52 protein-coding genes, 1 tRNA gene, 1 pseudogene and 2 riboswitches (2 of these 56 cut by a window edge) are annotated in these 57,671 nt (G+C 43.6%); of the genes and pseudogenes, 29 read left to right on the forward strand and 25 right to left on the reverse strand.

The features are described from left to right. A protein-coding gene (gene narL, locus ACTD55_RS05530) for a two-component system response regulator NarL (protein ID WP_438863318.1) crosses the window boundary here: on the forward strand, window positions 1-119 show its 3' portion. It extends 529 nt beyond the left edge of the window; 119 of the gene's 648 nt are visible here — the last part of the coding sequence; its start codon lies beyond the left edge, outside the window; it ends in the stop codon at window positions 117-119. A 78-nt stretch (window positions 120-197) separates the two neighbouring features. Here narL and moeB read toward each other — a convergent pair whose 3' ends face one another. Then, entirely contained in the window at window positions 198-950 is a 753-nt protein-coding gene (gene moeB / locus ACTD55_RS05535) for a molybdopterin-synthase adenylyltransferase MoeB (RefSeq protein ID WP_438863319.1), read from the reverse strand. A gap of 182 nt (window positions 951-1,132) precedes the next feature. Between moeB and ACTD55_RS05540 the strand changes: the two genes are divergently transcribed. From ACTD55_RS05540 to moaE, 7 genes are all read left to right on the forward strand, one after another. Further along, complete coding sequence (locus ACTD55_RS05540; protein WP_438863320.1) at window positions 1,133-2,317, forward strand: alginate export family protein; 1,185 nt, start codon at window positions 1,133-1,135, stop codon at window positions 2,315-2,317. Between the two features lie 153 nt (window positions 2,318-2,470). After that, a riboswitch (molybdenum cofactor riboswitch) is annotated at window positions 2,471-2,619 on the forward strand. Further along, window positions 2,613-3,584, forward strand: coding sequence for a GTP 3',8-cyclase MoaA (gene moaA / locus ACTD55_RS05545; RefSeq protein ID WP_438863321.1), 972 nt, complete (start codon window positions 2,613-2,615; stop codon window positions 3,582-3,584). It overlaps the preceding riboswitch by 7 nt. A gap of 1 nt (window position 3,585) precedes the next feature. Beyond that, window positions 3,586-4,152, forward strand: coding sequence for an NTP transferase domain-containing protein (locus ACTD55_RS05550; RefSeq protein WP_438863322.1), 567 nt, complete (start codon window positions 3,586-3,588; stop codon window positions 4,150-4,152). Next, window positions 4,149-4,691: a molybdenum cofactor biosynthesis protein B gene (gene moaB / locus ACTD55_RS05555; RefSeq protein WP_438863323.1), complete on the forward strand. Its 543-nt coding sequence runs from the start codon at window positions 4,149-4,151 to the stop codon at window positions 4,689-4,691. Before ACTD55_RS05550 ends, moaB begins: the two co-directional genes overlap by 4 nt. A 2-nt stretch (window positions 4,692-4,693) precedes the next feature. After that, on the forward strand, window positions 4,694-5,176 hold the full coding sequence (gene moaC, locus ACTD55_RS05560) for a cyclic pyranopterin monophosphate synthase MoaC (protein ID WP_438863324.1): 483 nt from the start codon (window positions 4,694-4,696) through the stop codon (window positions 5,174-5,176). Then, a complete protein-coding gene (locus ACTD55_RS05565; protein WP_438863325.1) occupies window positions 5,169-5,414 on the forward strand; it encodes a MoaD/ThiS family protein in 246 nt (81 codons plus the stop codon). Before moaC ends, ACTD55_RS05565 begins: the two co-directional genes overlap by 8 nt. 1 nt (window position 5,415) lies before the next feature. Next, the gene (gene moaE, locus ACTD55_RS05570) at window positions 5,416-5,862 is read left to right on the forward strand and encodes a molybdopterin synthase catalytic subunit MoaE (RefSeq protein ID WP_438863326.1); all 447 of its coding nucleotides are present in this window, start codon (window positions 5,416-5,418) and stop codon (window positions 5,860-5,862) included. Window positions 5,863-6,199: 337 nt separating this feature from the next. Here the strand turns inward: moaE and ACTD55_RS05575 are convergent, their stop codons facing one another. Continuing rightward, window positions 6,200-6,643, reverse strand: coding sequence for a copper resistance protein CopD (locus tag ACTD55_RS05575; protein WP_438863327.1), 444 nt, complete (start codon window positions 6,641-6,643; stop codon window positions 6,200-6,202). Window positions 6,644-6,679: 36 nt separating this feature from the next. Beyond that, window positions 6,680-7,921: a molybdopterin molybdotransferase MoeA gene (gene moeA, locus ACTD55_RS05580; protein ID WP_438863328.1), complete on the reverse strand. Its 1,242-nt coding sequence runs from the start codon at window positions 7,919-7,921 to the stop codon at window positions 6,680-6,682. Between the two features lie 335 nt (window positions 7,922-8,256). Between moeA and trhP the strand changes: the two genes are divergently transcribed. The 5 genes and pseudogenes from trhP (at window position 8,257) to ACTD55_RS05605 (ending at window position 14,476) form a co-directional block, all read left to right on the forward strand. After that, window positions 8,257-9,531, forward strand: a complete 1,275-nt coding sequence (gene trhP / locus ACTD55_RS05585) for a prephenate-dependent tRNA uridine(34) hydroxylase TrhP (protein WP_438863329.1) — start codon at window positions 8,257-8,259, stop codon at window positions 9,529-9,531. 5 nt (window positions 9,532-9,536) lie between these two features. Then, window positions 9,537-9,716: pseudogene (locus ACTD55_RS05590) on the forward strand (4Fe-4S binding protein); the annotation flags it as partial. A 180-nt stretch (window positions 9,717-9,896) separates the two neighbouring features. After that, window positions 9,897-12,566, forward strand: a complete 2,670-nt coding sequence (locus ACTD55_RS05595; protein WP_438863330.1) for a nitrate/nitrite transporter — start codon at window positions 9,897-9,899, stop codon at window positions 12,564-12,566. A 137-nt stretch (window positions 12,567-12,703) separates the two neighbouring features. Continuing rightward, on the forward strand, window positions 12,704-13,843 hold the full coding sequence (locus tag ACTD55_RS05600) for a cytochrome P450 (protein WP_438863331.1): 1,140 nt from the start codon (window positions 12,704-12,706) through the stop codon (window positions 13,841-13,843). A gap of 186 nt (window positions 13,844-14,029) precedes the next feature. After that, window positions 14,030-14,476 carry an NTP transferase domain-containing protein gene (locus ACTD55_RS05605; RefSeq protein WP_438863420.1) on the forward strand — a complete coding sequence of 149 codons (447 nt, stop codon included), beginning with the start codon at window positions 14,030-14,032 and terminating at the stop codon, window positions 14,474-14,476. A 53-nt stretch (window positions 14,477-14,529) separates the two neighbouring features. Here the strand turns inward: ACTD55_RS05605 and ACTD55_RS05610 are convergent, their stop codons facing one another. The 6 genes from ACTD55_RS05610 to hipB all read right to left on the reverse strand — a co-directional run bounded on the left by ACTD55_RS05610 (window position 14,530) and on the right by hipB (window position 21,597). Beyond that, window positions 14,530-15,030 carry a GcrA family cell cycle regulator gene (locus tag ACTD55_RS05610; RefSeq protein ID WP_438863332.1) on the reverse strand — a complete coding sequence of 167 codons (501 nt, stop codon included), beginning with the start codon at window positions 15,028-15,030 and terminating at the stop codon, window positions 14,530-14,532. A 16-nt stretch (window positions 15,031-15,046) separates the two neighbouring features. Beyond that, window positions 15,047-17,875, reverse strand: coding sequence for a hypothetical protein (locus ACTD55_RS05615; protein ID WP_438863333.1), 2,829 nt, complete (start codon window positions 17,873-17,875; stop codon window positions 15,047-15,049). 1 nt (window position 17,876) lies between these two features. After that, complete coding sequence (locus tag ACTD55_RS05620; RefSeq protein ID WP_438863334.1) at window positions 17,877-19,346, reverse strand: hypothetical protein; 1,470 nt, start codon at window positions 19,344-19,346, stop codon at window positions 17,877-17,879. 2 nt (window positions 19,347-19,348) lie between these two features. Beyond that, complete coding sequence (locus ACTD55_RS05625; RefSeq protein WP_438863335.1) at window positions 19,349-19,864, reverse strand: hypothetical protein; 516 nt, start codon at window positions 19,862-19,864, stop codon at window positions 19,349-19,351. A gap of 176 nt (window positions 19,865-20,040) precedes the next feature. Continuing rightward, window positions 20,041-21,345, reverse strand: a complete 1,305-nt coding sequence (locus ACTD55_RS05630; RefSeq protein ID WP_438863336.1) for a type II toxin-antitoxin system HipA family toxin — start codon at window positions 21,343-21,345, stop codon at window positions 20,041-20,043. Then, window positions 21,346-21,597, reverse strand: a complete 252-nt coding sequence (hipB, locus tag ACTD55_RS05635) for a type II toxin-antitoxin system antitoxin HipB (protein WP_438863337.1) — start codon at window positions 21,595-21,597, stop codon at window positions 21,346-21,348. Between the two features lie 455 nt (window positions 21,598-22,052). On the opposite strand from hipB, the gene ACTD55_RS05640 reads away from it, so the two are divergent. After that, a tRNA-Ser gene (locus ACTD55_RS05640) sits at window positions 22,053-22,117 on the forward strand. A gap of 41 nt (window positions 22,118-22,158) precedes the next feature. Here ACTD55_RS05640 and ACTD55_RS05645 read toward each other — a convergent pair. The 4 genes from ACTD55_RS05645 to ACTD55_RS05660 all read right to left on the reverse strand — a co-directional run bounded on the left by ACTD55_RS05645 (window position 22,159) and on the right by ACTD55_RS05660 (window position 25,715). Beyond that, the gene (locus ACTD55_RS05645) at window positions 22,159-22,605 is read right to left on the reverse strand and encodes a hypothetical protein (protein WP_438863338.1); all 447 of its coding nucleotides are present in this window, start codon (window positions 22,603-22,605) and stop codon (window positions 22,159-22,161) included. Between the two features lie 71 nt (window positions 22,606-22,676). Further along, window positions 22,677-23,267, reverse strand: a complete 591-nt coding sequence (locus ACTD55_RS05650; RefSeq protein WP_438863339.1) for an ACP phosphodiesterase — start codon at window positions 23,265-23,267, stop codon at window positions 22,677-22,679. A gap of 145 nt (window positions 23,268-23,412) precedes the next feature. Beyond that, complete coding sequence (agaR, locus tag ACTD55_RS05655) at window positions 23,413-24,204, reverse strand: transcriptional repressor AgaR (RefSeq protein ID WP_438863340.1); 792 nt, start codon at window positions 24,202-24,204, stop codon at window positions 23,413-23,415. A gap of 239 nt (window positions 24,205-24,443) precedes the next feature. Then, window positions 24,444-25,715: a D-tagatose-bisphosphate aldolase, class II, non-catalytic subunit gene (locus ACTD55_RS05660; RefSeq protein WP_438863341.1), complete on the reverse strand. Its 1,272-nt coding sequence runs from the start codon at window positions 25,713-25,715 to the stop codon at window positions 24,444-24,446. Window positions 25,716-26,106: 391 nt separating this feature from the next. Here ACTD55_RS05660 and ACTD55_RS05665 point away from each other — a divergent pair, with 391 nt between their 5' ends. Genes ACTD55_RS05665 through ACTD55_RS05685 form a run of 5 tightly spaced genes read left to right on the forward strand, consistent with a single transcriptional unit; the run spans window position 26,107 to window position 32,790 of the window. Next, a complete protein-coding gene (locus ACTD55_RS05665) occupies window positions 26,107-29,061 on the forward strand; it encodes a TonB-dependent receptor (RefSeq protein WP_438863342.1) in 2,955 nt (984 codons plus the stop codon). A gap of 48 nt (window positions 29,062-29,109) precedes the next feature. After that, on the forward strand, window positions 29,110-29,727 hold the full coding sequence (locus tag ACTD55_RS05670; protein ID WP_438863343.1) for an aspartyl/asparaginyl beta-hydroxylase domain-containing protein: 618 nt from the start codon (window positions 29,110-29,112) through the stop codon (window positions 29,725-29,727). 10 nt (window positions 29,728-29,737) lie between these two features. Then, window positions 29,738-31,321: a tetratricopeptide repeat-containing sulfotransferase family protein gene (locus ACTD55_RS05675; protein WP_438863344.1), complete on the forward strand. Its 1,584-nt coding sequence runs from the start codon at window positions 29,738-29,740 to the stop codon at window positions 31,319-31,321. Window positions 31,322-31,336: 15 nt separating this feature from the next. Beyond that, on the forward strand, window positions 31,337-32,020 hold the full coding sequence (locus ACTD55_RS05680; protein WP_438863345.1) for a hypothetical protein: 684 nt from the start codon (window positions 31,337-31,339) through the stop codon (window positions 32,018-32,020). An 8-nt stretch (window positions 32,021-32,028) separates the two neighbouring features. Continuing rightward, entirely contained in the window at window positions 32,029-32,790 is a 762-nt protein-coding gene (locus ACTD55_RS05685; RefSeq protein ID WP_438863346.1) for a SapC family protein, read from the forward strand. Here ACTD55_RS05685 and ACTD55_RS05690 read toward each other — a convergent pair. From ACTD55_RS05690 to ACTD55_RS05705, 4 genes are all read right to left on the reverse strand, one after another. Continuing rightward, complete coding sequence (locus ACTD55_RS05690; RefSeq protein ID WP_438863347.1) at window positions 32,771-33,187, reverse strand: hypothetical protein; 417 nt, start codon at window positions 33,185-33,187, stop codon at window positions 32,771-32,773. The genes ACTD55_RS05685 and ACTD55_RS05690 overlap by 20 nt on opposite strands. Beyond that, window positions 33,180-34,541, reverse strand: a complete 1,362-nt coding sequence (locus ACTD55_RS05695; RefSeq protein ID WP_438863348.1) for a sugar MFS transporter — start codon at window positions 34,539-34,541, stop codon at window positions 33,180-33,182. The genes ACTD55_RS05690 and ACTD55_RS05695 overlap by 8 nt, the downstream gene beginning before the upstream one ends. A gap of 100 nt (window positions 34,542-34,641) precedes the next feature. After that, the gene (locus ACTD55_RS05700; RefSeq protein WP_438863349.1) at window positions 34,642-36,258 is read right to left on the reverse strand and encodes a beta-N-acetylhexosaminidase; all 1,617 of its coding nucleotides are present in this window, start codon (window positions 36,256-36,258) and stop codon (window positions 34,642-34,644) included. Between the two features lie 73 nt (window positions 36,259-36,331). Then, on the reverse strand, window positions 36,332-37,678 hold the full coding sequence (locus tag ACTD55_RS05705; RefSeq protein WP_438863350.1) for a glycoside hydrolase family 16 protein: 1,347 nt from the start codon (window positions 37,676-37,678) through the stop codon (window positions 36,332-36,334). Between the two features lie 369 nt (window positions 37,679-38,047). Here ACTD55_RS05705 and ACTD55_RS05710 point away from each other — a divergent pair, with 369 nt between their 5' ends. The 4 genes from ACTD55_RS05710 to ACTD55_RS05725 are packed head-to-tail and all read left to right on the forward strand — an operon-like array spanning window position 38,048 to window position 42,263. Then, entirely contained in the window at window positions 38,048-39,166 is a 1,119-nt protein-coding gene (locus ACTD55_RS05710; RefSeq protein WP_438863351.1) for an SIS domain-containing protein, read from the forward strand. A 22-nt stretch (window positions 39,167-39,188) separates the two neighbouring features. After that, window positions 39,189-40,097, forward strand: coding sequence for an ROK family protein (locus ACTD55_RS05715; RefSeq protein WP_438863352.1), 909 nt, complete (start codon window positions 39,189-39,191; stop codon window positions 40,095-40,097). Next, window positions 40,094-41,251, forward strand: a complete 1,158-nt coding sequence (gene nagA / locus ACTD55_RS05720) for an N-acetylglucosamine-6-phosphate deacetylase (protein ID WP_438863353.1) — start codon at window positions 40,094-40,096, stop codon at window positions 41,249-41,251. The genes ACTD55_RS05715 and nagA overlap by 4 nt, the downstream gene beginning before the upstream one ends. A 58-nt stretch (window positions 41,252-41,309) precedes the next feature. Next, window positions 41,310-42,263 (forward strand): class 1 fructose-bisphosphatase, encoded by a 954-nt coding sequence (locus tag ACTD55_RS05725; protein WP_438863354.1) that lies wholly within the window; start codon window positions 41,310-41,312, stop codon window positions 42,261-42,263. A 234-nt stretch (window positions 42,264-42,497) separates the two neighbouring features. On the opposite strand, the gene ppc is transcribed toward ACTD55_RS05725, so the two are convergent. Then, complete coding sequence (gene ppc, locus ACTD55_RS05730; protein ID WP_438863355.1) at window positions 42,498-45,116, reverse strand: phosphoenolpyruvate carboxylase; 2,619 nt, start codon at window positions 45,114-45,116, stop codon at window positions 42,498-42,500. A gap of 187 nt (window positions 45,117-45,303) precedes the next feature. Between ppc and ACTD55_RS05735 the strand changes: the two genes are divergently transcribed. Together ACTD55_RS05735 and ACTD55_RS05740 are read left to right on the forward strand one after the other, a co-directional pair. Beyond that, window positions 45,304-45,921 (forward strand): FKBP-type peptidyl-prolyl cis-trans isomerase, encoded by a 618-nt coding sequence (locus tag ACTD55_RS05735; protein ID WP_438863356.1) that lies wholly within the window; start codon window positions 45,304-45,306, stop codon window positions 45,919-45,921. Between the two features lie 164 nt (window positions 45,922-46,085). Beyond that, window positions 46,086-47,651, forward strand: a complete 1,566-nt coding sequence (locus ACTD55_RS05740; RefSeq protein ID WP_438863357.1) for a SulP family inorganic anion transporter — start codon at window positions 46,086-46,088, stop codon at window positions 47,649-47,651. 62 nt (window positions 47,652-47,713) lie between these two features. Here the strand turns inward: ACTD55_RS05740 and ACTD55_RS05745 are convergent, their stop codons facing one another. The 3 genes from ACTD55_RS05745 to ACTD55_RS05755 are packed head-to-tail and all read right to left on the reverse strand — an operon-like array spanning window position 47,714 to window position 48,812. Continuing rightward, complete coding sequence (locus ACTD55_RS05745; protein WP_438863358.1) at window positions 47,714-48,073, reverse strand: DUF2750 domain-containing protein; 360 nt, start codon at window positions 48,071-48,073, stop codon at window positions 47,714-47,716. Between the two features lie 14 nt (window positions 48,074-48,087). After that, on the reverse strand, window positions 48,088-48,324 hold the full coding sequence (locus ACTD55_RS05750) for a TIGR02647 family protein (RefSeq protein WP_438863421.1): 237 nt from the start codon (window positions 48,322-48,324) through the stop codon (window positions 48,088-48,090). Further along, the gene (locus ACTD55_RS05755) at window positions 48,324-48,812 is read right to left on the reverse strand and encodes a hypothetical protein (RefSeq protein WP_438863359.1); all 489 of its coding nucleotides are present in this window, start codon (window positions 48,810-48,812) and stop codon (window positions 48,324-48,326) included. Before ACTD55_RS05755 ends, ACTD55_RS05750 begins: the two co-directional genes overlap by 1 nt. A gap of 154 nt (window positions 48,813-48,966) precedes the next feature. Here ACTD55_RS05755 and ubiD point away from each other — a divergent pair, with 154 nt between their 5' ends. Beyond that, window positions 48,967-50,448: a 4-hydroxy-3-polyprenylbenzoate decarboxylase gene (gene ubiD, locus ACTD55_RS05760; protein ID WP_438863360.1), complete on the forward strand. Its 1,482-nt coding sequence runs from the start codon at window positions 48,967-48,969 to the stop codon at window positions 50,446-50,448. Window positions 50,449-50,454: 6 nt separating this feature from the next. After that, window positions 50,455-51,153, forward strand: coding sequence for an NAD(P)H-flavin reductase (gene fre / locus ACTD55_RS05765; RefSeq protein WP_438863361.1), 699 nt, complete (start codon window positions 50,455-50,457; stop codon window positions 51,151-51,153). A gap of 79 nt (window positions 51,154-51,232) precedes the next feature. Here the strand turns inward: fre and ACTD55_RS05770 are convergent, their stop codons facing one another. From ACTD55_RS05770 to ccoG, 4 genes are all read right to left on the reverse strand, one after another. Then, window positions 51,233-51,856: a thiol:disulfide interchange protein DsbA/DsbL gene (locus ACTD55_RS05770; protein ID WP_438863422.1), complete on the reverse strand. Its 624-nt coding sequence runs from the start codon at window positions 51,854-51,856 to the stop codon at window positions 51,233-51,235. Window positions 51,857-51,967: 111 nt separating this feature from the next. Further along, window positions 51,968-53,890 (reverse strand): TonB-dependent receptor plug domain-containing protein, encoded by a 1,923-nt coding sequence (locus tag ACTD55_RS05775; protein WP_438863362.1) that lies wholly within the window; start codon window positions 53,888-53,890, stop codon window positions 51,968-51,970. A gap of 73 nt (window positions 53,891-53,963) precedes the next feature. Beyond that, a riboswitch (cobalamin riboswitch) is annotated at window positions 53,964-54,184 on the reverse strand. A gap of 26 nt (window positions 54,185-54,210) precedes the next feature. Then, window positions 54,211-55,197 carry a serine/threonine protein kinase gene (locus tag ACTD55_RS05780; RefSeq protein WP_438863363.1) on the reverse strand — a complete coding sequence of 329 codons (987 nt, stop codon included), beginning with the start codon at window positions 55,195-55,197 and terminating at the stop codon, window positions 54,211-54,213. Between the two features lie 64 nt (window positions 55,198-55,261). Beyond that, a complete protein-coding gene (gene ccoG / locus ACTD55_RS05785) occupies window positions 55,262-56,695 on the reverse strand; it encodes a cytochrome c oxidase accessory protein CcoG (RefSeq protein ID WP_438863423.1) in 1,434 nt (477 codons plus the stop codon). Between the two features lie 226 nt (window positions 56,696-56,921). Here ccoG and ACTD55_RS05790 point away from each other — a divergent pair, with 226 nt between their 5' ends. Both ACTD55_RS05790 and ACTD55_RS05795 read left to right on the forward strand, forming a co-directional pair. Beyond that, window positions 56,922-57,278, forward strand: coding sequence for a hypothetical protein (locus ACTD55_RS05790; RefSeq protein ID WP_438863364.1), 357 nt, complete (start codon window positions 56,922-56,924; stop codon window positions 57,276-57,278). 127 nt (window positions 57,279-57,405) lie between these two features. Beyond that, window positions 57,406-57,671: the 5' portion of an XrtA/PEP-CTERM system-associated ATPase gene (locus ACTD55_RS05795; RefSeq protein ID WP_438863365.1), read on the forward strand. The gene runs 742 nt beyond the window's last position; the window shows 266 of its 1,008 coding nt (coding positions 1-266); its start codon is at window positions 57,406-57,408; its stop codon lies beyond the right edge, outside the window.

Consider the following 57,671-nt stretch of genomic DNA (forward strand, 5'->3'; position numbering starts at 1 on the left):
GCGAGTTGGATATTTCCGATGGGACTGTCAAAGTACATGTTAAACATTTGCTTAAGAAATTAGGATTAAGATCCAGAGTCGAAGCCGCAGTATGGATGGTTGAACAACAGAGTAACTAGATGCTACACATCTTTAACTATACCAACATCTGAGCATAAACAATGTCTGAAACTGATGTTGAAAAATCACTTTCTTAATCAAAGTTGGCAAACGGAACAGTCGGCGCGTTTTGGAATATTGAAACGCTGCCAGTCCCCGGTCATAGCATCGTACAGTTGTAGTTGGCCTATCAGCGGCTGAGCAAAGCCGGTCAGTAATTTGATCGTTTCCAATGCCTGCATACTGCCAATAGTCCCCACCACAGGTGACATAATGCCGCTTTCCACACAAGACAACTGTTGCTCTCCAAACAAACTACTTAAACATTGATAGCAAGGGCCTTTGCTAGCGGGATAAAAGGTTGTAATTTGTCCTTCCATTCTTATAGCCGCTCCCGACACCAGTGGTTTGCTATACTCCACAGCAAGCTGATTGAGCAAATTACGCGTTGGCAGATTGTCGGTGCAATCCACCAGTACATCGATATCTTCAATCAGACTCTCAAATAGCGTTCGATCCAGTCGTTGTTTAATGGCCCCTACTTCACATTCTGCGTTAATTCGCGTCAACGCATCTTTTGCCGACTGGACTTTAGCGTTGCCCAATGAGACATCACCATGTAACACCTGACGTTGCAGGTTGGTCAATTCCACATTGTCATCATCTACCAACAACAGACTTCCCAACCCAGCGGCCACCAAATATTGGGCACAGGCGCAACCCAGCCCACCTACACCAATTTGCAGTACCTTGCCGTTAAGCAGTTTTTCCTGTGCATCGATATCGAATCCTGGGATCAGGATTTGACGACAGTAACGCATGGCTTGTTGCTGGGAAAGTTTTCTGGGCATATCAATTCATTGTTTTTGGTAGTAAACAGGTTGTATCACCGCGACAGCCGTCATGCAATTCCCTAAAAGGAGTAGGCCGTCCACCCATGAAGTGACAGCATCATGTCATTAGTAGTAACCCCCTGTCTTTATTCAAAAATAAGTTTTACTTTGTTGCTATTAGTAAGAACGAGGAACCTGTTTTGAAAAAACTATTAACGCTGTGTATGGGGTCACTTCTAAGCGTTGCTCCCGCCATGGCTAACAATAGCTTGTTGGACGACATTAAACAGGCAGCCAGTGACAGCAAAATCGACCTAAATCTACGTTATCGCTATGAATGGGTCGATCAGGATGGTATTGACGAAGGTGCTGGCGCGTCAACTTTGCGTACCCGTTTAACTTATCAGGCTGGAAGCTTCCGCGGTTTCAAAGTAAAGCTGGAGGCGGATGATGTCAGTAATATAGGCAACGATTTATACAACAGTACGGTTAATGGTAAAAGCCAATATCCGGTTGTCGCAGACCCAGTCGGTACCGAACTAAACCAGGCCTTTATCAGCTATGCAACAAACAACCTCATATTTTCTGTGGGCAGGCAACGTATTAATCACAACGATCAACGTTTTGTCGGCGGGGTGGGGTGGCGTCAGAACGAACAAACTTTTGACGGATACCGGGTCGAATACCATTCCGGAAAAATCAATGCTGACTATGCCTATGTATATAACGTCAATCGTATCTTTGGCCCCAACAGCCAAGACGGTGACTTGCCAGGCAGCTTGCATTTGCTTAACACGAGCGTCCAGTTTGATGAAAAGCATAGGCTAACCGGTTATATATATGATCTGGATTTTGATACTGCGGCAGCGGCGTCTAGCCTCACCCTTGGTGTAACCTACGATGGTAATGTGAGAGGTGTAACACTGCGTGCGTCCTATGCCCAACAATACGATTCCGGTGATAATCCGGTAAATTACAGCACCAGTTATTACAGTCTGGATACCAGTACCAAACTGGGCTTGATAACTTTTGGCGCAGGTTATGAATCGCTTGGAAGTGATAATGGTAAAGGCTTTGCAACCCCCTTGGCTACACTGCATAAATTTCAGGGCTTTACCGATAAATTTCTTGCCACCCCTGCCAATGGTGTAAACGATCTGTACTTCAAAGTATCGGGAAAAATGAATAAATTCGGTTTAACTGTTATTTGGCACAACCTGGAAGCCGAAACAGGCAGTGCAGACTATGGAACCGAAATAGATTTGGTTGCTTCCTACCCATTGGCCGACAAGATAGACTTACTGGTGAAATATGCAAATTACAGTGCGGATGAACATGCTGGCGATACCTCCAAGCTGTGGACTATGCTCACATTCTCTTTTTGACTGCTCACTCACAGTCATAGCCGATTCATTAGGATCGGCTTTTTTATTCGGGAATGGGTGATATGACCAAGATAAAGCATTCTGCGCTATATCCCCAAAGGGGTATCCCTTAAGCTCAATTACATAAACTACCTACTTGAACCACAATAGCTCATAGCTAACAAACTCCGAGCCTGTTCGCCTAAGCCGTAGCGTATGGTAAACAGGCCGTGGCTATTGCCACCGGGCCGAACTGAGAAATCTAACGGCCTCCCGGACACGTAATACGTGTACTTTTGGAAAGGTGTTTAATCTGATGTTACAAGATACTTTTGGTCGACATTTTCATTACCTGCGTTTGTCAGTCACTGATATGTGCAATTTTCGCTGCAATTATTGTCTGCCGGATGGTATCGACTGCGATCAGTCTAAAGATTATTTAACGTTAAATGAAATCAAAACTCTGGTAGCTGCATTTGCCCACATGGGGACCAGTAAAATCCGTATTACCGGGGGCGAGCCAGCTTTGCGGAAAGATCTTACCGAGATCATCCATATCTGCCAACAGACACCAGGTATTGAACAAATTGCTCTGACCACAAACGGCTTTAACCTAGACCGGAAAATTAAGGATTTTGTCGCAGCCGGATTAACCGCTGTTAACGTTAGTGCAGATAGTCTTGATCCGCGAATGTTTGCTGACATTACAGGCAAAAATATGCTGGAACGCGTAATGTGTGGTGTCGATGCCGCCATCGCAACAGGATTAACCAAAGTCAAATTAAATACCGTGTTACTGCGCCAGTACAATACGCAGGAGTTTGATCTTTTCCTTAGCTATTTAAAAAACCATCCTGTCACCTGGCGCTTTATCGAATTGATGCAAACCGGAGACAATGCAAATTTCTTTAGTCGAAATCATGTGGCGGGAGAAACACTTCGTCAACAATTAGTTGCTGATGGTTGGGAAAGGATTGTCCGCGACAAACAAGCCGGACCAGCACTGGAATATCGCCATGAAGATTATCAAGGTCAAGTGGGCTTGATCATGCCTTACAGCAAAGATTTTTGTCAGAGTTGTAATCGTTTGCGTGTGTCCTCACATGGAAATGTGCATCTTTGTTTGTTTGCGGAACAAGGGTTTTCGATTCGGCCATATTTACAACAAGGCGATATTCAAGCTACTTGTGATGCCGTACAGACACTAATGAAAGCCAAACTGGCCAGTCATTCTCTACAGCAAGGTTTTACCGGCGCAACCCGCCAGTTGGCGATGTTGGGAGGGTAATATGCTTTGTTTCAACGGCCTGGTATTAGCAGGCGGTAAATCGTCCCGTATGGGGCAGGACAAAGCAATGCTCAGAGTGAATAACGAAACGTTATTGATGCGTTGTCGGCGTATTTTAATCGAAACTGGTGCCAAACAGGTAATGATTAGCCGCAATGATGGTAATCCACAACACATTGTTGACACTTTTATGGGCAAAGGTCCACTAGGCGGTATTCATGCAGCAATAGAGCAAACCAGTACATTACCTCTGTTAGTGCTTCCGGTCGATTTACCTTTGGTTAGTTCTCAAATGCTAAATAAACTGGTTGAAGAAGGTTTCAATCAACAGACATCATGTCGCTATGAAAAACACAATTTACCCGTATTTATTTTTCGACCAGCAGAACTACTGACATCGCTATACCATACCCTGATCACAGATCAGGATTTATCTGTAGGGCGTTTTTTCGCGGGTTTCCCAATACAAAACCTACCGTTAAAAAACCCGAATGCCTTAACCAATACTAATACGCTTGCCGAATGGCAGGCTAGTCAGACTGAATCCATTATAGAGAATATGCTATGAGTCATGCAGCCAAACAATTCGTGCCATTAAATATTGCCGTTATAACAGTATCGGATACTCGCACCGAAGCCAATGATACTTCAGGTGACTATCTATGCAATTGTGCCAATGAGGCCGGCCACAATATTATGGATAAAGATATAGTGATTGACGATATCTATCAGATCCGCGCATTGGCATCCAGGCATATAGCCGATCCACAGGTTCAGGCTATTCTGATCACCGGTGGCACTGGCTTTACCGAGCGCGATTCCACTCCCGAAGCCATATTGCCATTATTTGACAAGCAGGTAGAAGGATTTGGCGAGTTGTTCCGTTATATTTCCTATCAGGAAATCGGTACCTCAACCATCCAGTCCCGGGCGGTGGCGGGTTTGGCAAATGGCACCATTATCTTTTGTCTTCCGGGCAGTCCCGGTGCTTGTGGCACAGCCTGGAAAGGGATTATCTGCGCCCAGTTAGATGGCCAACAAGGCCCTTGCAATTTTGTTCCCCATCTTAAACGCACTCAATTAGAACAATGCAAAAGCCGGGCATGAGTATGAACAGTTTTACTCATTTGGATCAGCAAGGTCACGCGAATATGGTGGATATTACTACTAAGGCGGTGACACAACGCAAAGCCATTGCGCGGGGGTTCATACGGATGCAAACCTCAACACTTTCCAATATCAGGGAGCAACAGCTAATCAAAGGGGATGTTATTGCTACGGCACATATCGCTGCTATTCAGGGCGCCAAACGTTGTGCGGATTTAATTCCACTTTGTCATCCATTGATGCTCAGTAGAGTATCGGTGGAATTTGAACTGGATGACACAAATTCCCGTATCTGGATTTATGCCACCTGCAAAGTGCATGGGAATACAGGAGTGGAAATGGAAGCGCTGACCGCCGTCAGTGTAGCAGCACTAACGTTGTTTGATATGTGTAAAGCCGTTGATAAAACTCTGCAGATTGGCGGTATTCAGGTACAGGCCAAGTATGGAGGAAAAAATGGTGATTGGGAGCGAGAAGATGCTTGAAATACGATTTTTTGCCATGTTCAGGGAGCGCCTGAAATGTGACGGCCTACGCCTTGAATACGAGGGACAGCATGATGTAGGGCAGTTGAAAATATTATTAGCGTCTCGAGGGGGCGACTGGGAAGTTCTTGGTGGACACAACGTGCTGGCCGCAGTCAATCAAACCCTGTGCGGTGAAAAACAGCGTATTCATGATGGTGATGAAATTGCGTTCTTTCCTCCTGTAACCGGAGGCTAACATGATAAGCATCCAGATTGCCGACTTCGATGTAGGTGGTGAATACCAGGCATTAAAAAAAGCAGCTGACGGCGATGGTGCGATTGTCATCTTTACCGGAGTCGTAAGAGATCTATGTAGCCTTGGCAGCGTCAACGGCGTCAATCTGGAACACTATCCGGGTATGGCCGAGAAATCTCTGATGGAAATCTGTAGCCAAGCCCGCCAGCGCTGGTCATTAGGCCAACTGCGGATCATCCACCGGGTTGGCGAACTAATGGCCAATGAACAAATTGTTTTTGTTGGTGTAACTAGCAAACATCGCCGCGATGCCTTTGATGCTTGCGAATTTCTGATGGATTATTTAAAAACCCGTGCTCCAATATGGAAGAAAGAGCTTACCAGTCAAGGAGGTGTGTGGGTGGAAGCAAAAGCTTTAGATGATGACTATGCTGCTCGTTGGAAATAATTTTTTATAAAAATTAGAAACAGATAGATAAACATATTTGCGGATACAGTCCTCTTCACACGGATTTGAGTTATCAGCATGTGGCCTTCGAAAACCCTGAATAGAATCTAAGGTAAGCGGAACCTTCTGCAGGACTTTCGCATAACTTTATCTGTTTTCCGCTCATAGGATGGTACATCAATGCCAAAATATTCAGGAAATTTATGAATATAGCAGGGTGGAGATGAGAACTGACTTCTAGAGGTATCTTGGCTGCAATCTTTTTTGTCTTCATATGTGTTACTTTAGGCGAATTGTTGTCCGGCCAAATCATTAACGTTCTGTGATTTCCACAATTTTAATATAACCAACCGGTACGAAAAGACACACCGACAAGTACAAACAGTATAGAAAACAAGGTAACCGGGATAATATGCCAAGCCATGGTAACCAGGCTTTTTTCTGAAAGCTTGGGTAATACTCGAAGCTTTGCATCCAATGCAAATCCTATCGTTGCTGCAAGCAGACTGAGTTTGGCCAGAATTCCATTTGCTAGCGGATTGCTGATATCAAACCACAAGCGAACATCAGGTAGCATGTAATAGGCAAGTAGCAAGCCGGTAACTATCTGGACAATCAGTGCGGGCATTCCGATCTTCTCATAGGCAGATTCAAAATTAAGCAACATCATGGGTGAGCATGTCCTGAGCACTTTCGGCAATATTACTGTGGCAAGCACAATATGCCCGCCAGTCCAGATGGTTGCCGCCAGAATATGTAATACCAACAATACGTCGTACATTGTTACTCACCGGCCCGTTTAGTCCAAAACGATGTTTTAGACTGCACTTAGCAAACTATCAAATAATTCAATAATGACGTTTTCCCCTTCAGCCACATGGCCACGTTCGTTTTCCAGTACCACATAGCAGTTGGCCTGGTAAAAAGAAGATAACACCCCGGAACTTTGGTTGGATAACGGACTGACGCTTAGATTGCCTTGATTATCCTTCACGTAAATACCACGTTGAAAATCAGTACGACCGGGGCGCTTTCTAAATGATTCAGATGCTTTGGCTTTAAGCCGCGTTCTCTGGGTAGGTATTTTACCGCTGAGCAATTGCAAGCTGGGTAACGCAATTTGGTGAAAGGTCACCATTGACGATACTGGATTGCCAGGCAAACCAAAAAAATAGCTGTTGGGTAAACGGCCAAAGGCCAACGGTTTTCCGGGTTTAATCGCCAACTTCCAAAAAGCAATATCACCCAATTCTTCCAGTATTTCGCGAGTAAAGTCGGCTTCACCTACCGAAACTCCTCCTGAAGTAATCACCACATCAGCCTGCTGGTCGGCCTGCAAAAATGCGTTACGAATACTGTCAGGACTATCTTCAATAACACCTAAATCGATTACCTGCATTCCCGCTTGTTGTAACAAAGCCTGCAAGGCGGGGCGATTAGAATCATAAATGCAACCCTCGGGCAGAATTTCACCGGGCTGGTACAACTCGTCGCCTGTTGAAAAAATCGCTACTTTAACAAATCTAAATACCGGTACATGTATCACACCGATTGAGGCCAGCAAACCGATGTCTACCGGACTGACTTTATGTCCCTTACTCAATACACTTTGTCCCTGACAAATATCTTCACCACGACGCCGAATCGCTTCTCCCGGTTTGACCCGTGTTTGTATTTGAATCAGGCCATTATCGGCTAGCGTATTTTCCTGCATGACCACAGCATCGGTACCATGCGGAATACGTGCGCCGGTCATAATTCGTACACACTGTCCTTCTGCAACACTTCCTTGAAAGGGTTTACCAGCAAAACTTTTACCGATTTGTGCCAGTTTGTGGTGTTTGCCTATATCTTCTATCCGCAACGCATAACCGTCCATGGCCGAGTTGTCATAACCAGGCACATCAATAGGGGAACAGATGTCTTCAGCTAATACCCGTCCAACCGACTGAGCTAACGGCAATATTTCAGCATCTGTCAACGGCTGGATAGTTTGCCAAATTTTTTCCATTGCCAGCTCAATCGGTATCAGGCCAGGCGCATCACAACAACTAACCATCGTTATCACCTCACTTTTAAGAAGTTTGTTGTTCAAATTATCATTTCTTGAACTCTTACCGTTTCCAAATAGATAAGTATTCCGTTGATTAACTCTGAAAACTGCGGAGTATGAATATCAACTCGAAACAGCTTAATAAGCCAATAAATAAAAAGATATTTCATCTAAGGGGTAACACCCTATCTCCGAAGTGGTATCAAAACGACTATTAGATCTGTTGCGAATTTAACCCTGTTAATTCGCATTATGGTTAAATGAACCAGAATTAAGGTAGATCAATTTCTTAATAATGATGTTCGCTAAAATAACTACTTTGTTCTTTTAGGTGTTACCCTATGTTTAAACCTGAATTACTTTCACCAGCGGGTAGTTTAAAAGCGATGTGCATGGCATTTGCGTATGGTGCCGATGCTGTATATGCAGGACAACCACGCTACAGCCTAAGAGTGCGTAACAATGAATTTAATCTGACAACACTCAAGATAGGTATTAATGAAGCACATAAACTAGGTAAAAAGTTTTATGTCGTCATTAATATTACACCTCACAATAGCAAACTAACTCATTTTATTGACGATATAAACTCAGTCGTTTCACTCCAACCAGATGCCTTCATTGTCTCCGATCCCGGCCTGATTTTACTTATGAAGCATCATTTCCCACAAGTCGCGTTACACTTATCTGTGCAAGCCAATACCACTAATTGGGCATCAGTAAAATTTTGGCAAGTACAGGGAATTGAACGCGTTATTTTATCCCGAGAATTATCGATTGAAGAAATAGCTGAAATACGCCGTCATGTTCCTTCTATGCCAATAGAAGTGTTTGTACATGGTGCACTATGCATGGCATATTCAGGGCGCTGTTTGTTATCCGGCTATATTAACAGACGAGATCCCAATCAAGGCGCCTGTACAAATGCTTGTCGCTGGTCATATCAGGTATACGACTCGGTAACAGACGATGTAGGGCAGTACCACCCCAGAGAAACGCCCGTATTGCTTTCAGAGCAAGCCAAACCTGATGACTTAATGACATTGGATGAAGACATGCATGGTAGCTATATACTTAATTCCAAAGATTTGCGAGCAGTTGAACACATTGCTTCATTAACCAAAATAGGTGTTCACTCACTGAAGATCGAGGGACGCACCAAATCTCCCTATTATGTTGCACGCACTGCGCAAGTTTATCGACGAGCAATAGATGATGCTGTAGTTGGGAAAGCATTTGACTCAAATCTGTTAACCGAGTTGAACGGAATGGCTAGTCGTGGTTTTACAGATGGATTTTTACGGCGCCATGTACCTCAGAGTACGCAAAATTATTCTGAAAATCATCGTTTTGGCCAGCAATTGCTGGTTGGCGAATTCATTGGAGAACAAGATGCTAGAAATTATGCAGTGTTAGATGTAAAGAACTGTTTCTCAACGGGCGACATGTTGATCTTAATGACCCCTAATGGGAATCATAATTTCAAACTCAATACACTCAAAGATATACATCACCGAGATATTGATCGGGCTCCGGGTTCAGGTTATCAGGTGAAAGTAAAACTACCTTTAAAAACAAATTTACGTTTTGCGATGTTATTAAAAAAGGTGGAATAAAAATAGTGGTGGCGTTTATTGGAAGTGCTTGTATAAATTGTGATATGTGCGTGCCTGAGTGCCCTAATGACGCCATCGATATGGGCGTCAACCACTACAAGGTATTTAATGATCTTTGTACAGAGTGTGCCGGATTTTATAATGACCCCGCATGCATCAAAGTCTGTCCTATTGATTGCATTGATATAATTGCCAATCCATAAGCCCCCAAAGAAGCTAATGAAACGCATATTCTTGTTCTCTCTTGCTCAACCGGGCTACCTAACAGGGGGTATTATCTGACTAAAAACTTGCCTCTTCCTATATATTTTACTTAGTAAATTGTCGGCTTATATTAAGACGTAAATATTACGCGGGAGCCGCATATGACAAGCATCAACGACACGCGACAAATATCCATTCCTGAACAAAAAAAAGCATTATGGCTATCAACTTTAGCGTTCACACTATGTTTTGCAGTTTGGACCATTTTTTCGATTCTGGGTATCAAATTAAAACAAGAGCTGGGGTTATCTGATACCGAGTTGGGTCTATTAATGGCAACACCTATTCTGACTGGCTCTGTTAGTCGGCTCTTCCTTGGTGTATTAACGGACAGATTTGGTGGGCGCTGGGTTTTTGGTTTGTTGATGCTAACCACATCTATTGCGGTTTACTCATTAAGTATTGCTTCCAGTTATACGCTGTTGCTATTAGCCGCCTTGGGAATTGGTTTAGCTGGCGGCGGCTTTATCGTTGGTGTGACCTATGTTTCAAACTGGTATGAACAGGGAAAACAAGGTACCGCACTCGGTATTTTTGGTGCCGGTAATGTAGGTTCCTCGCTAACAAGTTTTGTTGCCCCCTTCCTTTTGTTAGCCGTTGGTTGGCAGGCAACAGCACAAATATACGCGCTAGTTCTGGCATGTATGGGTGTTGGCTTTATTCTTTTTGCAAAAGCGGATCCTGTACATAGTAAAAGACAAACTTATTCGATTCCTTTATTTGAGCAATTAGCACCACTTTCAGACATCCGCGTTTGGCGATTCTCACTATATTATTTCTTCGTCTTTGGTGCTTTTGTCGCGCTCGCTCTGTGGTTGCCGCATTATTTGATGGAGGTTTATCATCTTGATCTGGCAACTGCAGGTATTGTGGCAGGATTGTATACGGTTCCCGCCTCTCTATTCAGGGTGCTAGGGGGATGGCTGTCAGATAAATACGGTGCCAGAAAGGTTATGTACTGGACCTTGATTGCATCAGTACTGTGTACTTTTTTACTGAGTTATCCTCCCACACAGTATCAGGTTCAAGGGATTGATCGTACCTATACTTTTTCTTTTGAAACGCATTTGCTCGTTTTTGTCCTACTGACATTTATTTTAGGCTTTTTTATGTCTCTGGGTAAGGCGGCCGTGTTTAAACATATTCCTGCGTATTATCCAAACCATGTCGGCGTCGTAGGTGGTGCCGTTGGCATGGTAGGTGGTTTGGGAGGCTTCTTCCTACCTTTAACCTTTGGCATGCTCAATGATGTCGTCGGTATTTGGCAAAGCAGCTTTATGCTGTTGTTTGTTGTTTGTGTATTAGCTCTGACATGGATGCATTTTGCCATTCGTCGCGCAGAACACACTGAATGGTTTCAAGGACAGCGTATTACCGATCTCCCAGAAATGGTATCCGAAGACACCTTTGTACTGGAAGATTGGCGTCCTGAAGACCAGCAATTCTGGCAAACAACAGGTAAACGTATTGCCAAAAGGAATCTATGGATTTCCATTCCTAACCTGTTTCTGGCCTTTGCTGTCTGGTCTATTTGGAGCATTATGGTTGTACAAATGCCTCATTTAGGCTTTACCTATAGCTCTAATCAACTATTCTGGCTGGCAGCATTACCTGCACTATCGGGTGCAACTCTTCGTATTTTTTATGGCTTTATGATCCCTATATTCGGTGGACGCCGCTGGACGGCATTATCTACCGCCTCTCTATTACTTCCCTGCCTATGGATGGGTGTGGCTTTACAGAATACCGAAACATCTTATTTAGTCATGCTTATTTTAGCCTTGCTATGCGGTTTAGGCGGAGGCAACTTTTCTTCAAGTATGGCAAATATCAGTTTCTTTTATCCTAAAGTCGAAAAAGGGGCTGCGCTTGGTTTAAATGCAGGTCTGGGTAATCTAGGGGTTTCCGGAATGCAGTTGTTTGCTCCCCTGATGATTTCTTCCAGTGTGTTTGGAAGTCTGGGGGGAACCCCTTTAGAAATGTTAAGTGACAATGGAGAAATTCATCTCGTCTGGTTACAAAACGCGGCATTTATTTGGGTTCCGTTTATTGCGATAGCTGCAATTGCCGCCTGGTTTGGCATGAACGATATTGCCGATGCAAAATCTTCATTAAAAGAACAAGCTGTTGTCTTCAAACGTTCACATACCTGGATTATGTGTTGGCTGTATTTGGGAACATTTGGCAGTTTTATCGGTTTTGCTGCCGGATTTCCGTTATTGTGCGGATTATTATTCCCGGATATAGATCCGGTCAAATACGCCTTTATAGGTCCGTTAGCTGGTGCACTGACAAGGCCCCTAGGTGGAATTTTGGCAGACAAATTTGGCGGTGCTCGCGTCACACTTTGGAGCTTTATTATTATGGGCGCTGGTGTTGCAGGCGTATTATATTTTTTACCTGACGAAACGAGCAATTTTGTTGGATTCTTTGCAATGTTTATCTTGTTATTTAGCGCAACGGGCATTGGTAATGGTTCTACATTCAGAATGGTTCCGGTCATGTTCTTAGCTTTGCGCAGCCGGGCACTGGGACAAGGGCAGGAGAAACAGGCTGAAATTGAAGGTAATCGAGAAAGCGCGGCAGTTATTGGCTTTATTTCAGCCATTGCGGCTTACGGTGGTTTTTTCATTCCCAAAGCTTATGGTTCGTCAATTGCTTTTACCGGCTCGGTACATATGGCACTGTATGGTTTCATTGTTTTTTATATCAGTTGTGTTGCGGTTACATGGTGGTATTACGCCAGACCAAAAGCTGTTGTACCTTGTTAGCAGCGCGATACTCATCTTTTAACAAAGGCTGAACCTTCAGCCTTTGTTATCAACGCACTTTTACCACAAGGTACCAATTCTGTTTTCCTCACCGTTGAATACTGTGCAAACAGTAAAATGATTAAAAGGAATCAAAAATGACAGATCATATTCCTGATGATATATCTCCAGCAGGACGAGATTTACGTGAATATACTGACGAACTGCGCCAAAAACATGCCATCGTCAAGAATATTTCAGACGAGTGGGTTTTATTAAAGCATACGGATATTGTAACTGTTGCGATGGATCACGAACGCTTTTCAAATGCAGTATCCAATTATCTGCAAATCCCAAATGGGTTGGATGGTGAAAAGCATACTCACTACCGAAAAATAATTGATCGATATTTATCCCGGGAAGCGTTAGTGCCATATATTCCCGTTTTTAATCAAGTAGCGATTCAATTAATGAAAGAGTTACCTAAAGGTAAAGTGCTGGATGCGGTAAATGATATTGGTGCCGTTTTTGCTGTGCGAGCACAATGCCAATGGTTGGGATGGCCAAATGAATTAGAACCACTTTTGCTGGAATGGATGGCCGATAACCATGCTGCTACACGCTCTGGAAACAAGGAAGAAATGCGAAATATCGCACGCCGGTTTGACGAAATTATTCTTTCTATCATTCGTCCCCGACAGGTTCTCACTTCTAAGTTAAATGATGTAACCGCCCGTCTTTGTCGTGAAACTGTATATGGACGTTTGTTAACCGAAGCAGAACTGATTTCCATTTTGCGAAATTGGACAGGTGGCGATTTGGGTTCTATCGCACTATGTGTCGGAGTCATTGTGCAACATATTACCAAACATCCCAAACTCATAGAGCAGTTACGAGTAGCTGAAGATGGTGAGGTGGAAGCATTTATTGATGAAGTCCTACGTAATGATGATCCCTTTGTATCTAACCGGCGTATTACCACATGTCCGGTGAAAGTTGCCGGACATGACATTCCAAGCGGCGCCAAGATCAAATTAAACTGGACTTCTGCAAACCGTGACGAGTCAATGTTCGGCGAGAATAGGTTTAATCCCGAAGAAAATAAACCAAATAACCTGATTTATGGGATCGGAAAACATGCTTGCCCGGGCCGTTTGCTAGCAACTTGGGAGTTACGAATTATGTTACAGGTCATGTTGTCCTCGGTGCAAACTATTAAACCGGCCTCTAATCAACATGCGGAGCGAGAAGTCGCCCCTTTGGGCGGGTTTAATCGGGTGCCTATTATATTGTCTTAATTAATTTGAAAAGACTGACTTAACTGAAGCCCCATATAAAGAGGCTTGCTTAAATATATATAGGTACCTCCTATGGTAAATAGCGATAGCACTGTAATTAATGATTAACTGTGTCTCAACTATTATAGGAGCCTCGTTATGAGTATTGCTGGCGTTATTATGACTTATCAATGTTCCACTGAATGGATGGAATCATCGCAATGGGATACCGGGGTTAGTCATGCCACAAGCTGTCTTGCACAGTGTGGAATTACAGATATCGTCGTAAGCCGCAACATATTTAAGACTGGATATTTACCAGACATATACCCTGATAAAGGTATTTTATCTGGACTACATAGTGCAATGTTTCACAAGCCAAATCACAATTTACTCTGTGTAACACCAGATATGCCAGGTCTAACGTACGAATTACTAAGGTGGATACTCGCTTCTGGCCGAGTAGCGAAAAGCTGCTGTCATTACAGACACCACTACTTACCATTGTATATACATAACGATTGCGTGTTACGAGAAACCCTTGAATTAAAACTCATTGATGAAAAAACAATACTGCCTAATAACTTGACTATTCTGGGTTGTCAGGAACTTGTCGCCCCATATCCATCGCAATTGGTCAGAATTTCTACTTAATAGATTCGCAATGTTTGAGGACTGAATTGTTACCCAAACTGTATTTATTTTGATCAAAAACCTTTTTGCTGGTTGTCATTGTGGGTTTTAGATAATTCCAGTGAGTAGATTTTTCTCTTTACTGCGGCTAAAGATACTCCTAGCTGGGCAGCTATCTTTCGTTGAGTTACTCCCTGGCCAAACAGGGTCAGTAACGTCGCGACTCTGTCGTCAGTCCATTGATAATGAGGGGTACCATCGTTACCGCGCGATAGTCCAAGCTTTCGCATGCGGCGCATCACTGCCTGAACTGACATTCCCAGCATTCTAGCCATTTCGTCATTGCTTAGAGTCTTGTAATGTTTGGTCAAAATGAAATCTTGCTCGTCGGTCCAATCGTAGTATTGCGGTCGATTTTTACCCGTGGGCTTCTTCATCAACTCCAACTTTCTGGCACGACGTAATATTGCATCTCTGGAAAAACCCAGTTTTTCTGCAATATCAATTACGCGCATATTGAACCATGCTTCTTTCAGGTATGCGTCTTTTTCCTTTGTCCATTTATAAATACCCATCTTTTCTATCTCCTTGCTAATTAGGTTTTGGGGGCGATAATTGAGTAGCGTTTGCCGATTGAGAAAGCGCTTTTCTCAATCCCTCTGCATCGATCATGATCTTTGCAAGATGCAACAAGCAGTGGATTGAGCGAGAACTCTCTCTTTGGGAACCTTTACCTTTTTCCGGAGTAAAGTATTTCAATTGACCTATGACCCCTTTTTCCGAGTCAGTCGTTTTAATCATTACATTGACTTCTGTAAATTTTGCCCACGTGCTCGTATTGGCAAGTGAAGAACTGTTGCCGACCAAGGTTAATTGCCAATAGCCATCTTTAACTACTTTTAACATGACCTGCATAAAACGCAGATAATCACTGGCGGCTCTAAATGGGATATAAGTTTTGCCTTTGGTGATGCTTGATAAGGTGTACTCAATACACCACAATACTTCACTCCGTTGACTTTTAAATACATGCCGGAACGTTTCTCTGAAGGTATTCAAGTGCTGCAAATCCCACTTGCGAAGGCGAGGACAGACTTTTCCTTCTGAATCGACTAGTCGTGGATTTTTACTCTGGGTCAGATAAGATGAAGCGATGGTACGAGCCGCCGTTATCCAGGCTTCAATAGTGTGGTCATCAATCAGCGAATCTAACTGTAAATCAATCAGTCTTTTTCCGGAATCGAGCTTTTGCAATACATTGAAGCATTGAATCATGTCGGGAGATACCGTACTTTGTGCTATTACTTCATCCTGAGGTTTCCGTCTGTCTGTTACCGATGCATTACTGGTAAATTTGCGCATCTTGCGTGCCAATAACGGATAGATATCAGTGACAGACAGCGTCCCATCCTTGTTGTGTGAATCTGAAATAGCTTTTATTGACAATTCTTTGATAGCTCGGGCCGGCAAGCCTGAAAGATTCAACCAAAATTGTGGCGTATAACGCTGAGGAACCTGGCTGAGTCTCTCATGCAGTAAAAGATCCAGGCTGTGGGCATAAGAAAACAGTGTCACTCTCGGCGTCTGATGACCCATAAAATGCGCAATTGCCCATAGTTTGTCACGTCTCACCTTACCGATGATTGCAAGTTTAATATTACGCGCCTGCTCGGTATTGTAGGGCGTATATTGTTCGATCAATTTATCAGACCCAAACACAATCAATATCAGGTTTGTCGCGCAAGTATGACGAAACTGATAGACCGGCACATGGGTCCTCATGTACTGGGAAACTAAACTGCCTATGTGTTCCTCTAAATCAGCAGTTGTGAATGCTTGATTGGTAAACTCAGTTACAGAAAATAAATAGTGATCACTGGTCTCGCCCAACTGTTGCCGTCTATATGCAACAAAGCTTTGAAAAGCCTTTGCTTCGTCAGGCTTAAAAAGCGCAACAGATGGCACTTTTCTTTTTGATTGAAGATTTTTGAGTCGAAATCCCATGTGAGGACGCACAAAGACCCATCCATCTTGCGACACTTCTATGTCCTTTATATACAGGCGAGTTACTTCGGTAGGTCGCAGACCAAGTCTGGATAACACTAGATACATAGCATTCATTGTATCCCTGAAGTGCTTGCATCGGTGATCATTGCTTCGTCGTAGCTCACAGCCAACCTGACGGATCACATGATCGGGAATAATGGTTGTCTGTACATATTTGTTACAGTCAGAAACGGTGTAGAAAGGATCATCCGGGGCATTTATATCAAAATGGCTGACAGTATATTGAATAAGATCACGGAGTCGGTAGGGGGCGTCAGACGATACATAATTGTCCTCTATGATCGCTTGGCAAAGTACATCCATTTCAGCACCATCCAAGAGGCTAAGATCAATGTTTGTTGTAAATTTAAGCCAGCTTCTCCCAATTGTATTCAAATACTTGCGTGGGGTTTCCGCGTGTATCCACTTTTTTTCACGAAGACTGTGGATGAACCATGAAAGTAACAAGATCGCCGAAAAAGGCAGGGATGTCAGTTGACTAAGCCGATGTTCTAAATACTCAATGAGTTTCTTTACCTCAGTAGGTTGGTGAGCATCCCGGTTTACCTTCAACATTCCTCTCAAACGCAAACATAAATCATCAATATTAATCTCTTCTGAATCGCCAGAATTAAGGACGCGTTTTGTAATAATCTCTGAGCATTTATTACCTTGAGGGATATGTTCCAACGTTCTGATAGTAAACTCTGCTTTAGTCAGTTGATTATGAAGGGCATGTAATGACACCAAAGGAACTGCATGAGCGGGGTTATTACCAGTTGCAAATTCTGCCAAGAATATTGGTATCGAGACGCCATCGGTTCTTCTTTGCATCTCTACTGCTGCTGAACAAAATAGTTTTACGGTTTTGAAGGGGTGACAATTACACGTTAATAGCAATGCGTTGAGTAATGACAGTAATTTTTCTTCATTACTCTCTATGTCCGTGCATTTTTTACCGGTCAGTAACCGATGAAGGGAAGACAACGCAAGGGACTCCAAATAACAGCGGTGAAGCGTTGTACGTTTTTCACCATCATTAGAGTTGCTGCCCATTCCCTCTAATTTCTGATTTATGTCAATGTGAAAGCGCTCACCATTCTCATAAAGCTCTTGCGTGCTAGAAATGGCTCGCTCAAAGATTGCGGTGAGGATCACTGGATTACAGATGAGACTACTTACGGCGGTAAAAAACATAAACAGTGTCAAGTTTAATTCTGCAGGAGAGAGCTTGCCATTAGCTAAATCTCCGGTTTCGATTCTCTTAATCAAAACGTCCTTTGCCGTCTCAAGCTCAATACTGCGACTAAACGCCTGCACATTCACACATACAGGTGTTATTGCTTTTGTTTGCTCACCGATAAATGCATTCACCTTAGTACCCTGCCAAAGGGCTTATCTGTGCTGATATCCCAAGTTCGTCAAGCAGTATGTCAACTGATGATGCAATTTCATCAGAATCATCATTTTCCAGAGCGGCAAAGCGCCCAAATGAATGATCCGCCTTAGCTTCATGCCCCATGAACCAGTCGACCAAATCAGTTGCAAGACCGACTTTTTCAAAATGCGTACGTAACAGATGTCTGTAGTAGTTATTTTCACCTGGTAATTCAGGAAGTCGTCCCTTTGGTGGTAGCAATGGAGACACTGCTTTAAACGCCTCTTCCTCGATGTAACACAACAAAGGCGTTTTCCCACAAAGTATCTGGTTAGTTCCCTTGGCAATCTCTGGGTATAGAAACTCAGTTCTCTTATTGAGAAGCTGAATGTGCTGCAGGAAATTAAGCAGTTGTTGCTGTGCAACTTTCGGCAACTTCGTGATTCGTCGGTGATTATGGCCTGACTTTTTATCATCGATAAAGACGAAACCATTTTTCATATCAAATGCGGTTAAACAGCCAAACGCATCGTGCTCCGGCCGGTGTCCGGTTGCAAGTTGAAGTACGCCAACTGTATAGGCGAGGTAGTAATTGGCGGCGTCAATGATATCCAGTCTTACCATGCTCTCTTTAGCTAGCATGTTAAGTGTGCTGAAATATGCGGCTACTTTTTCTTTAGAGGGTACTCGATGGCTTCCCCAACGTTTGCTTTCTGTCGCTTCAGGAAACGTAAATCGCTGCTTTGGATAAAGCGAATGCAAATAGCCACAGTACTTTGTTAGCAGCGCTAAGATTTGTGAGTTTTCGTGAGAGGTGTAGTGAATTCCTGCATGAAATTCCAGCTCCTTTCCGGCTACAGCTGCGTAGCACACCTCAGAAATCCCGTGGTGGGCACAATACGCACGTAGGTGTCTAGTTACCCTAGCCGGCGATAGTCTTGTATTTTCTCCGCGGTTGATTTGTGTAAGACATTCTCTTACAGAAGAAACGATATTACTGCTTGCTTCATCGTTTAGTTGAGCCTTCTTGATTTCAGTAAACGCTTCTGTCAATTCGGCCGGGATAGGAATATATCCCTTACTCGAAGTATTACTATTCTCATCACTGTCGAGCAAATGTTCGCTTGCATAGGCTCTATCAACCACGATAAATCCGAAGCCTGATTTCTGACTGTTTCGGGGGGGTAAAGCCAGGCAGGTGTTTGCATCAAGAAGGTTAGCAATCGTTCTACCCAATATCAGGCTGAGCATGACCAATGTTGCAGCAGTAACTGGCAAATGTTCTGCATGTTTCAACAAACAGTAAACTTCATGATCCGTCAGAATCTCGTAATCACAGACATTTTGCTTTTCGGATCGAGCGACCGAGCGCAAGATGCGCCCGAGCTTCATCACGTCAGACTTACTGTTTTTAGACTGAACGTCATTTGAAATTGCACAATCGGTCTTAGTCTTAACAGCCGTCATTTTCACTTTCCCGCACGGATCTTTGCATACGCTTCAACTTTTGTCCGAACCGGGGCTCGAGGTTCGTCAGCATAAAACCGGCAAAGGGTCTCCAGTGAACGACTTTTTTTAAGTACGCGAAGCTTGGAATAAACAGGCTCTGGCACAACGTCAATAAAGTGTGCCAACTTTGTCAATACAGAATCTCGGTGAAGAGATGAGTCAAATAGGTCAGCCGCATAACGCCAGGCTAATTCCTCAATATCGCACTCTGGTGTGCCCCAATGCACAATTTTAAGCACCGTCTCATCACCTTTGCGATGATGCAATAGAGGTTTCCACTGGTTGAAAATCAGGTAGCTGCGGCTGATTGGCTCAAGCAATGCCCACGGAGGGGACACCTGCGATAGGCTTAATGCTTTACTCCACGTGGCTTCTAATTGAAAAGTCAGTGCTGAAGTAAAAGCAAACGCTCTTTTCGCATCTGGGTGTATACTGCAGCGTTGTAAAGACACCTGTTTTATTTTGACTGTAGCCATCCCCTGTTCCCACTAAAAGTGCTGTTCTGGCATTATTAATGGAGGTTGCAGGAGTAAATGTCAAATTTAAAACCTCTAATAAAAGCTATAAAAATCAACGAATTAAACAAAAAAATGTTATTTTTAAGGACTTTTTTAAGAAAAAATTTTTTTCAAAAATAATTGAAAACTTACTTTCAGCGCTTTAATCGCTCAAGTTTTATTAAACTATTTTCAAAAATTGATGTTTGAATTGTTAATGGGACTTCGGGGAGCATACGCTCTTTAAGGTTTTCAATCGCTGTAGGAAGGTTCTTTACAAATTCTTGCATGATGCTCTGCATTTTTGATTCGTCAAAACCGACTGTCTTTGCGGTGGCGACAAAATGCCTAGGGAATATCTGTTCAATTTTGCGTTTTTTACCTTTAGTCGCCGTAAGCCCCATGGCCAGACTCAAATCTCTGAGGTGTAATCCTTGCCCCCCAATGACAGGATACGCAGAGAGAATGTCATAAAAGGGAGTAAGCCGGTACGCACCGCCCGCTTCCAAATAAATGGAAAAGTTTTTCGCATGACCATCTGTAGCGCCTATCAACCACTGAAAGACCTGAAATCGCATAAATGCATCACGGTCTGCAAGTGCGTTACTGGAACCCATCAGTAATGTCATAATTTTTTCAATGCCCGGCCCACCTTCAGCTTCATATTTAATTGCTGGCGGCAGCCCGAATGCTTGACACATGTCTTCCTGAGGTAGTCGCAGGATTTTGCTCTTATGTGTCGTCCACCGGCGATCAAAACGCTCAACGGCAAGGGCTTTGACATCATCAACTACAATAATATTTACCTTTGGAACGGAAAATCCCAATTCTCTGGCTAATTCAATACACAGCCATTCATTTTCTACACTGTCACTGAGGTCAAGTGTAAAGTCTGGTCCTTTTATCTGGCCAATAGGTAACTTGATAATATGCGTTGTCGGGGTCAGTCCTTTTGGTACGCACCATTGCCCATTAATTTTGAGCAATGCGGTCTTCTCTTGCGCCCCCGCAACAGAAATTCGGAATGCTTCTTCCTCATTCATGCCCAAAGGCATTTCAGATTGGTAAGCAAGCAAAAGCGCCTTTAATCGCTTATTGGTTAATATTTCATAATCCAATGACGGGGTCGATTGGGGATAGGGTTCTGTTAATATTGTGAGGGCGCCTACACTATCTCGGCCTATTTCCGCCAATAGGTCGAAAGGGCGACTGGAGGCTGCATTGAATCGCTTTACTATGCGTTCACGAATTCGCTGTGAGTCAGGTAGTAGGTTATCGAAGTAATTATAAACTTTCTCAGACGTAATGCGCCCTTTTTGTAACGGCAACGACAGCGACAAAGGTCGGGCTTTGTTGTCAGTTAACCATGATGATACGTAGTGTAATTGATGTGCACCATCTGCGCGCATGATAAGTTCACCAATATGCGTATCATTTAGATAAAGTTGCAGTGTAGCCACTTACCAATCCTCATCCTGCGGCGCTTGCTGTTGATGAGTGACTTTTTGATTAGAGCAGACTTGAATTGTCACGTTTAAGGCTTGCAGGATTTTGAATAATGTCTGCAATTGGCATCGCCCAGGGGCGTTTTCAAAATTTGAAATTGTGCTTTGTTTTACACCAACTCGTTTGGCAACTTCAGCTTGTGACCAATTATTTTGGGTCCTGATCAGCTTAAGATGATCTGAAAGTTGCTTTGGACTGAATATCATATTTTGATTGCCTCATTGAGTATCCCCACGAAGGGATAAAGTCAACATTATACCCACTAGAGGATAATGTCAATTTTATCCCTTTTAGGGTATACTGAATTGGTGTTATTTCACCAAAAATATGCCCCGCGCTTGAATCCTTTTGGGCCACACTAAAAAAGGCTGGCATAAATTTTGGCGGAATATAACCATACAAAAATCAACAAAATTAAAGACTTCTCTACCGTGCTCAATGCCAATTAAGTCGCAATATAAACTTGATATTGGCATGAACATGGCTTAAAAACAGATAAGGAACCGCTAATTATTTGGTTAAAATAGCCAAAATGGATAAAGCTATTTGTGACGTAACTGTGACCAAAGTGGTTAAATGTCGCCAAATGACCTTTGCTCATTATTTTATTAAATGCTTATAAACCAATTGGTTACGTTTAACCCCGGTTGGTCACAATTAAGCATATTGTTAAAAAGTGCTCTCCGGAGGCAGAGGTCAGAGGTTCGAATCCTCTCGGGTGCGCCATTTCACACACCACATTTTGCAAGCACTAAAATCAATAAGTTTTAGCCCGTCTTTTCTGCTAGCCAGCTACGCGCTTCCGCTTCGGTTTCAAATATTTTAAAAGGTATATCTGCAGCTTCGTAACAAAGCGGATACAGACCCAGCATAATATTTCGCCCTTCAATTTCTGGGGCGATTATAAACGCTGTGGCAGAGGGCTCGAGATGCGTGCCTTTCATAGATTGCAGAAATATAGTGAATTTACTCAATAAGGCCTGTGTCGCTAGACAAGATTCCTGAAACTCAACTAATTCACACCAATTGGGATAGGTTTTATAAACCTCTGCTAATTTATCTTCACGAATTGAAAACAGTGCAACAATTAACTCTTCGTTGAAAGGTCCTTTGGCTGAGTAATGAACAATTCCGTCCTCACTAACAAAAAATTCAATACTGCCATGCAGACTGAATTTACCACTGTCAAAAGAGTCTGTACTGTGGATTGTCATTGCTTAAACCCGATTAGAAACCATTGCATATAGAAAATTAACCTATTGATGATTTGTTTACCAATCTTATCTTACAACCCCTGCTCCACCCCGTGCTGGTTAACATTCAAAACAAGTTCGGGGAAAAACAATCGAAAACACTGCTCAAGCTCAGTGTAGTTGTTCTCTATGTCTGCAATACTACCAGTAAACGCATTGGTAAAACGAATACGTTTGGCAATACTGTCCAGCGCTCCGGCCACGCCCTCCAGCTTTTGATAATGAGCCAACCATTGGTGCTCAATCATACTACCGACCACATTTTGCATTTTAGGGGGCATAATCGGCAAACGCTGTTCCAGTCTTCGATAAGCCTGATGGCAAAACTGGTCAAATTTAGTTTGACTGTATTGTTCCCAGTGCAAAATAAGAAAGTGATCAAACAATACGTCCAATGCAATACCGGCAAAACGGCGATATTCAGGACTAAACTTCTGTCTGGCCTGTTTTATCAGCGGATGCGTATCGGTAAATTTATCGACCAACCGATGATTGGTTAGACCCGCTAACACCGGTTCGGAATATACGGATATATCCACACCGCGGCAAAAGTCACCAAGTAAATTACCCGTGTGGGAATCGGGATTAGGCTGGGCCAGAAACAAATGAGCAAGGTAATTCATCGTTTCTAGGCTATATCAGAATGCATTGTGGATAAAGCTGTTCCAGATGCCCCGACAAATAAAAAAGGCAGCTTAATTTAAGCTGCCTTCCGCTGCCGCACAAGATTTAAGATACCGGAGTCAGATTAAGTATAGACGCCGTGAACTAAACAACTATGGTTTCAATACCCAATTTTTTTAAGCCTTCTAGATATTCTGGCTGTATGGCATTGTCGGTAACCACTTTGGTGACATTCTTTGGTTCGAGAATTTTATGTAGGCAAATATTACCGAATTTGGAAGAGTCAGTAACCACTATCACTTCGCTGGAAATAGAACACATTACACGGTTTAACTCGGCTTCCGCTTCAAAGTGTGTGGTGATCCCCCGCTCCATATGAAACCCATCCACCCCAAGAAACAACTTGTCTACATGCAGCCTTTGTAGGGCGTGTTCTGCACTTTTGCCGTAAAAAGAATTACTTTTGCGGCGCAACGTGCCCCCCAGTGAAATCACTTCAATCTGTTTATAGGGGGTAAGCTCTGTAATGATGTTGTGGCAATTGGTGACGACAGTGAGATCTTCTTTTTCTGCCAGATTGGCTGCAACTTGCAATGTAGTTGAACCAGCATCGAGGATAATTGAGTCACCATTATGTATCAGATCTGACGCAATTTTACCTATGTTAATTTTGGCAGAGGTATTGATGTCTTTTTTTCGTTCAAAAGGTGATTCAATAGCAAACACGTTGCTCATCGACAACATGGCACCACCATAGGCTCTAGTGGCTATACCCTGCTTTTCCAGGAATTGCAGATCCTTGCGTATGGTCACTCCTGATACAGAAAACATCTGTATCAATTCATTAACTTGCACACTGCCTTTTTCCCTGAGCATGGTGGCAATTTTATCTCGTCGATGGCTGGTATCGCGCACGTTATTCCCTTGAAATTTCATTTAATCTTTAATGTGTAAGGAATTGTAGTTCTTTAAGCTAAAGCGATGCAATTGAAACTTCGCCAAATAAAACCTTAATCATTACATTTTCTCTATATACAAAACCAATAAATGTCTGGCTGGATGCTGTACCGAATCTGGACTGGTCTGTAACAAGAATACGTATTGTTACAGACAACGGTACAGTTTTACTGGTTGTTAAAGCCACATTACTAAATCAGTTTTGCTTTCATTTAATTTCATTGACACGCCAGCGAATACTTTTGCAGCACCAGCCTGACTTTTGCAATAACTAGCGCTTCAGGTGTTGGCTGCAATTCCCCCTGATTGACTGCATCAAATTGTTCAGGGAAAAATTGACTGACTAATGTCAGCGGAATAGCTTGTTTAGTCAGGTTTTCAAACAAGATGGCAAGCGCTCGCTGAACCGGTTGTTCCAGCCAGTAGTAACGAATACGGTCACTAAGACTGAACAGGCAGTCTATTTTCTGCTGAGGTTGCTGCTGTGAATAGTACTTTTGCCAATGACCGGGATTTTTTTGCATGCTATCCAACAATATGTTTTGAATGTCGCTACATACATCAGCACCACACAAAACCTGTTCAATCGAGGCCAGAGCAAAAATCGCTTCACGCATGGCAAAGGTAAGCCAGGGACCGACTTTCAGAATAGCAAAATGATCCCGTACCAGCTGCTGCAGGTTTTCGGCGCTCTGATAATCGGTAGAATGGGCTTCAAAAACCATATCCGCTTCGGTATCCAGCATTTTGCTTAATGCCTGAGCCTTATCAGCTTGATAGTGATGAATAGAGTGAGCACCAAACTCGACTCCCGGCTGCACTACCAAACCTATGATGCGCGGCCATACTTCTGTTAACTGTGCTTCGGCAAAAGCCTCTTTATGAATAACCAGTGTTTGCGTTGCAGCATCTACCGCAGTGACCTGTAGTACTTCTTCATCATCATTACTGCCGCCCGGAACAGGGACTTCAGTGCCTATTACGTAAACAGGCGGTGGCAAGTCTGCCTGAATACTGGCTTGTTCCGCTACTTTGCACAATCTGGCCGCTCGCGTGGCGACCTGATGATCAGATAGAGGAACGGGGTCGTCTGCACAGGACATAGAGCAATCCAGATGAATTTTGCTGTATCCAGCTTTGACATATTCCGCTATCAGCACATCTGATTTCGCCATCGCCTCTTCGGCACTGAGATGCTGCCAGCAATTTGGACCTAAATGATCACCACCAAAAATCAGTTGCTGTAGCGGAAATTCTGTTTCATGCGCCAATTCGTGCACATATTCACGAAAATCCGCTGGTGTCATGCTGGTATAGCCGCCATCCTGATTTACCTGATTGGAGGTAGATTCAATTAAGAGTTGCTCATTGTTTTGTTTTGCATGCAGCATAGCGGCTTTAAGTACCAGTTTGTTGGCTGAGCAAACGGAATAGATCCCGCCACCTTCACCTGCTTTGTGTTTTTTAATTCTGTCTGTCAAAGAAATCATTAATGCACTCCTGCCATAGTGGCTGTTTACGTTTAAGGACAATTATTTGACCCATACAATGAAATAAAATGAAACTTAATTCAACCTAATATTAAGTTTTTAAGATCAAAAAATACATTAAATGAAATTTATGTTGCTTTTGAGTTAAGCGTATGGTTATATTTTCTAACATTGCGAGGTAATAGGTTCGTAAGCCTGATTAATGCGTAATTAAATTGATTTCAACGTTACTTAGTTGATTAAACTGGAAAAAGTGTCGTTTAATTCGTATTGAAGCTATCCGGTTTTTGTGCAGCGATACCTGCAATAGGGTGATGTTTTATCTTTCGAATACGGTTTAAATAAAACCAAATGAAATAAAAGCTAAATTATTATAAAAAAGGAGAAATACGTGAAACACACAGCAATCACTAGCACTCCCTTAAGCCGGCCCACCAGAGTCGCTGCAGCAATAAGCGGGATTTTACTCGCTCATATTGGAGCAGTGTTTGCTCAGGACGCGACGCAAGACACAACCGATCCCAGTGATGTTGAAGTTATTCAGATTCAGGGGATCCGTGGCGGTGTGATAGCGGGTTTAGAAGTGAAACGTAATTCAGACGTTATCGTTGATGCAATATCTGCCGAAGATATCGGTAAATTTCCCGATGCAAACCTGGCCGAAGCGTTGCAACGAATACCTGAAGTATCCATCGACAGGGATTCAGGTGAAGGGCGCTTTGTGACCATTCGTGGTTTGGGGCCGGAATTTAATTCCGTTTTATTAAACGGACGGCATGTTGCCAGTACCGAGTCAACTCGCGCATTCAGTTTTGATACCATTGCAGCAGAACTGGTTAGTGAGTTAAAAGTTTATAAAACCCAGAATGCTTCCTTGAGCGAAGGTGGGCTTGGTGGAACCGTTAGCGCGATTACCGCTCGCCCCTTATCGTATGACGGTTTACAAATCAGAGGCTCGATCAAGGCAGGGTATGAAGCCGAAGCTGAAAAAACCACACCACAGGGGTCTTTTCTTATTAGTAATACCTTTGCAGATCGTACAATTGGTGCTTTATTAGCAGTGTCGCTGCAATCGAGAAAAAACCGCGTTTATCAGACGAACTCTAGTGGTATTCGTACTCAAGGTACGTTTCTAAGTAGTTATAAGTCAGCTTATGCTTATGTGGCTTATACCAATCTGGATTACGATGCAGTGTATCGGCCAGTCGAAATTAGCCGTAATGTTAAAGACGAAGACCGTGATCGTCTGGGTATCAGCGGAGTTTTGCAGTTCCGTCCGAATAATAATCTGGATGTCACCCTCGACTATCTGTATTCCAAATTTAAAGTGCAATCGACTACCAATCAGGTTAGTAACTGGATTGGAGCGGTCTATGCGCCATCATCTTATGCCGGTGGTCAGTTTGGTATGCCTTCAGAAAGCGATATGCTGACTGATATTTCACAGACCGAAGTGGATGAAAATGGCGTATTTACCCGCATTTCCAATGGTATTTCCTGGGGAACAGGACAGGCTTATAACAGATTGGATGATTTCCGTGACACGACTACCCAAATGCTGGGTGCCAATGTCAGTTACGTCCTCAGTGATGACATAAAGATGAATTTTGACGCAGCATGGTCAAAGGCCAAAGATAAAAATCCGGGTCTCAATTCGCGCCGAAGTCTGGAAGTAATCAATGGTGAAACTATCGTCATTGACCTAAGCCAGGATGTACCTTTTATCACCCAAACACCGGATTCATTCCTTGCAAAGCCTGAAAATGCCCAGAATTTGCGGGTGAGGCGCCAGTTTGACTATGGTGATGATGTGGATGCCGAAAACGTTGATCTCAAAGTCGATTTTGTGATCAACAGCTTTAAGGATCTGACAGTACGCACCGGTTTTGCCTACGAAAGCGCAGAAAAAAGCAGCGATACTTATGAAACACCGGACTTTGTACAGACGTTGTACCACCAGTCAACGTCAACAGGAACCCCCTTCCCGGAGGGAGGTTTTGAGCAAATCAGTGACGGTATTATGCAGGTGGACTCGACTAAACTGGGTCAGCCTGGTAGTTCAAATAACGATATTTTCCTGATTGATCTGGATGCATTTAATGCATTGATTAATGATCCGCAGTTTGCCCAAAGCGTTGCTGAGCAGTATGGCTCCGATCCGCGCAGAGGTGCCAACACCTTACGCAATTATCAGGCGTTTCTGGATAACGGCGGGTTTGGTGCGGCACTGACCGGTGATGCATTTTCAGTAAAAGAAAAAGTATCTTCCTATTATCTGGAAGGCGCCTATAACTTTGAAGTTGGCAGTATTTACGGGCAATTTACCGCCGGTGTCAGATATACCAAAACCGATTTAGATGCGGTAGGTTATTCTCGCGTTATCAATGATTTATCGGAAACGCCCTGTGATTTTAATCCACAACAAACCTGTCTGGTGCCGTTATATGCCGATCCAGATGGTCCTGATGGGTTAACCCGGCAAGCCTTGTCCAACAGTTACGATAATCTGCTGCCGTCAGCCAACTTAAAACTGGAACTGACCGATGATGTCGTGTTGCGGATGGCCGCCTCCAAATCCATGACACGCCCCTTTCTGGAAGATATGGCCCCTAAATTTATTCCGGGAACCATGAATGCTGACTTGCGGGTGGCTCGCTCAAATAATAGCGAGTTAACACCTTATATGTCATTCAATCTGGATGCATCACTGGAATGGTATTTTGCAACAGGCAGCATGGCGTCTATCGCGGCGTATAAAAAACGCATAGATGACTATATTGTTAGACGTACCGAGAATAACGTTGTAGTCGATTCTATTGCCAACAGTGCCTACAATACTTTCCAAATTACGATGCCATCAAATGCTGAAAACATTGAAGTATCAGGTATATCGGTCAATCTTACTCAGGTATTTGATAATGGTCTGGGCTATCAGGCCAATCATACCTTTGTTAATACAGATACCGAGTTTGACGGCACCTCTTTTGATGAAACCAAACCGGCATTACCCGGCTTAGGGGATACCACTAATGTCGTGGTCTTTTATGAAGATGGTCCACTGGGAGCCCGTTTAGCCTATAACAAACGCAAAAAGTTTTTGGCTAATGCACAATACGCCAGCGGTTATGTATTCGGTGAAGAGTTTTCCGAACCTGTATTTGCCGCTGACTATGAGCAACTGGATGCCAGGGTAAGTTACGCCCTATTTGATGGTATTACTGTGTTTGTAGAAGGTGTTAACCTAACCGGAGAAACACTGCGTCGCCACGGCCGATTTGAAAATCTGTTTGTGGACTACAGCAATTTTGGTAAGCGCTATGTATTAGGTTTATCTGGAAAGTGGTAGAAATCAGGCGCCCTGCCAATACAGGGCGCTTTGTTTTACAGGTGGCAAATGTACTTTGAAGGCAGATATAGAAAAATAGGACAAGCCGACTGTTCAGCGTTGGCAGAATACATTGCGGCTATGCCTGATTCTGTATGGGATGAAAATACCGACAGGCAAAATGTATATGATGTACACGCCAGCACGCAGATGATTCCATTAATCTTTGATGCCGATTTCAGGCATCGCTTTCCCACCGTGCATAAGCAACTTGCCGAATTTTCCCAGTGGCTGGAGCCAGCAATGCAGAGCATTATTGACTATTACCGATCACTGAAAGAGCAGCATCAAGGCTATCAAAAACTGCGTTTTAACCAGGCCTATTTTGTGCGCATCATTCTGGTACGCCTTGCCGCAGGTACTGAAATCAAATCGCATACCGATCACGGCTATTCACTAAGCCGAGCACACCGTATTCACTGGCCGGTTATCACCAATGAAGCGGTATCTTTTTGTATCGATGATGAAAATAAAACCTTGCCAGCGGGAGAATTGTGGGAAGTAAACAATCGATGCGCCCACAGTGTTAAAAATGCCAGCCAATTTGCTCGTTATCATGTTATTTTTGATTTTGTGATCCCCCATGAAGCGATTAACGATCCACAACTGGGGCGTTTGCAGGCGTGAGTGTAGCCAGATGCCGTTAACCGCTAATGACCAACAACAGCAAATAGAGCAGGCCAAACAATATCTGGCCAACAGGCAACTGGTTCAGGCTGATGCTATTTTAGAGCAACTGGCTAACGCTAACGCTGACAATATTGAAGTTCACTTACTGCAATCTCAGATATTTGAACTAAAAGGCTGGCATCAGCAGCAACTCGACTGTTTGATGGAAGTTATCGATTTATCCTCGCAATATCCGCAAATTTTAGTGCGTATCGCCTTTGCACAACTCGCCGTAAGTCAATTTACGCAGGCACAAAGCTCAGCAATGAAGGTGCTACAGAATCCAGCCGCCAGCAGTACAGATTTGCGAAATTGCGGTAAATTGTTTCATGCAATTGGCCTGTACAAATTAAGCGCACAAGCCTACTCCAAGGCTGTTCAGCAGGGCGAGAACAGCGAAAGTATTTACTACGATCTGGGTATGGCGCACACCTTGTCCGGTCAGATTCCGCAGGCAGTGGATGCCTATCACCAAAGCATTCAAACCTTTCCAGGCTATGCCATGGCGTATGCTGGATTAAGTAAAGCCCGTAAGGCTACTGAGCAATCCAATCACACTCAGCAAATAGAAAAACTAATCAAAAATACCCGTAATCCCTGGGCGGCGATTAACTTATATCATAGTCTGGCCAAGGAATGGGACGATTTGGGACAGTATCAGCAATCCCTAACGGCGTTAGAAACTGGCAAAACCAAACTGCGCAGAGTTTGCCCGCATACTGCTACATTTTGTGTGGATAATGCGGCGGCAATCAAAAACGTTTATCAAAAATATATCGACAGTATACCTCAACAAACTGAAAGTGAGCCTGCACAGCAGCAAAGCCCGATTTTCGTTACCGGTATGCCAAGAAGTGGTACTACTGTGGTGGAACGTATATTGACCAATCACAGCGAAGTGGTCAGCTGTGGTGAACGTTTGCAGTTTAGTCTGGCTGCCAAAGCGCAGGGAAAAACGCAATACACAGCATTATTTGATGCTCAATCGCTGGATGAGCAATGGCTAAACAGCGATTTTGCACAGATTGGCCATCAGTATCTGCAATCTACCGCTTACCTGCACAATGGTTCGCGTTACTTTGTGGATAAACTACCGCTTAATATTTTTTGGGCGGGAGCCATTCTCAAAGCGCTGCCACAGGCCAAAATAGTATGCTTGCTTCGCGATCCGCTGGATACCCTGATAGGTAATTATCGTCAGGTATTTGAATATGGCAGTGGGACTTATACCTATACACTGGATTTAGTCTCCTGTGCGCGTTATATAAAAATATTTCGTGAACTCGCGTTGTGGCTAGCAGCGCATTTTCCACAGCGCGTGACGCTGGTCAGCTATGAAGAACTGGTTAGTCAGCCACAAACTCAGGCTAAAGACTTGTTGGAATTTTGCGGACTAAAGTGGCAAGCACATTGTGTTGATATTCATAAAAATCTGGCTGCTGTTGGCTCTGCCAGTGCGGCGCAGGTACAAGAACCTATTCATCATCGGTCTAAAGGGCATGCAAAAAACTACCTTACCTGGTTGCCTGAAATGGAACACTTTTTTGATTAATGCAAAGGAAAGCTAATGGTTATTTGCCCAAAATTTGTATTCCTGCATATGCACAAATCTGCTGGCACCTTTGTTAACCGGATGCTGCTAGAACGAATTCCTTATTCTAAACAAATTGGTTATCACCTGCCATACAGTGAACTACCGACGGTATACCAGCGTTTACCTGTTCTGGGGACGGTACGAAACCCCTGGGCTTATTATGTATCCTGGTTTAGTTTTCAGTCGCAAATGGCACAACCGAATCTGTTGTTTAATCTTGTGAGTAACTATCGGCAACAGGGTTTTGAACAAAGCATAACTAATCTGCTCACTCTGTCGGATAACAGCCAGCTACGCGATAAACTGATGCTATCCTTACCTGAGCAATTCCAGAACAGTGGTTTAAATCTGATTCGCTCTGATATCGAAAGCATGCAGACAGATAGCGGATTTTATTCGTTTTTGTACCAACGCATGTATAAGGGGGCGAATTCACTGACGGTATTACCGGCAGAAAATCTAAGAGACAGTTTGCGGCATTATCTTGAGCAAACCGATCCGTTTTTAGTTGAGCGGACCACTGATTATTTGCAACAGGCACCCCGGGCCAATACCAGTAGACACAAGCCATACCGCGAATATTACTCTACCGAATTAAGTGAACTTGTCGCACATAAAGACCAGACGCTTATTCAAAAATATCACTATCAATTTTAAGGTTTATTATGCAGTCATTTGATTCAAGCAATTCACTGGTTTCGGTTTCTGAACTTGACGATAAAAATCTCGGCGTATTGCCAGCCAGTTCATTTTCTCACTTAAAATCCATCACATGCAGCAGTATTGTTGCCGAAGAAGTGGCAGAAATTGCTAATGACTGTCCGGTGGTATTGTTACGCGATGAACAGTCTGGCAAATTTCAGCTAACAGCCATTTTAGGCCTGACTCCCCAGCATAATCTGATGCTTGATCAGCAGGGTAACTGGCTGGGGCTCTATATGCCAATAGGACTGGAAATTGCTCCTTTTAGTTTTTGTCTGGCGGAAGAAGAAAACACCCGCTTGCGTGTGGATATGTCGTCACCGCTGGTTGCCACAAATCAGGGAAAACCACTATTTGAAAACGGCCAAAAATCTGCCTTTTTAACGGATATGACCCGCCAGCTTGAACTGGTGCAAGATGCAATGCTGCAAACAGAAATTTTTGTTGAGGCACTGGTTAACCGCAATCTGATTACCGAATGCCAGTTAACTCTGCACCTTGAGGGACAAGAGCCGCAAACAGAAGAATTTTTCACTATCAATACGTCTGAATTGGGCTATATGGCCAATGATGACATTATTGATTTTCACAATAAAGGGTATTGGTTACCTCTGTTTGCGATGCGTAACTCGTTGAATCAATTTAAACGGCTGCTAAATTTGCATCAGGCAGCCACGTCACAAAAAGGCAATTTGTCATTACAGATTAATCAGGATCAAGATTAGGATTTGCAGAAACGCGTTGCCATTTCTCCACTATGTCGTCTGAATAAATAAACCAGTTATCGCCATCCAGTTTATAGGTGAAATCATGTTTTTCACCTATAAACTGCGGCTGGTCATGCGCTATAAACTGTTCGCTGTAATGGTTGTCTGCAAACTGATAACGCCCCATTTTGGCACCGAAGATGTTTTTGTCAGCATCCTGAGTAATCACCGAATAATAACCGTCCTTTATTATCTTGAACGAAACAAAGCTGTTACGGATATCCAGGGTGATCCACTGTTGCTCACCCTCATATTTGTGCTTGGCGGCCACCAGCTTCCACACTCCTTCGAGCGTATTGGCAAGACAACCCGCAGATAATAAACCGCACACCACAACCGTTGATAACTTAATCATTGGCGAATTCCTGAGTTGATAATGGATTATTAGCACTGGATTGCTGAGCTACTTTGTGTCCTTTAATGGCATAAAACAAAATAAACAGGTAACAGGGCAATAAAATGGCATAAGCGGTAAATATTGAGCTCACAGAAGATAATCCTCCGTATACCAGTGGCATGATGGCACCACCAGCAATAGCCATAATCAGAACCGCTGACCCTTTTGCGGTATAGGGTCCCAACTCTTTCAATGCCATTGGCCAAATGGCCGGCCATACGATGGCATTAGCAAAACCCAGAAAGGCAATCAGGTAAATAATATCCGGAATATTTTTGTTGCCGACAAACTCCAGTACCGAATGACTGAGCAAAAATGAATCTGATGGAATGCACAATATAAAAATGGTAACTATCATGCCTATGATGGCAGAGCCAGCTAATGCGCTTTCCTGACTTAGCAAACGTGGAATGAGCACTAAGCCACACAGATAACCTGCCACCATAAAGGCCATAGTAAAAGAAGTCAGTGAAGTTGCATTGGCTAACCCTAATGTAGAACCTACAAGCCCGATAGTGTCACCCGCGATAACTTCTGTCCCGACGTACAGAAATAGCGCAATGACGCCAAAAATCAGATGTGGGAAATTTAACAACCCACGTAAACTAACTGATTGTTGTGCGTCGTCCTGCGCATTTTCGTTGTGCATGTCAATATCAGGTAAAGGAGAAAACTTGAGTAATAACGCCATCACCAACAATACCAAAGCCATACAGCAGTAGGGCATGATCAGTGACGCAGATAAATCGCTCATCAGGTTGTTTTTGTCCGTTACTGACAATAGCTCGATGCTTTTAGCACTCACATCAGCAAAGTCACTCAACACCAGTGAAGTAAAAGCAATTGGAGCTAAAACTCCTGCGCTTTTATTCAGCACCCCCATAATAGAAATCCGTACTGAGGCAGTTTTTTGATCACCCATTACCACCAGATATGGATTGGCAGCCGTTTGTAAAATAGTTAAGCCCGCGCCTAATGTAAATTGTGCACATAGGAATATGGCAAATTGCCTCGACAGTGCCGCTGGCACAAACAACAATGCACCTGCTGCAATCAAAACCAAGCCAAGGCACATCGAATTTTTCAGTCCGTATCGTTCAATGACTTTAGCCATAGGCAATGCCATTACCACGTAAGCGATATAAAAACTGAATGCGACAACCAGCGATTCTGTTGGGGTTAATTCACAGACAATCTGCAAAAAAGGGATTAGTGCGCCATTAAGCCAGGTGATAAAACCAAAAATAAAAAATAATGTAGCAATGATCAACAAAGAGATCAGCACTGTTGATTTGTTCGAATGATGATACATAAAGTTATTCCGTTACTAATAGGGCGCGTTGATCTTTGATGTATGAATTTTGTTCAAATCCAAAACCTTTTGATCGCAACGCCCTAGGCTAAACGCTGGCTTAGTCCTGAATATCCGCAAATAAAATGTCGTTGGCAGTCCAGATGGCCTTCAACTTCACTAACCTGCGCTTAAAATCTTCGAAGTTTTTTTCGGCCGGATCTGTCCAGTCCACCTCAGCATAAGCAGCAATACGGGGGAATATCATGTATTCCAACTCACCCCGTGTGGGTGTCCATTCGGTCCACATCTGGCAGCCACTACCAATTATTTTATGCTGGAGCCCGTCAGCCAGACCATCCGGTACAGGGTCGAAGTTATAGGCTTTAGCCAATGAAATCGTTTTGTAGTCGTAATCCAGATAGGTTTCGCTGTGAATGGAGTTAACAATATCAAATCCATCCTTTGCCGCTTTGGTCGCCAGCGCCAAATCGCCTTTCCAGAAGTGCACCACACTGGATTTGGCCAGAGACTGACTAGATTCGGTATCTGCTTCACTCTGATATTCATGCAATTGATGACCAAGAATTTCATTCCAGCCCATCATTCGTCTGCCCTTACTTTGCAAATACTGGGAAATCATGTTGGTAAAGTACACCTGCAATTCTGCCGGTGTTTGCAGATTATGTTGCTGCATAAATTGCTGAACCTGCGGTGAGCTTTTCCATTGGTCATATTTCACTTCGTCACCACCGATATGGATCACCTTGGAAGGGAATAGTGCAATCACTTCATCCAGTACATCTGTTAAAAAGCCAATGACCTTCTCATCGCTGACATCATAAACATCTTTAGACACACCAAATTTAGTGGGTACCTCCATGTTTTTTTTGCTGGTACCGAGCCAGTTGTAAGACGCAATGGCTGCACTGGAATGACCGGGCATTTCAATTTCAGGCACGACGGTGATGTGCCGGTCGGTGGCGTATTTTACCAGTTCTCGGATCTGCTGCTGGGTATAAAAACCGCCGTGGGGTTCACCGGATTGTTTGGGCGAATCCCATTTCTCGGCACCCACTTGGGTACTTTTACGCATGGAACCTATTTCTGTCAGTCTGGGATATTTTTTAATTTCAATGCGCCAACCTTGATCATCTGCCAGATGCCAGTGGAAAACATTCATTTTCAGGCGTGCCATTTCATCCAGCAATTTCTTAACCTGATGTTCGCCAAAAAAATGCCGTCCTTCGTCCAGCATAAAAGCGCGCCAGGCAAATCTAGGCTCATCGGAGATGGTCATGGTCTCAAAAGTGTATGGGAATGCGTCGTTTGCAACCTCTGCGTTTTGTATGATCTGCATCAGGCTCTGTACGCCATAAAACCAACCCGCATCAGTTGAGGCGCGAATTTCAATACCTTGCTGGTTAATCACCAGATCATAGGCTTCTGGTTTCATTGCGTTGTCAATGCTGAATACGATTCCGTTTGCTGTGCAGTTTTGTTTTACCGCCAACGCCTGACCAAAAACTGCACTGATAAAGGTATTAAGCTGCTTTGCCGATGATTGGCTTTGCGCAGATGCGCATATAACGGTATCCGCTTGCATAGACCACGTGCCGTCGGTGAGTGTGATTTGCTGTGGCTGAGGAATAATATCAGGGGTAACAGCGGCTGCAGTGCCTGCCGTATGTAAGGCCGCAATGGCGGTTAACAGGGTGTAAATTCGCTTTATGATCATTTTTATCTCTGCTTTTATTGTATGAAAACACCGCTGCCTGGTCATATCAGCGGTGTTTACAGATGTTGTTGTATTATTCGACGCAGCCGATTAAACCGGCGCAAGGATAGCTTTCAGCCACTGCAGCATCATTCGGTTCATCAAATGCGGTAAACCTGAAGTAATCGACAACCATATTGTCAGAATCAAAGTCCGCATCACCAGCCCAACCATTTGCAAACCAGACAGCTAACCACAAACGCCCTTTATAGTTTGGAATATGATCCGTTTCTGTATAGAGATACTGACCGTCACGATAGAATTCCACACGAGGCGTTTCGCCATTTCCACCAGTATGCCAAATGAATTTGTAATCATGAAACTGGCCATCTGCGTTGTCACCACTGTTAACGTAATTGACGTCATATTCACTTTCTCTTTCACCACGCCAGGTGTTAGCCAGCAGATAATCAAAAGAAATATTTTCAAACGCAGCGTTAGGACGCCCGGGGATCTCGATATCAATTTCGTGATTCGATGCCCAGTAACTTCCGGTGCCATTATTATCGATGTATTCCTGATCACTGGGATAAAATTCCTGATAATGGAAAGTCCAGATAGTCGAAACCGCACCTAATTCAGGCAACACTTTCATACGCACTTCATATATACCGGAGCCCAGATAATCTTTTGACGCTATTCCGCCGCCGGTCTTCTTACCATCTGACCGCTGCGAGCCATCTTTATTAATACCACGTACAGGGCCGGTATAATCATTACCTAAACCGGTCAATATCAGATTACCATTTGAAACAGCAACATTATCTTCAACCACACCACCGTTGGCACCGTTGCCACCCCATTGTTTGCGAAGCACATACCATTTACTGGCATCAACTGCAGAACCGTCAAAATCGTCACACAGGGTATAGTTACCAGCACAATTGCCCGTCCCTGAGCCACTTCCTCCTCCCGTTGTTTCACCACTGGCTGGCAAATCGAGAACAGGGACTCCCAATTCTACATCCTTAACATATCCGGTGCCGGGATCCTGATATCGCCATACTGAAGAATAAACGATGACAGTGTCGCTTTGTGCAACGAAAGTAATAGGTTGAATCGCTTTATAAGTGGTTTCACTTTTGTAGTGTTCAATGTTTTCTGTGCCATTCAGCACACCGATATATGTCTTCAGCCCATCACGGGTATTTTTGACTTTACCGCGCAGGGTGTAGGTTTGGCCCGGTTCAACATCGAGTTCGATCTCTGCTCTGGCAATATCATTCCAGTCGCCTACTAGCTCAAGCACATCGCCTGTCTGACTAGTGGTACCGGATTTATTTACCCATACCGAAGCATTGGCTTGCAGTGCAAAAAGGGCAGTTAAGGCGGTCATGTATAGCAAGGATCGTCGGACCACAAGGTTTTTTAATGTACGCATTGTTTTCTCCTGTTTATTTGTGTTTTACATCACAACGTCCACTGCCTTGGGCCAGACAATATTGTCAGCCCGATAAATATCATCCACGTGATATTCCCATCAACTACATCTGACGCATGATGTGTATTCACAATACAACATCAAAGCGCGTAAAAACAATAATAAAATTTCATTTTATTTCATTTTATGTTTTTTTATGTTTTGTTTTGCGGTATAAATAAAAAGGTAGCGTAATATATTCGCCAATGTATATTTAAATGAAATTTTTGCCAATGGTAGTGAATACAGAGGATATGGCACTGTAAAAAGGGATGAGGCGTAGATTGCTGAGTGTCTTTCCAATCCTTGGCTTGAGAAAGGAATACCTTAATGACTTATAAGCTATTATTTGATGAGCATTTTCTGCAGAGTCGTAATGCATACTGGACGGCGACCGAGATCTGTCAGCAACCAGATGTTTGGAAGCAAAGTGCTGAGAAAATTGACCAGCTTAGAGATGAAATAAATGCATTTATGCAACCGTTAGTCAGCCAGCAATCGTTAAGAATCATTTTGACAGGCGCAGGCACTTCTGCCTACATTGGAGAAGTGTTGGCTCCCTATCTTAGCCAAGTATTGCAACGACAGGTGGAGGCTATCAGTACTACAGATATAGTCAGCAGTGCTGAACAGTATTTACTTGCTGATGTACCAACCCTGTTAATTTCCTATGGCAGGTCAGGTAACAGTCCTGAAAGTGTTGCTGCCTACAATATTGCCAACCAGATAGTAAAACAATGTGCACATCTGGTGATTACCTGTAATGAAACAGGAGAACTGGCAGCTAAAAGCAAGGACAACCCCAATGCTTTTACGCTGCTGATGCCAGCGAGTGCTCTGGATCAGAGTTTTGCAATGACCAGCAGTTTTACTGTAATGCTGGCCAGTACCCTGTATTTATTTACTGAAAACAGACAGCAACTTGAACAGGCGGCTACAGCAGCCGAACATTGCATTTCATCATTGCCAGCTTCGATTAAGTCTCTCAGTGAAAACCAGTCACAACGTGTGGTCTTTCTTGGCTCGGGGGCTCTGCAGGGTTTTGCAAAAGAGGCTGCACTTAAAGTACTGGAGTTAACTGCAGGCGAGTTGATCAGTTACAGTGAAAGCCCGCTGGGTTTCAGACATGGGCCAAAATCGATAGTGACACCATCTACCACCATTATAGTGATGGCATCTGATTCGCCTTATACCTTAAGTTACGATAAGGATTTGGTGGGCGAACTGGTCAATGACGGTATCGCCAAAGACATTATCGTACTTGATAAAAATGTTTTTGGTCAGACGGAGCCATTATCTGATCCCTGGGCTGGTTTGGCCTACATCGTTTATTGCCAGATATATGCATTTTTTTGTTCATTACAAAGAGATATATCTCCTGACAATCCTTGTCCTACGGGTGAAGTAAACCGCGTTGTACAAGGCGTTACTATTTATTCTTTGAAATAGAAGTTAGTGGAATAACTGTATTATGACGACTTTTATTTACGGCATTGATATAGGCGGTACCAAAATGGAACTGTCGGTATTTGATGCCAATTACCACTGTGTAAAAAGCTGGCGAGTTGCGACACCTGCCAAGGATTATCAACTGTTTTTAAAAGCACTCAGGGAGATGGTGCATCAGGCTGACATATTAACCGGCTGTCAGGGACATGTGGGTATTGGCATGCCGGGCATTATCAATAAACAAGGATTGGTTAAATCGGCCAACGTGCCTTGTGCAACTGGCAAAGCAATAAAAAAAGATATTGAACAGGTATTACAACGACATATTGCCATTGAAAATGATTGCCGTTTGTTTGCACTTTCTGAAAGCAATGGTGGAGCGGGTGACGGTTACGCCATTGTGTATGGCGCTATTATCGGTACCGGTGCAGGCGGTGGGTTATGTATTCAGGGTAATTTATATTCCGGGGCAAATAATATCGCCGGTGAATATGGTCACCTGCCGGCGTCAGCAGAGTTGATTGCTAAATACCAATTGCCGATTTTAGATTGTGGTTGCGGGCTGACCGGTTGCTATGAACCTTATATATCGGGCCCCGGGCTGGCTAATATCTATGCATTACACGGTGGAACACCGGATACCCAGATATTTGTGAATCAGTTACGCGCGGCCGATCCTGCAGCGGTAAACGCTTTCGAATGTTATATAGACTTACTCGGCGCTTCTTTTGCTTCCATCGTGTTGTCTTATGATCCCGACATAATTGTGCTGGGTGGTGGATTATCCAAAATAGATGAAATTATCAGTGCATTGCCTGCGGCAATTGAAAAGCATTTATTTAAAGGCGTGCAAAGCCCGGTGATTGCCCCAGCCATGTTTGGTGATGCGTCAGGCGCCCGGGGAGCGGCGCTACTTGGAGCTATTCAGTGAATCAGCAAACCTATTATTTATCTCCAAAACAAATAGTTACTCCAGCAGGCATAATGAAAAACCGTCACCTGCTGATAGAAAACGGCCTGATCAGTGAAATCACGGACAAGCCGCAAGAAAATATCCCGAGACATAACATTGCCGACAGCACCCTGGCCCCCGGTTTTTTGGACTTGCATATTCATGGCAGGGAAGGTTGTGATGTTATGGATGCCAGCCGCGAGTCGCTTGACGTAATTTCCCGGTCACTGGCCAGACATGGCATAGTCGGTTTTCTCGCGACTACGGTAACCGATACCTGGCCTAAGACACTGGCTGCGTTTAAAAATATAGGTGAAGCCTATAGCGGCAGTTTGTCGGGTGCTGAGTTACTTGGCGCCTATAATGAAGGACTATTTTTTACTAAAGATCACAAAGGGGCACATGACGAGCAGTATTTTTTGCCGCTGGATAAAAGTTATATTGACGCCATAATCACCGCTTCTAATGGTGCCCTAAAAGTTGTCGCACTAGCACCGGAATTACCCAACTCAGATGAGATTATCCGCTATCTTAGCAGTAAAAATATTAAATCCATGCTGGGTCATACTGCAGCCAATTACGAACAGACCTGCTCGGCTTTGCATGCAGGAGCCTGTGGCGGAGTGCATGTATTTAATGGCATGAGCGGTATACATCACCGCGATCCAGGCTGTGCAGGCGCCGTACTATTGGATAACAATGCCTATGTTGAAGTCATTGCTGATGGTATACATTTGCATCCAGCGATACTGGATATGATAGTCAGGTTAAAAGGCCAAGCCAAAATCGGATTGATTTCAGATTGTATCGTTGCTGGCGGCATGCACGATGGTCAATACAAACTGGGTATGCTGGATGTGACGGTAAAACAGGGTATAGCCAGAACGAAATCCGGTTCACTGGCCGGTAGTACCCTGACGTTAGAAAAAGCAGTTAAGAATATGTTTGAACTTACTCAGGCTGACTTAATGCAGGTAATTGAAATGGTCACTTTATCTCCGGCAACTTTTCTGGGGTTGGACAAAGAGCTGGGCAGCATTGCGATTGGCAAAAGAGCATGTTTAACCGCATTCGATCCGCATTTTAATGTAACAATGACCATAGTTGATGGCAGGATAGTGTATTCAGCCTGAAATCAAATCAAAAACATAACTGTATGCAGGTTACTGAGCATGGAAAAGGACACTGAATATGTACACACAACTTATTGATGGAATGGACAAACTGCAGTTTTCAGCCGGATTACAATCGGTTGTAACCAGCATCATTGATAGTTGTGTCGATATTTATAAACTGTTGCCCGCGCAGCTTGCACAAAATGCCAATCCGTATCTGTCGGATATGAATGTGCACGGCGAAAGACAAACCAAAGTCGATTTAGTGGCCAATGATCTTTTAGGCGCAGGTTTAAAGCGTAATCCTCAGGTTGTCGCTTATATATCCGAAGAAGAGCATCAAAATGTCAGCGTTAGCCCTTCTGGTAACTTTCTGGTGGCATTTGATCCTTTGGATGGCTCAGGTAATCTAGCAGTAAACGGCACTACCGCCACTATTTTTTCAGTATTAACCGCTGATGGAGCAATAGCCACGAAAGGTGAAAAGGCATTTCTGCAACCGGGTAAACAGCAACTTTGTGCCGGATATGTATTATATGGCAGCACCTTAACCGTCGTTATTGCGGATGGAAAACAAATAATTAGCTTTGTATGGCAAGAGCAAGAAAACCAACTTGTAACCGCAGTAGAACACTTTGCCCCGTCCCATACCAATAAAGTTGTCTCAGCTAATCTGGTTAAATACCGTAATTGGCCACCGAATGTACGTGAATTTGTTGATAAACAAATACTGGTGTCAAACAGCGGCTATTCACAACGTTATCAGGCCACTATAGCCAGTGATATACATCGCATAATTAATAATGGCGGATTGTATTTATATCCGGAAGACTCCCTTGATTACCCTCAGGGTAAAATTCGCTATCTGTATGAAGCTTCACCACTGGCATTAATAGCCGAATCTGTTGGTTTGTGTGCTGTGGCTGCAGGCAAACGTATTCTGGATATATGCCCAACATCCATCCACCAAACAACCCCCGTAGCTTATGGCACCGAATCTGTTATAAGGCAGATTTACCCTGATAGCTAAACTTACATTCTTTACAGAACCTCTTTATAGATGTTCTAACATTGCAATTGAGTGATTTTTTTTCAAGTTATCCGGAAATCTGGTGTGTGCAGGGCCAGAAACAAATGTGCAAGGTAATTCATCGTTTCCAGGCTATATCAGAATGCATTGTGGATAAAGCTGTTCCAGATGCCCCGACAAATAAAAAAGGCAGCTTAATTTAAGCTGCCTTTGTCGTTAAACTGCACGGCTACCTTAGCCAGTATTACGCATTCCCACGGCGATGCCGGCGATGGTAATCATCATGGCTCTTTCCAAGGTATGATTGACCTCATCTTCAGGCTGTTTACGTACCCGATCGAGCAGTTCAATCTGCAAATAATGTAGCGGTTGCAAGTAACCGGCACGCAGTTGCATGGAGTCTTTACCGGCCGGATCATTTTGCATCACCGATTCCTGTTTCAGCAAGGTATTGATTAACTTAATGCTGTCTTCCAGCTCGTCACGCAATGCTTGCCCAAAATAACGCAATTCATCCGGTACCAAACGCTTATCGTATTCTTCACTAATGCTAACATCGGCTTTAGAGAAAACCATGTCCAGCATCGATAAGCGCGAGTGGAAGAACGGCCAGTTTTCAATCATCTGGTCGATCAGCGGGCGATTACCTTTATCAATAGCGGCCTGCATGGCTTTCATCGAGCCTAACCAGGATGGCAAAACTAAACGGGTTTGCGCCCAGGCAAAAATCCATGGAATAGCTCGCAAACTTTCTACTCCACCATCAGGTTTACGTTTTGCAGGACGGCTGCCCAGCGGCAATTTACCCAGCTCCAATTCTGGCGTTGCAACCCGGAAATAGCGTACAAATTGAGGATCATCTCGCACAATAGAGCGATAATTATCACGCCCATCAGCAGACATACTGTCCATCAGTTCACGCCATTCTGGCTTAGGTGCCGGAGGGGGAGCCATAATTGCTTCCAATATTGCACCGGCATACAAATTAAGGCTTCTTTTAGCCAATTCCGGTACACCAAATTTATAGCGAATCGTTTCGCCTTGTTCGGTAACCCTGAAACCGCCTTTTAATGAACCTGGTGGTTGCGACAATATAGCAGCGTAGGCAGGTAACCCCCCACGGCCAATCGTCCCTCCACGGCCATGGAATAAGGTTAATTCCACATTATGTTGCTCTGCCAAGGCGACTAAGGCTTCTTGTGAACGATATTGTGCCCAGCTTGCTGCTAACGCACCGGCATCTTTAGCCGAGTCTGAATAACCAATCATGACAAATTGTTTGTTATCGACACGCTGCAAATATTCCTGCTGTGAAAACAATAAGGACATCACATCGGCTGCGTTGTTTAAATCGTCCAACGTCTCAAACAACGGTGCCACTGGCATTGCCCAGTTGATCCCCATTTTTTGCAACAACAACTGCACGGCATATACATCCGATGGCAGACTCGCCATGGAAATAATATAAATACCAAAGCCATCTTTGCTATTAGCGGCGATCACTTTACAGGTATCCAACACTTCCTGTACGTCGTCAGATGGCTGCCAATTGGCAGGGAATAAGGGGCGTTTTGAGCTTAACTCTTGCTGCAAAAACTGTTGTTTCTGTTCTTCACTCCAGCTGTTGTAATCACCAAGCTCCAGATATTCGGTCAGCTCGGCAAAGACTTCAGCATGACGCTCAGATCCTTGGCGAATATCCAGTTTAAGCAGGTGAATACCAAAACAATGTACCCGGCGAATGCAGTCGAGTAATTCCCCATCCGCGATCACGCCCATACCGCACTCATGGAGCGAGCGGTAACAAAGCATCAATGGCTCTAGTAATTGTTGTTGGGTCTGGATCCATTGACGTGGATCGGATTCTTCGTCATTAACAGCCGCATTTAACCCTTTAAAGGTGATACGTAATTTTTCCCGCAATTCACGCAAGATTAGACGATAGGGTTCCAATGCATCACCGGCCAATGCCCGCAATTCATCATTACATTCACCCATGGATAATTCAGATTGCAGCCGATCCACATCGCTAAAGAATAAGGATGCCGCCCGTCTACGTGCCAGCAATAACACTTTTTGCGTTACTTTAGCCGTCACAAACGGATTACCGTCTCGATCTCCGCCCATCCAGGAACTGATGCGCACCGGTGATGAGTCGATAGGTAAACTTAAACCGTATTCTTTTTTGATTTTATCATCCAGTTCACGAATAAACTCGGGAACGGCCTGCCATAATGAATTCTCAATCACCGAGAAGCCCCAAGAGGCTTCATCCACCGGTGTTGGGCGTTCAGAACGAATTTCGTCGGTATGCCAAGCTTGTGCAATTAAATCAGCGATGCGACGTTGCAGACTAGTTCGCTCCGCCTCGCTCAACTGTGAATGGTGCAAACGATCCAGGCACTGGGCTAATTCGGTGTATTTGTGGATCAGCGTACGACGACTTACTTCGGTTGGGTGAGCAGTCAAGACTAAATCAATATGCAGCTGTTCTAACGCAGATGCCAAGTTACTGCTGTCTAACTTAAGATTTTCAAGCTCGGAAAATAACTTATTGATTGGCTCAATGTCAGTTTGAGCACTGTTATATTCTTGTTCCGCAATATTAGCTAAATTGAGAAATTGGCAAAAAGCACGGCCTAAGGTCAGTAAATCCTGATCACCCAATTGGGCAAAGAGTTTTTGTAACGCAATTGCACTGTCGTTATCACCTTGAAAAGCTTTACGCCCTTGTATACGAACAGTTTCTATACGTTCCAACCATTGCTCACCTAGTTGTGCCTGAATGGTCTCGCCTAAAACTTTTCCTAAATCTCTAACTGTGTCCTGTAAAAGATGTTTATCATCACTCATGGCACCCTCTTTATCTTCTATTAACTTATTAATTTAGTTAAGTATTTTGCTGTTATTTTTAATCTAATATACTTAAATCAGATGAACCATAGGGCTTTTTATAATAATTTTTTATCCATTTATGCTAGCATGCCCAGCCCTTTTAAAGACAAAAGTATTTTTCACTTTTTTAAATTTCAGGAACATTATGTCTGATAAATATACTACGATCGAGCAACAAGCTAGCTACGGTATCGGTTTGCAAATGGGCGAACAGCTAGCTGGAAATCCCTTTGAAGGCCTTGATATTTCAGCCGTTCAAGACGGCTTAGCCACCGCCTTTAATAAACAGCCTAGCGCCGTTAGCAATGAAGAAATGCGGGTAGCATTCGAGCAAATTCATCAACGGATGCAAGCAGCAAAAGAAGAGCAAGCTAAAGAATTAGTCGCTGCTGGTGCTGCATTTTTGGCCGAAAATGCCAAAAGAGATGACGTAACGGTTACCGCATCTGGTCTGCAATACGAAGTTATCACTCAAGGCGAGGGCGACATTCCACAAGCCAGCTCCACGGTTAAAACCCATTATCACGGTACCTTAATTGACGGTACGGTATTTGATAGTTCCTATGATCGTGGTCAACCGGCAGAGTTTCCTGTGGGCGGCGTGATAAAAGGTTGGACTGAAGCCTTACAACTAATGAAGGCCGGTTCCAAGTGGCGCTTATACATTCCACACGATCTAGCTTACGGATCACAAGGCGCCGGTGCCGCTATTGCTCCATTCAGCACATTAGTATTTGATATTGAGTTACTGGAAATCCTTTAATTTTCGAGTAAATCCATTCGAATGGCGGTAGAGCCTTCTTCCGCCATTATCCACTTGCTGTTTTTCTGCGTTTTTTAACATTCTATTAAAAGAAAAGCATTGATTTTGCTGCTAAAATAGCCGGCTAACTCTTTTACTTATTTATTTCAGAATCAGGAGACATAATGTTCGATCTGATCACTAAACGTGATAGCAACATTAAAAACGATGTGTTATCCGGTATGACGGTGGCGTTTGCCTTAGTCCCCGAAGCAGTTGCTTTTGCATTTGTCGCTGGTGTTGAACCCATGGTGGGTTTGTATGCGGCCTTTATGATGGGGTTAATCACATCCGCAATTGGCGGCCGCCCAGGCATGATCTCTGGTGCCACTGGGGCAACAGCCGTTGTTATGGTGTCCCTTGTTGCCCAACATGGTATTCAATATTTATTTGCCGCGGTATTACTGTGCGGTTTTTTGCAAATTTTGGCGGGGGTATTCAAGCTCGGCAAGTTTATTCGTTTAGTGCCATATCCGGTAATGCTCGGTTTTGTTAACGGCCTTGCCATCGTGATATTTTTAGCCCAACTGGGTCAATTTAAGGTCTTTGATGGGTTAGGCCAGCACGTCTGGATGCACGGACAAATGCTGTATACCATGCTGGGCTTAGTAGCGCTGACCATGGCTATTATTTATGTCTTGCCCAAAATCACGACCGCGGTGCCGGCCTCTCTGGTCGCCATAATTACCGTGACTCTGATTGTGCACGGATTAGATTTAGAAGCGCGTACCGTAATTGATTTTGTTAAAGATATGCTGCCCGTTGAACAACAGGCCACGGCGACGTTAGCCGGAGAATTACCCAGCTTTTCGATTCCGATGGTACCGATGACACTGGAAACGTTATATATCGTATTGCCTACCGCAGTTATTTTATGTTTGGTCGGCCTGATTGAATCCTTGTTAACGTTATCCCTGATCGACGATATGACTGACACCCGCGGCTCTGGTAACCGAGAATGTATCGGCCAAGGCGTTGCCAATAGTGTTAATGGCTTTTTTGGTGGCATGGGCGGTTGCGCCATGATTGGTCAGAGCATGATTAATATTAATTCTGGTGGACGTGGACGGTTATCCGGTATTACTGCCGCCATTGTCTTGTTAGGTTTTATTTTATTTGCCGCTCCATTGATTGAAATGGTGCCTCTGGCCGCCCTGGTTGGTGTAATGTTTGTTGTGGTAATTGGCACCTTTGAATGGGCTTCATTCCGCATTGTACGCGGTATCAATAAAGAAGATGCCTTTGTGCTGTTTTTGGTCACTGCCGTTACCGTTGCCGCCGATTTAGCCATTGCGGTTGTAGTCGGTGTGATTGTATCTGCACTGGTATTTGCCTGGAAACACGCCACACATATCGCGGCTCGCACTCATACCGATGAGGACGGTTGGAAAGTTTATGAGCTGGATGGCCCTTTATTTTTCGGCTCGGTACTGCATTTTAAAGATTTATTCGATACCGCCAATGATCCACAAGATGTCGTGATCGACTTCAATGAATCACGCATTTGGGATTCATCCGGGATTGATGCCATTGACAGTTTGGCAGATAAATATAAAGCGGTGGGTAAGAAGCTGCATATTCGTCATGTGAGCAAAGAATGCCGCGACTTATTGAGCAAAGCTCAGGACTATGTGGAAATGAACGTAAATGAAGATCCTCGTTATCACATTGCTACCGATAAGTTAGATTGAACAATACAGCCGTAATTTGATAACTAAAAAGTAAAAAGCCGCTTATTGAAAGCGGCTTTTTTCTATTTGTTATTGTGACTGAGTTCCCAGGGACTCATCACTAATCCCCCATCATGAGACAATGGGAAGACAGCAACCTCAATTTCATCTTCTTCTAAACCCGGTAACCACTTTTGTTGCCATTCATCCATACTAATACTATGAGCTTGGCAATGGGCCCAATCACCGTTAATCCATTCCTGTACAAATTCTTCAGCGGGCCAGACGGGTATACAATCTTCATCATCACTAACCAGTAGCATCACCCCCTGATCATCCACAATCGTCCATACTTTTTGCTGTTGTTCGATTTGGGTTAAGAAATAATCACAACGCTTGTCGGCATTCATTGCCAATACTGCTTGATGTTGATCTGCGTTCATATTGTTATCCTGTGTTATTGATGACGTAAGGCAAATTGCAGGATTTTAGCATGCTCAATTAAGTCTCGACCAAGGTCAGTCAGATAACCACCATCCTGTTGATCGATGATTCCTTTATCAAACAGACGCTTACAGGCAGCAACCGTGTCAGGCTCTGCATCATGATGGACTTTGATTCCCTGCAGCATGCTATCCACAGGAAATTTAAGGATTAAATTCAATTCATCAATCATTGCTTGGTTAAATATCATCATTTTTTCTCGCTTTTTGTATATAAACCATCAAATAACGTTGTCCAACTTTGACCTTGATCGGCACTTTGTTGCCAATGCTGTCGAACCGTTCCATCTTCATTCGGTGTCCAGGTGATGCGGTGTATTAGCAGATTGCCTTGGGGATCTTTTCCTTTGCCTTGTAGCACCATATTGTTGCCCTGCAGGCCACCATCCAGCTCCAGTAAAGTGCCGCTATTGTCTACCCATGTCTGGTGCCATTTATCAAACACGATATCGTAAATGGTATAGCTGTTTCCCTGATAACCGGATGGCGTAGAATAGTGCTCATGCAGGACGCAATTATTCAGTTCCTGGCTTATATCATTAGTGCCAGCGACTTTACCTGCCGGTGTCGTAACGTTCCAGTGGCCTAACCAAAAATCAAATTGATCATAGTTTTCTCCCTCACAAGCAAGGGCGTGGGAACTGGATAATAGAATGAAAATTGCCAGGATCTTTTTCATCAGGTTCTCGTATCAGCAGGTCTTGAAATGTATACTAGCCGCAATTTTTGGAATCTTCCTGCCGGAATCATTCTACGCTACTGGGCAATCCTCGCCAGAGCAAGCAATTTTATTGTAAAGCGATGTTGCTTTCACAATTCACTAAGGTCTGTTTATGAAATACAAAGACTTACGCGATTTTATTCAACAACTCGAACAACAAGGTTTACTGAAGCGAGTGAGTCAAGAGGTCGATCCGATATTGGAAATGACTGAAATTGCCGATCGCACCTTAAAAATGGGTGGTCCGGCTATTTTATTTGAAAATCCCAAAGGATCGAATACTCCAGTATTGGCTAATCTATTTGGCACTCCTGAGCGGGTGGCGATGGGCATGGGACAAAGCTCGGTGGAGTCTTTACGGGAAGTAGGCAAACTACTCGCTTATCTAAAAGAGCCGGAGCCCCCTACAGGATTAAAAGACGCGTGGGACAAAATTCCCGTATTTAAGCAAGTATTAAATATGCCGGCCAAGGAAGTAAAAAAAGCCCCATGTCAGCAAAATATACTGACTGGGGAACAAGTCGACCTGACTCAACTGCCGATTCAAACTTGCTGGCCTGGTGATGTGGCGCCACTGATTACCTGGGGCTTAACGGTTACCCGTGGGCCACAAAAAAGTCGTCAGAACTTGGGAATTTATCGTCAGCAATTGCTTGGTCCCAACAAACTGATTATGCGCTGGTTGTCCCATCGGGGTGGCGCGTTAGATTTTAGAGAATGGTGCCAACAGCATCCCGGTGAGAACTTTCCGGTGTCAGTGGCGTTAGGAGCCGATCCCGCGACTATTTTAGGGGCAGTGACCCCCGTACCCGATAGTTTGTCAGAATACGCGTTTGCCGGTTTACTACGGGGTGATAAAACCGAAGTGGTTCGTTGTATTAGCAATGACTTACAAGTTCCGGCATCGGCTGAATATGTACTCGAAGGTTATATTGACCCTGAGGAGACCGCTCCTGAAGGCCCCTATGGTGATCACACCGGCTACTATAATGAAGTTGATACTTTTCCGGTATTTACGGTCACCCATATTACCCATCGTGATAATCCCATCTATCACAGCACCTATACGGGCCGCCCACCCGATGAACCAGCGGTATTAGGCGTAGCATTAAATGAAGTGTTTGTACCGATTCTGCAAAAACAGTTTCCGGAGATTGTTGATTTCTATCTTCCCCCCGAAGGTTGCAGTTATCGCATGGCGGTAGTTACCATGAAAAAACAATATCCCGGTCATGCCAAACGGGTCATGATGGGCGTATGGTCATTTTTACGCCAGTTTATGTACACGAAATTTGTTATTGTATGCGACGATGATGTCAATGCCCGTGACTGGAAAGATGTTATTTGGGCCATTACCACCCGGATGGATCCAGCCAGAGATACCCTGTTAGTCGAGAATACTCCCATAGACTATTTGGATTTTGCATCTCCGGTTTCCGGTTTGGGTTCAAAAATGGGTATGGATGCGACCAACAAATGGCCGGCAGAAACCGACAGAGAGTGGGGGATCCCAATAGAGATGAGTCAATCAGTAAAAGATCGAATTGACCAGTTGTGGCCCGAATTGGGTCTTGAGCAAACCAAAGTTAAGTAAAAATTGATGACCGAAATAGTTTGTAAATTACAGAAAATTGACACGTTAACACCCTTTGTTAAACAAATTGTGTTGCAGCCTAAAGATGGCTTGGCATTCAAAGCTGGCCAATATATTCGTGTGGTGATGAGCGACACCGATAGACGACCTTTTTCAATTGCCAATGCGCCAGATAATGCAGCCTATATTGAACTGCATATTGGTGCATCAGAGCAAAATCCTTATGCTTGGGAAGTGCTGCAACATTTAGAGCAACATAATGAATGTGTTATCGACGGGCCACACGGCAATGCCTTTTTGCGCGATAGCCAAACTAAACCCACTATATTATTGGCGGGTGGAACCGGCTATTCCTATACCTGCTCAATACTCCAATCATTATTGACGAGTAACAATAAAGAACCAATATTCTTATACTGGGGAACTCGTACTTCACAAGATATGTACGCCCACCAAGAATTGGAAGCCTTGGCGCGTGAGCACAAACACTTTTGCTTTGTCCCGGTAATCGAGAACCCCACATCCGATTGGCAAGGTCGCACCGGCAGAGTACATGAGGCCGTGCTAGCTGATTTTGTGAGTTTAGAGCCTTATCAGGTTTACATCGCCGGCCGTTTTGAAATGGCGGGAGTGGCCCGTGAAGATTTTCATGCCAAAGGACTGTTGTTAAAAAACCTGTATGGTGATGCCTTCGAGTTTATTTAAACCAACTTGAGTACTTTCACATATAAAAAAGCCCGAACCAATAACTGATTCGGGCTTTTTAGTATCCTTTGTAAACGGGTTACTTAAGCTTGGTTAACCACAGGATTAAATTAACAATATCATCGCCATTCATATCACGTGTGAACTTAGCTTTATATTTACCATTAACAATAAAAGTCGGTACGCTATTTACATGGCTACGATACTCGTCAATGGTTTTGTTATTTTGTAAAAACAAGCTATTCACGCTAAAACCGGCAACCTGTTTATCAAACGTATCACCATCGACGCCATTAACAATAAAGATATTCTTCAGATCTTTAATCGAAGTGATATGTGCTCGTTGTACATGAATATATTTGAAGATGGCCGAGTTCAATAACTCTTCCTGTTTCAATACACGTGCAACCATCATGGCTTTAGTTGCCTCTTCCTGAATTTCAGGTGTAGTGAAGCCCATGAAATTGACATGGATTTTCTTGAACTTGACGTCATCCGGTAATTTTTTCTGCAAATCTGTAACAATAGATTCGAATCTAAAACAATGGGGGCACCAAAATGAAAAGAATTCCAATATTTCTGGTTTTGCCGTCGCTTTTTCAGCGATAACTTCGTAATGTTCACCTTCTTTCCATTGCTCTTGGGCGCATGCTTGCAAAGGCAATATTAAAGCTAAAAATACAAATCCAATTATTTTTCTCATCATAAACTCGTCTTCTATTTAAAAGATTATTTTCCTCTGGGCAGATTAGCATAGCTTGCTACAAAATCCGACTGGCCTTTGTAACAAGCTATTATTGCCTTTTGCGAGGCACTAGAAGGAGTAGGTTGCTCCGATATAGGCTGCACGATCCTGACCAGCAAAACCATATACATCCTGATAATCCTGATCGAAAAGATTATCCAGTCGCAATTGCAGCTGTAGTGCCTCGTTTAATTGATATTGTACCGCCATATTGACCAGCGTATAAGCTCGCAAACCAACGGTTTGCTGGGTTAACGGATAAGGGGGAAAATACACATCGTCACGACTTCCTTGATACGCCGCATGCAAATAGATATTACCCAACTGACCGGAAAACGGCAGATTAAGTGTAATTCCGGCACTATGGCGAGGTCGTCTTAATTCTTTTTGATCCTGTTGCATACCATCAGGTTCCGAAGCATCCAGATAACTGTAATTAGCCTGTATGGATAGATTACCCAGTTTCCCCGAAACCGAGGTTTCTAGACCATCTCGATGACTGGTTCCCTCATTATTAATGGCGGTGGTAACAAAATTGTCGGCATCATAATAATAACCATTTATCTCATCCTCCAACTCACTGCTAAACAGTGACCAGCTCCATTGCCAATTTGAGGTAATTTGAACATCCCCTCCGATTTCCCAGCTTTGTGAATGTTCAGGCTGCAAATCAGGGTTACCCACAAACGGATAGCTAGACGTGGCGTAATAGCCAAAACGCTCCACAAATGAAGGATTCTTAACCGCTTTGCCCACGCTGACATAATAATGACTATCGCCTGTAGGTTGATAGTTCACTCCCAAACGGTAGCTATTACTGTCATCAAATACTTGGTTATGATCTTTTCTGGCACTGACCGACACATTCCACGTGGACGATAAATAGTGTTGTACATCCAGAATCAGCGAATTGATATGGTTGGACAGGTCTTGATTAGGATCACCATAATCTGTCACCGTACCGGTCTGTTGATAGTTTTCTTGAGTATGTTCTGCGGCAAGTGTTAAATAACTTTGCTGAGCGTATTGATAAGCGGATTGCCAATAATAACGCTGCATATCACTATGATTGCTGCCATCGGCTATGTCGTTGGCAAAAGTATCATTTTCATTTCGATTAAATTGCACACCGGCTTTATGTTGCCATTTTTCAGCACTGTTATTGCGCCATAACAACTGGCCACTTTGGCGTAATATTTCAGTTTGGTTATTGGCATCGGCAGACAGGCCGGTGGTTACAAAATCAGTACCATCAAAATCAGCAGTGGCATCGCTGTGTTGAAATGACCATTCTAAACGGTTGTGAGTCGAGACTTGCCATCCCAGATTGTTAGAGAAATGAATATTCTTGTATCCATCATCTTCATCACCCACTAACGAAATATTGGTACCATCTGTATCAAATGCCGATGCAGACAATCCATAATTCAACTTATCCTGCTTACCTTTGACACTCGCATTAACCTGACGAGTATTATTTTGTCCCCATTGCGCACTGACATCACCAGCAAAATCACTTTGGGTTGCTTGAGTGCTAATCAGAATAACACCACCTATCGCACCACTTCCCCACAAGGCACTTTGAGGGCCACGAAGAATTTCAATCTGCTGCACATCGCTAAGGTTAATCTGCGAAAAATCAACAGTATCACCTTGGCCAATATCATTAATAGCCACACCATCGACTAAAACCAATACGTGGTTTGCTTCACTGCCGCGCATTCTCAGTTCAGTCAACGCCCCTTTACCACCTGACTGACTGAACGCCAATCCAGCCTGTCCACGCAACAAGTCCACCAGACTTAGTGCACCAGATTGCTTGATTTGTTGCAGACTAATTAAACTACTCGAACCACTTAATTTGTTTTTGTGAATAGGTATTCTTGAACCAAGAATACTGATTTGTTCAACGTCGGCTTGCGCCTGAGCCAGACAACCAGTTGAAAGAATTACGGATAAAACACCAGCTGAATGCTGTTTGAAATTTAACATAGTAGAATGGATCCATTAAATGCTCCGCCCGAGCATGATGAAAAGTCACATCCAGGAATGAACTTATCCATTCCTGAAACACAGGTTAAAGGCCGGTCTCCGGGCTAGTAAGTGATAATCAATCCCAATTTGTGGCCTTCCCATTCGAAAACAGTGGCATATTCACAAACCGGCATTCCATCAGGAATGACTTACTTTACCGTTGCGGGGGCAGCGTCTGATTTGCACAGACTTCCCGTTTAACTTCCGTCACGACATTGCTATAACAAGAAGCACCTTAAACTGCGGAGGATTATAATTTGATGGAATATAAAATCAATCTATTGATTAAAATTAGGAGTTAACAGACTCAGTGGTGGTTCTTGTAACGCGGATAACTGCTCTTTTAACGCCAATACTTGTTCTTCCCAATAGCGTTCACTGGCGAACCAGGGAAAAGCACGAGGAAAAGCCGGATCTTGCCAGCGACGAGCCAACCACCCCATATAGTGGATCATGCGCATGGCGCGTAATGGTTCGATCAAACTTAATTGACCCATATCAAAATCGGCAAACTCTTCATAAGCCGAAATCAAGGTGTCCAGCTGCACTAACTGCTCTTGCCGGTCACCAGACAACATCATCCAAATATCCTGGATAGCAGGGCCCATCCGGCTATCATCCAAATCCACGAAGGTGGGGCCGTCACGCCATAAAATATTGCCCGGATGGCAATCTCCATGTAAACGAATAACGTTATCACAATGATATAAATCACTCGCTTTATTGGCGACCATTTCCAGAATAGTAAAAAACGCCTTTTCGAGCTGGGCAGGAATTAGCTGACTTTGCCGCAGGATTTGTAGCGGCTGGTGAAGGTATTCATCGATACCGATTTGTGGACGCACGCTAAAACGACTGCCTTGGCCAACTTGGTGGATGCGGCCGATAAACCGTCCCATCCACTCCAACTGGTCAAGATTATCCACTTCAAATTGTCGACCGCCCACTGATGGGTATAAGGCGAAAAAATAGCCGTGATATTCCAACAGGCTGGATTGGCCATATTTTAGTGGTGCCACTAACGGAATATCATGCTCAGCAAGTTCGAATGCAAATTGATGCTCTTCTTCTATTTGCTCACGGGTCCAGCGGTTTGGTCGGTAAAATTTAACCACGTAACGCTTTTTGTCTTCACCAATAAATTGATAAACCCGATTTTCGTAGCTATTGAGACCCAGCAATCCCGATTCAACAATCAGCCCGGTACTCTCAATCGCATCAAGAATAAAATCGGGTGTTAACGATGAAAAGTTAAATTCGGACACGGTGAGCCTCTGGTATTGATAATAAGACGCCACATGATACACGTCCGTATCAACAAACCATCATTTATCGATATAAAAATTTACTTGGCTCTAACTGCATCACATCTTCGCTGCCCGGCGTGGTGGCTTGTACCCGAATATTAATATCCGTTACCGCCTGATCAATTGAATACGCATCAACCGCCACACTAATGGGCAAGGTGTAGACTTCCCCCCCTTGCACTTCGACATCAGTTTGGCCCGTTAATTTGGGATCCTGCAGACCTTCCACATCAATATGATAGGTTTGCGCAAACTGGGATTTATTCAGAATTTTAAGGGTATATACGTTTTCGATTAAGCCTTCATTGGTTTCTCGATAAAGACTATTGCGATCACGAATAATATCTACGGCAAGGGGGATGCGAGTCACCAACTCCAATACCAGTAAACCGGCCATGACCATTAACACTAACGCATAACCGATTAATTTCGGACGAAGAATTTTGCTCCCCGAACCTTTGAGCTGATTTTCCGAGGTAAAACGTATGAGCCCCCTTGGATAGCGCATTTTATCCATTGTATCGTTACAAGCATCGATACATTTGCCACAGTCGATGCATTCATATTGCAAGCCATTGCGAATATCAATCCCGGTCGGACAAACCAGTACGCATAAATTACAATCAACACAATCACCGATATTTTTCTCTTTACGGGTTTGCTCATCCATTTTACGCGGACGCGGACCACGCCCTTCGCCCCGCTCGGCATCGTAAGATACCGTCAGCGTATCCTGATCAAACATCACCGCCTGAAAACGAGCATAGGGGCAAATATGGGTACACATAATTTCTCTAAGCCAGCCTGCGTTTCCATAGGTACAAAACGCAAAAAACCAAGCCGAAACGGTTACCCAAAACCCCGTTTGCAGGGTGAAAAAATCAATAAATAAAGATTTGATAGGGGTGAAATAACCTACGAAGGTCAGTGATGTCAGGATGGCGACCATCAGCCAGCAAAAATGTTTGGCGGTTTTACGCCAAAACTTATCAAAGTCCATCGCACGTTCATCTAATTTGATACGCTTGTTGCGACTACCTTCAAACAATTCCTCAAACCAGATGAAAATAAACGTCCATGTGGTCTGCGGACACATAAAACCACACCACACCCGTCCGGCAAAAGTCGTCACAAAAAACAGGGCGTAAGCCGCAACAATAAATATCCACGCCAGTAGCGTCAGATCTTGGGGCCAGAGGGTTAAATTGAAAATCGTAAAGCGCTGCTCGGCCAAATCGAACAGAATGGCTTGCTGACCATTAAAGGTAAGCCAAGGTAACAACACAAATAACGCCACAAAAAACAAACCAAAGGAACGACGAAAAGTGTCATACAGTCCCTTGACCGACCTTACATAGATATGGCTTCTCGGTGTGTAATGATTATCGTGTGAGCTTGACTCTGGTTGGTGGATTTTAACGGGAGTAATATCTTTTACGGGAATCTTATTGCTCATATCACCAAAGGCCTGATTTCCAATTTGAGTCTGCATTATACACTCAAGCTATCAAGTTTTGCAGACTCTAATCTAACAACGAGTTGCTGATCTTAACCGTTAACCTTGTTGGGCATACTGTTCTAAATCAAAAAAATCTTAGGTATAGGATGATATAAGGATAAAAACTGCACAATAATTAGCAATTATTGTATGCTCTGGTTACTTGGCTTTACTGTATTTATTCATGAAAAAAACATTTATCATCATTATCGAAGTCGCATTACTATTCTTGGTTCTGCGTTCCTCATTTGTTCAATATCTGTTGTCCGATATGCACCATACGCTATCTAACTGGATGACTGAAATTTCGCAAATTCAAAGTCGCCAAACATTGGATCAATTACGCGGTAACATGTCAATGGATACCCAGAACTTCAACGAGATGCAATTAGATTATTTTAATAAAGTGACTTATAGCCCTGAACAGGTGCTACGCTTTGAAAACTTATACTGCATCAAGAAAGATAAAAACCCCTTTATCTATGGCCCTACCCTGCATCATTTTTGCGAACAGATTAGTCTGCTCAAGTCAAAATTCTAACAAAAATAATTCCGCTGAAAATATTGTTAACTGGACATCAGATCGCGTAAGCTGACGGCTCACTTTGAATAGACTCCGCTACATTTCGTCAGCGGATTATTTAGACTCAAGAAAGCGACAGTATGTCATGTATGAAAGTTTTTATGGATTAAACAATCGGCCGTTTCAGTTAACCCCCGATCCGGAGTTCTTCTTTGCCAGTAAATTGCACAAGCGTGCTCTTTCCTATCTAGAATATGGTCTGTCACAATCGGAAGGTTTTATCGTTATCACCGGTGAAATAGGGACCGGTAAAACCACCATTGCCAACAGTTTACTCAGTGATATTAATCACGATGATATTGTTTCAGCACAAATAGTCACACCTAAATTGTCACCCGATGAATTAGTCAG

The organism is Neptunicella sp. (genome assembly GCF_048268085.1).
Classification (GTDB): domain Bacteria; phylum Pseudomonadota; class Gammaproteobacteria; order Enterobacterales; family Alteromonadaceae; genus Neptunicella.

What these genes read in the sequence shown, in the direction of transcription:
- moeB (WP_438863319.1), bottom strand. Translation starts at nt 950, where the DNA reads ATGCCCAGAAAACTTTCCCAGCAACAAGCCATGCGTTACTGTCGTCAA.
- moaA (WP_438863321.1), top strand. Translation starts at nt 2,613, where the DNA reads ATGTTACAAGATACTTTTGGTCGACATTTTCATTACCTGCGTTTGTCA.
- ACTD55_RS05550 (WP_438863322.1), top strand. Translation starts at nt 3,586, where the DNA reads ATGCTTTGTTTCAACGGCCTGGTATTAGCAGGCGGTAAATCGTCCCGT.
- moaB (WP_438863323.1), top strand. Translation starts at nt 4,149, where the DNA reads ATGAGTCATGCAGCCAAACAATTCGTGCCATTAAATATTGCCGTTATA.
- moaC (WP_438863324.1), top strand. Translation starts at nt 4,694, where the DNA reads ATGAACAGTTTTACTCATTTGGATCAGCAAGGTCACGCGAATATGGTG.
- ACTD55_RS05565 (WP_438863325.1), top strand. Translation starts at nt 5,169, where the DNA reads ATGCTTGAAATACGATTTTTTGCCATGTTCAGGGAGCGCCTGAAATGT.
- moaE (WP_438863326.1), top strand. Translation starts at nt 5,416, where the DNA reads ATGATAAGCATCCAGATTGCCGACTTCGATGTAGGTGGTGAATACCAG.
- ACTD55_RS05575 (WP_438863327.1), bottom strand. Translation starts at nt 6,643, where the DNA reads ATGTACGACGTATTGTTGGTATTACATATTCTGGCGGCAACCATCTGG.
- moeA (WP_438863328.1), bottom strand. Translation starts at nt 7,921, where the DNA reads ATGGTTAGTTGTTGTGATGCGCCTGGCCTGATACCGATTGAGCTGGCA.
- trhP (WP_438863329.1), top strand. Translation starts at nt 8,257, where the DNA reads ATGTTTAAACCTGAATTACTTTCACCAGCGGGTAGTTTAAAAGCGATG.
- ACTD55_RS05595 (WP_438863330.1), top strand. Translation starts at nt 9,897, where the DNA reads ATGACAAGCATCAACGACACGCGACAAATATCCATTCCTGAACAAAAA.
- ACTD55_RS05600 (WP_438863331.1), top strand. Translation starts at nt 12,704, where the DNA reads ATGACAGATCATATTCCTGATGATATATCTCCAGCAGGACGAGATTTA.
- ACTD55_RS05605 (WP_438863420.1), top strand. Translation starts at nt 14,030, where the DNA reads ATGGAATCATCGCAATGGGATACCGGGGTTAGTCATGCCACAAGCTGT.
- ACTD55_RS05610 (WP_438863332.1), bottom strand. Translation starts at nt 15,030, where the DNA reads ATGGGTATTTATAAATGGACAAAGGAAAAAGACGCATACCTGAAAGAA.
- ACTD55_RS05620 (WP_438863334.1), bottom strand. Translation starts at nt 19,346, where the DNA reads ATGACGGCTGTTAAGACTAAGACCGATTGTGCAATTTCAAATGACGTT.
- ACTD55_RS05625 (WP_438863335.1), bottom strand. Translation starts at nt 19,864, where the DNA reads ATGGCTACAGTCAAAATAAAACAGGTGTCTTTACAACGCTGCAGTATA.
- hipB (WP_438863337.1), bottom strand. Translation starts at nt 21,597, where the DNA reads ATGATATTCAGTCCAAAGCAACTTTCAGATCATCTTAAGCTGATCAGG.
- ACTD55_RS05645 (WP_438863338.1), bottom strand. Translation starts at nt 22,605, where the DNA reads ATGACAATCCACAGTACAGACTCTTTTGACAGTGGTAAATTCAGTCTG.
- ACTD55_RS05650 (WP_438863339.1), bottom strand. Translation starts at nt 23,267, where the DNA reads ATGAATTACCTTGCTCATTTGTTTCTGGCCCAGCCTAATCCCGATTCC.
- agaR (WP_438863340.1), bottom strand. Translation starts at nt 24,204, where the DNA reads ATGAAATTTCAAGGGAATAACGTGCGCGATACCAGCCATCGACGAGAT.
- ACTD55_RS05660 (WP_438863341.1), bottom strand. Translation starts at nt 25,715, where the DNA reads ATGATTTCTTTGACAGACAGAATTAAAAAACACAAAGCAGGTGAAGGT.
- ACTD55_RS05670 (WP_438863343.1), top strand. Translation starts at nt 29,110, where the DNA reads ATGTACTTTGAAGGCAGATATAGAAAAATAGGACAAGCCGACTGTTCA.
- ACTD55_RS05675 (WP_438863344.1), top strand. Translation starts at nt 29,738, where the DNA reads ATGCCGTTAACCGCTAATGACCAACAACAGCAAATAGAGCAGGCCAAA.
- ACTD55_RS05680 (WP_438863345.1), top strand. Translation starts at nt 31,337, where the DNA reads ATGGTTATTTGCCCAAAATTTGTATTCCTGCATATGCACAAATCTGCT.
- ACTD55_RS05685 (WP_438863346.1), top strand. Translation starts at nt 32,029, where the DNA reads ATGCAGTCATTTGATTCAAGCAATTCACTGGTTTCGGTTTCTGAACTT.
- ACTD55_RS05690 (WP_438863347.1), bottom strand. Translation starts at nt 33,187, where the DNA reads ATGATTAAGTTATCAACGGTTGTGGTGTGCGGTTTATTATCTGCGGGT.
- ACTD55_RS05695 (WP_438863348.1), bottom strand. Translation starts at nt 34,541, where the DNA reads ATGTATCATCATTCGAACAAATCAACAGTGCTGATCTCTTTGTTGATC.
- ACTD55_RS05700 (WP_438863349.1), bottom strand. Translation starts at nt 36,258, where the DNA reads ATGATCATAAAGCGAATTTACACCCTGTTAACCGCCATTGCGGCCTTA.
- ACTD55_RS05705 (WP_438863350.1), bottom strand. Translation starts at nt 37,678, where the DNA reads ATGCGTACATTAAAAAACCTTGTGGTCCGACGATCCTTGCTATACATG.
- ACTD55_RS05710 (WP_438863351.1), top strand. Translation starts at nt 38,048, where the DNA reads ATGACTTATAAGCTATTATTTGATGAGCATTTTCTGCAGAGTCGTAAT.
- ACTD55_RS05715 (WP_438863352.1), top strand. Translation starts at nt 39,189, where the DNA reads ATGACGACTTTTATTTACGGCATTGATATAGGCGGTACCAAAATGGAA.
- ACTD55_RS05725 (WP_438863354.1), top strand. Translation starts at nt 41,310, where the DNA reads ATGTACACACAACTTATTGATGGAATGGACAAACTGCAGTTTTCAGCC.
- ppc (WP_438863355.1), bottom strand. Translation starts at nt 45,116, where the DNA reads ATGAGTGATGATAAACATCTTTTACAGGACACAGTTAGAGATTTAGGA.
- ACTD55_RS05735 (WP_438863356.1), top strand. Translation starts at nt 45,304, where the DNA reads ATGTCTGATAAATATACTACGATCGAGCAACAAGCTAGCTACGGTATC.
- ACTD55_RS05740 (WP_438863357.1), top strand. Translation starts at nt 46,086, where the DNA reads ATGTTCGATCTGATCACTAAACGTGATAGCAACATTAAAAACGATGTG.
- ACTD55_RS05745 (WP_438863358.1), bottom strand. Translation starts at nt 48,073, where the DNA reads ATGAACGCAGATCAACATCAAGCAGTATTGGCAATGAATGCCGACAAG.
- ACTD55_RS05750 (WP_438863421.1), bottom strand. Translation starts at nt 48,324, where the DNA reads ATGATATTTAACCAAGCAATGATTGATGAATTGAATTTAATCCTTAAA.
- ACTD55_RS05755 (WP_438863359.1), bottom strand. Translation starts at nt 48,812, where the DNA reads ATGAAAAAGATCCTGGCAATTTTCATTCTATTATCCAGTTCCCACGCC.
- ubiD (WP_438863360.1), top strand. Translation starts at nt 48,967, where the DNA reads ATGAAATACAAAGACTTACGCGATTTTATTCAACAACTCGAACAACAA.
- fre (WP_438863361.1), top strand. Translation starts at nt 50,455, where the DNA reads ATGACCGAAATAGTTTGTAAATTACAGAAAATTGACACGTTAACACCC.
- ACTD55_RS05770 (WP_438863422.1), bottom strand. Translation starts at nt 51,856, where the DNA reads ATGAGAAAAATAATTGGATTTGTATTTTTAGCTTTAATATTGCCTTTG.
- ACTD55_RS05775 (WP_438863362.1), bottom strand. Translation starts at nt 53,890, where the DNA reads ATGTTAAATTTCAAACAGCATTCAGCTGGTGTTTTATCCGTAATTCTT.
- ccoG (WP_438863423.1), bottom strand. Translation starts at nt 56,695, where the DNA reads ATGAGCAATAAGATTCCCGTAAAAGATATTACTCCCGTTAAAATCCAC.
- ACTD55_RS05790 (WP_438863364.1), top strand. Translation starts at nt 56,922, where the DNA reads ATGAAAAAAACATTTATCATCATTATCGAAGTCGCATTACTATTCTTG.